Origin of the sequence: Shewanella waksmanii (assembly GCF_043643685.1) — a bacterium.
GTDB lineage: Bacteria > Pseudomonadota > Gammaproteobacteria > Enterobacterales > Shewanellaceae > Shewanella > Shewanella waksmanii_A.
The window spans coordinates 1-57,671 of sequence record NZ_JBHZSN010000019.1 but is presented as its reverse complement, the minus strand read 5'-3'; the positions used below and the strand labels follow the sequence as shown (position 1 = coordinate 57,671).

Below are 57,671 nucleotides of genomic sequence, written 5' to 3'. Positions count from 1 at the left end.
ACTGCTTAGAAACGGTAATCAATTGATAGATAAAGTTGCTGGCTATCATTCAGTGATGCTGATTCAGTGATACCGCTGTTCATTGGGCTTGGTACTGGGTCTTCACCATAGGTGTTTGACACGTCGTAATCTTGTTTCAAGTAACGGTAGCCGATTTCAGTGCTGACATTGTCATTGATTTTGTACATTAGACCAGTTTGACCACCCCAAACGAAACGATCTTTAGAGCTTAGTTCATCTGTGTCTGGGCTAATGTGGTTGAAACCTGCAGTGGCACCAATAAACCAGTTAAGTTTGTTGTCAGCCGTTAAGCCAACTAGATAGTCATATGAGAACAGTAGGCTTTGCTGTCTAGTAAAGTCATCTGAGTTGTAGTTGTAAGTGGCGTAAATACGGTTGTTGTCATTTAAGTATGCACCACCACGCAACTCGTAGAACACGTTATTTTCAGTTTCTTTGCCGTTTAACGTTGGGCTGAAACCAGGGTCTACATTGTCAGTGACGCTGCCTTTATAGGTGTTTTGCTGAGCACCTACACCACCACCGATGAACCAATCTGCGGCCATCGCAGGCATTGCCATTGCTGAAGATAATAGGGTAGCGATTACGATAGTTTGCTTTTTCATGATTTATGCTCTCTTGGTTAATTCGTAAGCGACTCTGTTGTCGTTGAGGGCATGGTAGAGGACTGTTGCTGAACCAAAACTGAATGGTATTAATTAATGTTATCTTAATATTTGTGATATTACCAAAATGCATATCGCTGATGGTGTTTTCGTTGGTCTTTGATTTTATTTGTTGGCGAAAGGGATCGTCAACAGGTAGAGAGCCAGTGATTTATCTTCTACAGAAGTGTGCTTAAAAAGTATCCCATAGCGTGATCTAGTTGACGGATTTGAGCTGTTAACCTACCTCATTCTTCAGCTTATCTTCATCTTTATCAAAGATAATAATCAGTCTATCGAGTGTTGTCTTTTTGTTTTCCCCATTATTGATTCTTTAAGGTCTGATATGTTGTTCAGAGTTCTTGTGGGCGTGGTGTTTACCATGACCTGCACATTTGTCGATGCTATTGAGCGTCAAAGCGCCAGTGAAAAATATGGTCGAACATTTCCTATATGGGCGCAGGATGCCATTGATTTAGGTTATGAATTGCCTAAACCCTATGGCTTTTCGTTGACCTATATGAATATGGAGCAGCCACTTATCGTCGATTCGGTGCATTTTTCAGGTTTAGGGCCGATTGATGATCTGATTTCCATCAATGGTAGCCAAGCATTTCAAGAGTCAGAAACACTCACATTTCGAGCCGATATGTGGGTACTGCCATTTTTAAATCTCTACGGTGTGATTGGTCATACTAAGGGCAGTAGTGTGGCAAATGTGGAGGTTGAGGTTGATATTACCGATGTATTGCCCTGTTTTCGTCCGCCGTGCGTGATTACCTCTGATCCCTTTGATTTCGAGCTGAACTTTAAAGGTACCACTTATGGGGTTGGCGGTACGTTAGTTGGCGGCATCGGTAATTGGTTCGCGTTGCTTGATGTCAATTATACCAATACTAACTTAGATATTTTGGACGGTGAAATCAGCACGATTGTGGTGTCGCCACGCATGGGCTATCGCATTCCTCATGGTAATAATGAGATGCAGATTTGGATTGGCGCCATGTATCAGAACGTTGAGCAGACCTTTAGTGGTTATCTGCATGATATCGGCATAGGGAATAATTTAGCGTTACTGGAAAATGGCAAGTTTGAAGTTAACCAGCACCTAGAAGACAAATGGAATGGACTCGTTGGGGGGCAATTTTCCATGACGAAGCACATCGATCTATTGTTAGAGATTGGCTTTGGTACCCGTACCAGCGGCATGTTGAGTTTAGGTTATAGGTTCTAGTTATGATGCAGTATTTCAAAATCAGTGCGGTGTTATTGGCAGCTTGGTTGCTATCAGCGTGCTCGGCGGTTAGCTATCAGCAGCAAAAAGATAATCAACAACTGATACAAGCAGGCTATCAGTCGGCCAACTTGTCTTTAGCGGATGGCGGGAAACTGCATTATTGGCAAGTTGGCGAAGCGGGCAACAAGCCGAGCATACTATTAATACATGGCTTTGGCGGTGATGCTCAATCGAGTTGGCAACAAGTGATGTTGAACTTAGCCAAGGATTATCATGTTATTGCGCCGGATTTGTTGTGGTTTGGTCAATCTTTTAGTCATGCCGATGCCAATTTAGCTGCTCAGAGTGAAGTGGTGTCGTTGTTGTTAGATGAGTTGCTGTTAGCCGAGGTTAATATCGTTGGCATCTCCTATGGTGGGTTCGTAAGTGTTGATCTTATGGTGCATGACTCGCGCATTACTCAAGCGGTGTTGCTAGCAAGCCCAGGCTATCTGTTCAGTGACAAAGAGCTTGATAAGCTGAGTCAGCGTTTTTCTGTAGAGCAGCCTGAAGAGATTTTCGTGCCACAAAATAAGGCTCAGATGCGTCATTTGCTAGCCGGAACCTTTGATAACTTTCCTTGGTACCCCGGGTTTATCGACGAGCAAATTTACCAGCATTACTTCAGTCAATGGCAAGCGCAAAAGCGCGAGTTGATCCGTACTTTGCCACAGCACCGTGACAATATTGCCGCCGACATCGACGTGGAAAGCTTACCGCCTACTATGTTGATTTGGGGGGAGAAGGATAAAGTCTTTCCACTTTATTCTGGAATAGCGCTTGCTGAAGCATTAAATGCACCGATTGTCGTTATTCCAAGTGCCCCTCATGGTATCAGCAATGAGTATCCAGATATTGTTACCGAAGCCATTAAAGGGTTTGTGCAGTGAAAGCGATAGTTATGCTAGTGCTGCTTGGTGTTGTGGCTGGTTGCAGCAGTAACCAATGGCAAGTCCGTTCGCTGCCCCAGCCTCAGGCCGTTGCTGCGGCACTGGATGCTAAGCCTGATCCTATCGCAATGGGGGAGTTTGATGTACTTGGCTACCCCAAAGCGACCATGCCACAGTCGGTTAGACCCTGCTGTGCCTTTGGTAATAACCATAAGATCAAGATGGGAGCGACTCATATCCCATTTTATCGATTTTCCAATACCGTCAGTATTGATGATATTGGTCCCCACGCCTTTGACGCCGGTAATTTTAGTCATCAAAAAGGCCTGCCTAATGGTCGCCGCGGTGGCGAAAATAATGGCTTAATTTATACCTTAAAAGGCGGCTTTATTGATTTGGCCCATGTACGTGACACTGCCGACAATACCGTTGCATTGTTTTATTTAATCCAACGTCGGCTTGGGCAAGAATTTACTGTGGCGTTACCCGATGAGATTGGTCAGCGCTATATTCAATTTCATGCTTTTGATACTTCCACATTATCAGCAACAGCATTGCGGGAGTTAGCGATTCACGTTGCTGCGCGCCAAGCCTACTTTATGGCTGAGGCTCATGAAATTGCTCAGTGGCATGGCTATCGAACATTAGCACCTTGGTCAGAAACAGTTTCTGCTTATTCGCCAGAAGACCTTTACTCCAACATGCTTGGTGCCAAAATCGCCACCGCCTTATTGAGTAACAATTTGGCCATGAACACTGAACTATATAATCAACACATGACTCAGTGGTTGGATGCGACATTGCGTTATCTTGTACCCGTAGATAAGGCACAAACTGCTGAGTTACTTGAGGCTGTTGATGGTCTTTGGTGGGACTCATCCGAGCCGCTGCCAAGTAAGGCGATGTTGTTGTTACGTCATTATCAGATGGGGGATGAGCAAAAACCCTATTTGGTGCCGTTTAATTTAGTTACGCAGCAAGAGTTAACCAATGTAGTTAAGCAGCAAACAGCGCATCGACTGAGCTTACCCGCATCGCTGCAATCTATAGAGTTAGATGATATTGCACTGCAGCACTTATTTGTCGCTGAGCGTTATCAAGCGAGTTTTGAGCATATCCCTGAGCGATTATGGCGTGATGGCTTTACTCATTTGGACTTTATGGAAGTTGCGCAATTTGATCAGCAATTTGATGAAGCAGCATCTCACCAACAGGAAGATGCGCAATGAAGGGGTTGATTGCGGCGCTGTTGTTTATCCTTGGTTGTGGATTTAGCCTGGTGAGTCAAGCTGACGATGACCAAGGTTGGCTAGAAGATTTTTTGCAAAAACTGGGCGCTGATGGTGAATTTGATCCCGACAAGCTGATTGATTTTAGTGTGTTACCGGGTCCTTTTTACAACCCTGAAATGGATCTTGGTGTTGGCGTTTCTGCAGTGGGCTTGTATCAAGTGAATGCAGAAGATGAAGATCTGCAGTTATCTTCGTTGGTGATTAATGGCTTGGCATCTACTAATGGAGCATTAGGCGCAAGTTTACAAAACCGGACTTTTTTCAATCAGCGGCAACGCTTTTATCTCGATGCTCAGCTATTTGATGTGCCCGATGTCTACTATGGTGTTGGATATAATCAGAATCATGTTGATGCTAATCGTGTCGATTTTAATGCGCTTACTTTTGCCCTAAAGCCTATGTGGGTGCAGCAGCTGTTTGCCAACAGTTTTATTGGTGTTGGCTTTGATTTACAGCTAGCGAGGGCATCGGATATTAATCCAAATGATAGCGACGTTGATACTAGCCTGTTAGCGCAAGATTCACGCAGTGTCGGCGTCAATTTACTCATTAACTACGATACGCGAGACAATACCCTTAACCCACAGCGAGGGCGAATCATAGAGCTGGAATCGAGCTGGTACCGACAACAATTGGGTAGTAAAACTGACTTTGAAAAACAAGCGTTTTTGTATAGTGAGTACTTGCCAGTTTGGGGAAGTGACGTGATTGCTTGGCAGGTAAGAGGCCGCTTTTTGCAAGGAGATATTCCTTGGGATCAGCTAAGCAAAATTGGTGGCGGTGATAGTCTACGCGGCTACACCACCGGGCGTTATCGCGATAAACAAATGCTGCTTACTCAAGCTGAGTATCGTCTTGACCTGCCTGGCCGCCATGGCATGGTCTTTTGGGCCGGCGCAGGTGTTATTGCCGATAAAGCCAGTGAATTGTTTGACCAATCGGTGTTGCCTAACTACGGAGTGGGCTACCGCTTTGAGGTAAAGCCTAGAGTTAACCTTCGACTCGATATGGGATTTGGTGATGGTGACAGTGGTTTTTACTTTAACGTCAATGAAGCGTTTTAGTTTGTGTTTACTACTCGATTGTTTCGATCTGCTGATGAGCTAAAAATGTGCACAGCAACTTACATGAGTAGACTAATAGGTAAGCCCTTTAGGCTTGACTTTAGCCCGGTGCATCCATAGTCTGCTAGGTCAGTAATCAAGGTGGTATACAATGCAAATAACTTATAACTTAAAACCTGCGTCTGAACGCCGTACTGAGCAGTTTCAACCTACTGACAATGTTGGGTTTGGTAACCTCAGAACTGACCATATGTTTTTGATGGATTATCGCGATGGGGAGTGGCGAGATCCTAGGATTGTACCCTACGGTCCTTTTGAAGTTGCGCCAGGTGCAATCGCGCTGCATTATGGCCAGTCTGTGTTTGAAGGTGCCAAAGCCTTTAAACATGAAGATGGTGAAATTTACACTTTTCGTCTCGATAAAAATGCGGAGCGTTTGAATCGCTCGGCAGATATTTTATGTATTCCAGGATTGGATGAAGCGAAACAGTTAGCTGCCATCAATGCGCTTATTGATGTTGATAGACTGTGGTTCCCAATGCAGGAAGATGCTTGTTTATATATCCGCCCATTCCTTTTTGCCACTGAAGACCGTTTATCGGTGAGCCCTAGTGAACAATACACTTTCTGCGTGATTTTGAGTCCCAGTGGCCCTTACTATTCAGATGGTTTTGATAAAGCGATCCGATTATTGATCAGTGAACGTTTCCACCGCGCAGTGAGTGGCGGAACTGGCGCGTCAAAGGCTGCAGGTAACTATGCGGCATCACTCAAAGCAGGTAAAGCTGCTGCAGAATATGGTGCAGCTCAAGTGCTTTATTTAGATGCAAATAATAAACAGATTGAAGAAGTGGGCGCGATGAATCACTTTCATGTGCGTAAAGATGGCACGGTGATTATCCCCACATTCACTGACACTATTTTGAAATCAATTACCTCGCAGTCTATTTTGGAGCTCGGTGAGTTATTGGGTTGCGAAGTGCGCCAAGAGACAGTGATGCTAGATCAGTTTATTGCTGATATTGAAGCGGGTGAAATTATTGAGGCGGGTGGTTTTGGCACAGCGGCAGTGGTATCGCCAGTCGGTTCTTATATTTTTGAAGACAATCGCGTAGTGACGGTTGGTAATGGCGAAGTGGGACCCCATACTCGCCGCATTTATCAAGTGTTAACCGATATTCAAAAAGGTAAGCTGGCAGCGCCTGGCGACTGGGTGCATTTGGTGCCAAGATTAGCACCAGTATAAAACTGGGTAAGCGATTAAGGGCACTGTTTAGTGCCCTTTTTTATGGGCTTTAAAGCGCCCAACGACTCAAATAGTCAAAACAGTCTGCAGCGGCTAAGGGTTTGCTGAATTTATAGCCCTGTACTTCGTCACAATCTTTACCTACTAAGAAGTCTAGCTGACTTTGTTGCTCAACCCCTTCAGCGACCACACTTAACTGTAAGCTGTGGGCTAAGGTGATAATGGCGTTGGTGATGGTCGCATCAGCGCCTTTATTTTCAATACCACGGACAAACTCTCGGTCAATTTTTAGGGTATTAACTGGGAAGCGTTTCAAGTAACTGAGGCTTGAATATCCGGTGCCAAAATCGTCGATGGCGAGGGATATGCCCAGCTGTTTCAGTTGGCTAAACAGTCGCGCCGACTCCTCCGGTTTATCCATTATGGTCGACTCGGTAATTTCCAATTCCAATGCATGAGCGGGCAAATTGTTCATTGCTAGCGCCACTTCCACCATAGTGACTAAATCAGGTCGTAACTGTTTAACCGAGAGGTTAACGGCAATGGTCAAACTTTCTAGGCCCTGTTGATGCCAGCTAGCTAGTTGCTGACAAGCCTGATTAAGTACCCAAGTACCAATGTCATTAATGACGCCCATCTCTTCAGCAATAGGAATAAATTCTGCTGGCGACACTTCCCCTAGTTCATGACTATGCCAACGCACTAGGGCTTCAACGCCTGTTACTATGTTATGTTTAAGGTGATGTTTGGGTTGAAACATGAGTTTCAGTTCATTGCGTGCGATTGCGTGCCGAAGGCCGGTTTCAATGGCAAGGTATCGACTTGAGTTTTCATCAAGTGCCTTGGTGTAGCTTTGATAGTTATTTTTTCCCTTAGATTTCGCATGATACATGGCGGCATCGGCGGCCTTGATTAAGCCTTCACTGTCGTGAGCATCTTTGGGGAAAAAGCTTAGTCCGATGGATGCTGAAGCTTTGAGTTGTTGGCTATCAAGATTAAAGTCTTTTTTAAAGGCGGCAATCAGCTTTTTGGCGACACTGATAGCGGCGTCTTCATTACGAATATCTTCAAGAATAATGACAAACTCATCGCCAGCGAGTCTGGCGACGGTATCTCCCTGGCGAATGGCACTTTGCAGCCGAGTTGCAACGGCCTGTAACAACAAGTCGCCTAAGTGGTGCCCAAGCGAGTCATTGATATGTTTAAAGCGGTCCAAATCGATGAAAAGCAGCCCAAGCTTTTTATTATTACGGCTTGCTTGAGCGAGTGCATGGTTAATGCGGTCTTGGAACAGGGTTCGATTGGGTAGCCCGGTTAATTTGTCAAAATTAGCGAGATATTGAAGATCTTTTTCGGCTTTTTTTCTTGCGGTAATGTCATTAAATACCGCCACAAAATGTTCAGCATTACCGTTCAAGTCATAGACTTTGTTTATCTCCAAATGGGTGACAATGGGATTGCCTTGTTGGTGATTTAACGTGAGTTCACCGGACCAAACATCTTGGTGACTTAGGGTGTTTTCTATCTCATTGGCTCTATGAACACTTGATGCTTCTGCTATGAATTGCAGGAAGTGAGCCTCGATAACGTGGGGCTCGTGGTAGCCGGTAATTGCAGTAAAAGCAGGGTTAATAGAGATGATTTGATAGTCTTGGTTGCCCACCACCACCGCTTCGCCCATGCTGTTGAGCACCAGTTGTGAGAGTTTCAGGTTATTTTCTACGGTTTTACGCTGGGTAATATCTTTATGGGTTCCCGCCATTCTCAGCGGGTTACCTGCTTGGTCCTTATCAACCACTTTGCCGCGATCAAGCAGCCAAATCCAACGGCCTTGAGGGTGTTTGATGCGGTACTCTGCTTCAAAAAAATCATCAACTCCGCTAAGGTGTCTATCAAGCGCTGCCGTTACTAAGGCTTTATCATCATCGTGGATGCGTGACAGTAAGGTGTGATCTTTCACTTCCAATAAGTTAGGGTCAGTGATATTGGTGCGAGTGACCTCATTACTGCTGATATCCCAATCCCACATACCATCACCTGAGGCCCACAATGCTAACTTTAGCCTTGCTTCCGATTGCTGCACTGCAACCTGACTTTCAAGTTTTTGCTTACGTTTGATGATGAGTTTGCCCATGTAAGTGAAAAGCAAGATCAGCAACATACCCCATCCTAGTAGCTGCAAGCTTGTTGCAAGATAACTATTAGGACTGGCTGTTAGCAGGGTGAAAGTGTGATTAACCGGGCTGACTGGGGCTAGCAAATTTTGCTCTACTGGGCAGAAAGTCAGTGGCTGATTAAGTGACTGCAGGTTGTTGGCAAGCAATATTGGGCTCAGTAACAAGTAGGCAATAGCCGTGATGCAGGTTATTAGCTTGAAAACTGATGCCATACTTTGTTCCTGATGGATAAATTGGACGCTATTTATACATTAGAATAACAAGCTATACAAGTGTGTACTTTGTTGTGTTTTTAAAAATGTCTTTGATAGTCATACCAATCGGCATAAGAAAGTGATCTACTCAGAGCTATTTTTGGCCAACTAGTTCGAGACCAATAACTTAAGTAATAGTGGTTCTATTGGGAAGTTATTCAACGAAGAAGTAGGCAGCCAAAAAAGCTCCCAAAGGGCGAGTTTTAGCGCCTCTGATACTGTGTAAACGAACTTGAACGTAGCGTCACTATGCCCTTCATTCGTTGCAAGCCACATGGATGTGGTGAATGTCATTAATGCAGGAGCATTTAATGACCTTGCCTCAGAAGCGCTAAACTCTCGCTGAGCGATCACATCTTTATGCTGATTGGTATCAGAGGTAATATTTTGAATTAGATAAAAAAAGAGAGCCAATTGGCTCTCTTTGTTATCCATTTGCTTTTGCTGGATGATCATCCACCAATTGTGGTGAATTGTTTTTTAATAGGATCTGATGGATCTGTTCATCTTTTTGTTGCCAGATACCATTCAGCCAACGTTGGAATTGAGCACGGCACTCTGCATCATTGAAATAGCGTTTATCGTCCACTTCCGGTACAGGCAGGGTTTCAATACGCATGACAATACGCTTAACTTTGCCGTGCATGACACCAGATAAAACGTCATCGGGGGCATCTGGATAGACTAAGGTAACATTCAGTAAGTTGGTAAACTGCTCCCCCATCGCCGACAGGGTAAATGCAATGCCGCCCGCTTTAGGTCTTAGTAGATAGCGGTAAGGCGAGCTTTGGCGTGCATGTTTTTCTTTAGTAAAACGACTGCCTTCAACATAGTTAATGATTGAAGTTGGGATGTACTTAAACTTGGCGCATGAGCGGCGCGTGGTCTCAAGGTCTTTGCCTTTTAGCTTCGGATTTTTCTTCAGCTGTTTGGCGCTGGTGCGGTTCATAAACGGCATATCAAGCGCCCAACAACCAAGACCCATAAATGGTACATAAAGTAGCTCTTTCTTTAAAAAGAACTTTAACATTGGAATGTTGTTACGCAGCACGTAAGTGAGGGCTGCAATATCAAAGCCGCTTAGGTGGTTACTGATCAACAAGTACCAGCCATCTTGTTTTAAGCCTTCTAGCCCTTCAACATCCCATTCTATTTTTGCAATAAGAAAAAGAATGCCGCCATTACAGCAAGCCCATGCCCACATGCAGCGGTTCATTAATCGACTGAGTATCGTTCTAATCGCTTGAACAGGCAGAACAAACTTGATCAAGCCACCAATGATAATGATGGTGCTCCATACTATTGTGTTAATTGCTAGTAGGGTGCTACTTAGCAAAAAAAGAATAGGACCGGGCAAAAAGTTAAACATGTGAAAATTATACCTTTGGTTGAACGTATTGCGCTTCAAGCGCAGCTAGCTGAGTATCTTTATCTTGCCAGAGCTCATTGAGTTGCTCTTGGAAAGCAATCTTAAACTGGCGGTCATTAATATAGTCACCGCGCATAGAGTCTGCGATATCACTGACGGTAATAATGATATCGATCTGTTTGACTTGACCGCTAATGTATTGCCAAAAACTGGGGGTGCCTTCAGGATAAAAAATCGACACATTAACCAGTTTATGAATGTGCTCTCCCATTGCTGATAGCGCAAAAGCCATACCGCCAGCTTTTGGCTTGAGCAGATGTTGATAAGGTGAGCTCTGCTTACTGTGTTTACTATGACTAAAGCGAGTGCCTTCGACAAAGTTCATAATACTCACAGGTTTATGCTTAAATTTATTGCATGCTCTGCGAGTAATTTCAATATCTTTACCTCGCAACTTTGGGTTCTTGCGAAGTTCAGCAGTGCTGTAACGTCGCATAAATGGAAAATCCAATGCCCACCAAGCTAAACCCAATACTGGAACATAAATGAGTTCTTGCTTTAAAAAGAACTTTAAAAACGGAATCTTACGATTAAGGACCCGTTGCAGTACCAAAATATCGACCCAAGATTGGTGATTTGCGATCACCATATACCAATCTTTAGTAGACAAGTCGCCATCAATGTTGACGTTGACCTTGACCGGGTGGAATAGCCGTTCAATGGCGTAATTCACTGAAATCCAAGCGGTGGCACAGTTGTCTAGCAGGTAACTGCAGAATTTACGCATGCTATTTACAGGGATAAGCTTGAAGATACTCATACATAAAATGGGGATCACCCAAAATAGTGTATTGATGACTAAGCAGCAAAAAACCACACAGCCCCTGATTATTGAAAACACGCGACCCATTTCATCCCCAATGAAAAATTTGGTCGACTATATTACTCTTTGCGCGCGTTTCACTCAATCGACAACACCATTAAGTTAGCGATAATTCCCTAAAATGTCTGATCTACAGTGTGATTCACTGCTATAGCAACAGATTAGTAGGGACGGTTTAAGCTGTTAAGTAATCTATCCATGGCGCGATACCCTAATGCCTGAGCAATGTGACTTCGACTGACTTGTTCACTTTGCTGTAGATCGGCAATGGTGCGGGCAACCCGTTGTATACGGTGAAAGCTACGCACTGATAATCCCAGTTTATAAACGCTTTGCTCTAAAAATTGCAGATCAGCATGAGAAAACCCTGCTTGTTTAAGTTGGTTGCCACTTAGCTGACTGTTGAGGACGCCAAAGCGTTGCAACTGGGTATTTCTTGCTTGGGCGACACGTTGAGCCACTTGGGTGGTTGTTTCGCCTTGGGTATCGGACTGCGTTAGTGTGCCTTCTGGCAGCTTGGGCACTTCGACAGTGAGGTCAAACCGATCTAAAAACGGACCTGACAAACGCGAAAGGTAGCGCTGAATTTGATCATTGCTGGCTCTAGATTGTTTGATATCGCCGCAAGGACTCGGGTTCATGGCCGCTACAAGCTGAAAGCGACTATCAAACCTTAATTTCGCAGCGGCACGAGAAATGGTTACTTCGCCGGTTTCCATGGGTTCTCGTAGGCAATCTAATACCTTGCGTGGAAATTCGGCTATTTCATCTAAAAAAAGTACGCCGTTATGGGCAAGAGAGATTTCCCCAGGTTTAGGGATAGTACCGCCGCCAACTAACGCAGTTGCTGAGCTTGTATGGTGAGGGCTGCGAAATGGCCGTTGGTAAAAGTATTGTGGCGACATGGGCTGGCCGGCAACCGAGTGAATGGCGGCAACTTCCAATGCTTGGTCGTAATTGAGCTGAGGCAAGAGTCCAATAATGCGACTGGCTAACATGGTTTTACCTGTGCCCGGACTGCCTAACATCAACAGGTTATGTTGGCCTGCAGCGGCGATTTCCAGTGCTTGTTTGGCATGATATTGACCGATGACATCGGTTAAGCAGCCTGCGTGTTTCGGCTTTGCGTTATCTATCCACTGGGTTTGTGGGTCGATGGACGGTAACTGGGCTTGACCATGCAAGTATTCGCTGAGTTGCTGTAAGTGAGTGGCAAAGTAACTTTGTTGATAACCGACTAATTCAGCTTCGTGGCGATTGTCTAGCGGCATGACTAATTTGCTATGTTGTTTACGGGCATCAACGATAACTGGCAATAGTCCTTGGCAGTATCTTACTTGTCCTGACAACGCTAGCTCACCGACAAATTCATGATCTTTGAGTGCCGTTAATGGTATTTGCTTAGATGCGGCTAGAATGCCAATGGCGATAGGAAGATCATAGCGACCTCCCTGTTTAGGTAGATCGGCAGGGGCCATGTTGACCGTGATCCGTCGCATGGGGAATTCAAAACCCGCGTTGATAATGGCGCTACGAACCCGCTCTTTGGCTTCTTTTACTGAGGTTTCGGGTAAGCCGACTAGGCTAAATGCTGGAAGCCCATTACTTAAGTGAACTTCCACTGTCACGGTTGGAGCATCCACTCCTTTACTTGCACGCGTGTTGACACAGGCGATAGCCATAAACAAATCCTTTTGTTTCATTTATAAATCAAGTCGCTATTGAGTGTAGCAGTAAATACTACTGAAGATGCAGAGACTACTTAGATTGAGACTGGCGGTTGAAAATCGTAAATGGGGTATGGTGATTTTTGGCATGATACATCGCGATGTCGGCACTTTTCATTAAGGTACGGCGATCACTGCCATCTGATGGGAATTGGGCGATCCCTATACTGACACCCACGGCAAGTTTATGGTGATCAAACTGAATGTCTTGCAGTAATGATTGTTTAATTTTTAATGCGGTTTCCGTTGCCAGCTCACTACTGGTATTGGGCAGTATGACAGCAAACTCATCACCGCCTAATCGTGCAGCAATAGCGTGGGGTGGACAGGCATAAGCGATGCGTTTACCTACCTCTTTGAGTACCGCATCTCCGGCCTCATGGCCCAATGTATCATTGATGATTTTAAACTCATTGAGATCCATCATCACACAGCTAAACTGGCTTTGTGTAGCCAGTAGCATGTCATCCATTTTGTCGTAAAATCGGTTGCGATTTGGCAAACCTGTTAGCAGATCATGGTTGGCTTGGTAATCTTTATCGTCGATGGTTTGCATCAGTTTAGCTAAGGTCTGACGGCTCATCTTGGTTACCAGCCACACAAACAAGCCGCCGCCAGCAAAAACAGCCGCAACAATCAATTCGAGTGTCGCGGTGGGGCGATGGAACAGCAGCCAAATAAACCCGATGTAGCCAAATACAAACATGGCAATCATGCTCATCAGTAGCCGCCAGCCTTTGTGCTGCTCGTGAAGAACACACATTTGATAGGTAGGTAGCGTTGCAGCTAACAGCCCTGATAAGCCAACCATGACTAGGCAAATGGCAAGTATCAATCGTCACCCCCGTTGGTTACATAGGCTGTGGCTTAAGTATAGAAGAAAAACTTCATTGCGATGGGGCTGAGGACTTTGGTCGTGGCTGAATATTCATTATAATGCGCGGCGGTTTTTTCAGCACAGTGTGAGTAAAACGTGGCAAAACGTAAAAGCAATTCGAGCTATTTCAATATTGATGACTTAACAACTTGGACTAAGTATCGCAAAAAACTCTGTGATACTTGCCATGCAACATGCTGCACTTTGCCGGTAGAAGTGACCGTGAGTGATTTGGTGCGCATGGAGTTGGTTGATGAGTTTGAAGCGCAAGAAAACGGCAAGGTCATTGCTAAGCGGTTGCAAAAAGCGCGTATCGTGAGCCACTACAGCCACAAATCAGACACCTATACTTTGGCACGCATGTCCAACGATGATTGTCTTTATTTAGATAGTAAAACTCGCCGTTGTACGATTTACGCCAAGCGCCCTGAAACGTGTCGGAATCATCCCAAAATCGGTCCCAAACCTAATTATTGCCCTTATAAACCACGTTAATCTTGATTTGCCATCTGTTTGAGTTGTTCAATATGCCGCTCAAGCAGCTGTTGAGTCTCGCCACTGCTAATTAGTTCGCTGACGACTTGGTTGAATTGCTCTTCAATCAGTTTGCTGTAGGCGGATTTGCGTGAAATCAACATATGGAAAGGTTCCAGCTGAATATTAGGCACTGGCTGGTTTCTCAAGATCTCATCTAAATCATGTAGCTTGTTGACCGCCGCAGTACCTAGTAAGGTCTCTTTGCGCGCCAGGAAAAATTCGCATCGGTTGCGTTTAAGCATATCAGGTAAGTGAGCTAAATCATTAATTTCATAGAGCTTGTCCAGTTGAGTTAGACCAAAGTTGCGGTAATTGAACCCCTTAATGCCGCAGATGTGCCCTAAGGGGATAAGCTGGTCTAAGTGGGTGATATCAGGCGGATTGGGGTAGTCGCTGTGTAAATAGAAATAGCTCGGGGTTAGATAGTAGTAGGCTTGCGTGGCGATATAGTCTTGCTGTCTTTGCGCGTTTAATGAGGCGCTCATCGCTGCATCAATGAGTCCTTCTCTAACTTCTTTTAAGCAACGTCGCCAAGGTAGGGCGACAATCTTGTATTCTATGCCTGTGCTGGCAAAAACCCGTGCCAGCACATCAACATCGTAACCCTGTGTTTGTCGCTTTTGGCCGTTGCTGCGGTCAAAATAGTTGTAAGGAGGAAACTCCGTGTCTTCAACACAAAAGGTCAGCGCTGGTTGGATAAACTCTTGTTCTGCATAAGTGCAGGAAGCAGAGATAGACAGAATGAAGAAGACAAACAGCGAGCATAATCGTTCCATGAATTAAGCTAAGTTATGTGCGATCTTAGAAGTATAGCAAAGGGTGTTATCCTCGCTTTAAAACCTATGCACTTAAAAGCTTTGCACTAATCGCTTTCATTGATAACTCAGGTTAACAACGGCCTACAGCACCTTAAGGAATGCCGCCAAAATAGGTTCTTGCTCGCGGTTGGCTCGATAACAACAACCAAGCTCAAACGGGGCGATAGGCACTGGTGAAGTCAGTAATTGAATTCTATCGCGCACAGGACTGTTCTGAATCACCACCTCAGGTGAGATACTGACGCCACAGCCAAGTGCCACCATCGATGCAATGGCTTCTTGTCCTGACACTTGAGCATAAACATTGGCATTGAGCCCTAATTGCTTAAACCAAGTTTCAATGCGTCGACGTCCTGGACCGAACTCGGGAATGATAAATGGTAGTCTGTCCCACGGGATATAGGCTTCGCTGAGTAACTCCTGCACCTTACATTTAAATGTGGGTGCGATTATCGACAGCGGTACATCATCAATTTTGGTAAATTTCACCGAGTCCGGCAGTGATTCAGGTAGGGCGGCAATACTAATATCTGCTTGGTTTTGCTTGACCATTTCTACCGCATTGGCCGCATCCCCGGTATGAAGCGCAATTTCAACTAAGGGGTGTTCGTGACGAAATCTGTCCAGTAGTGCGGGTAAATGACTATAGGCCGCGGTGACGGAGCAATATAAATTGAGTCTGCCGCGAAGCAAGTCCTGTTTTGGGTCTAATCGAGTTTTAAGTTTGGTCCACTGATCTAGCATCTGCTCAGCAAAATGTCGGTATTCTATTCCGGCATTGGTTAACGCAACACTACGGTTATCGCGTTGAAATAACTTGGCACCCACTTCTTCCTCTAAGCGTTGCATTGCTCGGCTCAAGGTTGATGGACTGACATGCATTTGTTGGGCGGTTTTACCGAAATGCAGGCTGTTGGATAGATGTAAGTACAATTTGATGGTACGAATGTCCATGCTCACCTCACGACCTTTTTAGTATTTCATTTTTTGCAATACAGCGTTCCGAATATATCATTTTAAGCAACTTAATGGATCGAGTATAGTGATTTTAATCACTGCTTAGCCTGCGGGTTGAGCCAGTTTCTAAATTTGTTTAATACAGGTGGAACATCAGATGGCTAACTATTTTAACTCTCTGAACTTACGTCAGCAGCTAGAACAATTGGCTCAGTGCCGTTTTATGGATCGCAGTGAATTTAGCCAAGGTTGTGATTACATCAAAGGCTGGAACATTGTTATTTTGGGGTGTGGTGCTCAAGGGCTAAACCAAGGTTTGAATATGCGTGATTCAGGCCTCAACATCTCATTCGCCTTACGCCCACAAGCGATCGCTGAAAAACGTGCATCTTACCAAAAGGCAACCGGTAATGGTTTTCGTGTAGGTACGTTTGAAGAGTTGATTCCTGATGCAGATTTAGTATTAAACCTGACTCCAGACAAGCAACACACAGATGCTGTTAACACTGTGATGCCGCTAATGAAGCAAGGCTCTGTATTATCTTATTCTCATGGCTTCAACATTGTTGAAGAAGGCATGCAAGTTCGTGATGACATTACCGTCATCATGGTGGCGCCTAAGTGTCCAGGTACTGAAGTACGTGAAGAGTATAAGCGCGGATTTGGTGTACCGACATTGATTGCTGTTCACCCAGAAAACGATCCTAAGGGTGACGGCTTTGAAGTCGCTAAAGCTTATGCTAGTGCCACCGGTGGCGATCGCGCTGGTGTTCTACACTCATCGTTTATCGCTGAAGTGAAATCTGACCTTATGGGTGAACAAACCATCTTGTGTGGCATGCTACAAACTGGTGCTATTCTTGGTTATGAAAAAATGGTTGCCGACGGCATTGAACCAGGCTACGCCGCTAAGTTAATTCAGCAAGGTTGGGAGACCACAACTGAAGCACTTAAGCATGGCGGTATCACGCATATGATGGATCGCCTGTCTAACCCAGCCAAGATTAAAGCGTTTGAAATGGCGGAAGAGCTAAAAGGTATTTTAGCGCCGTTATTTGAAAAGCACATGGATGACATCATCAGTGGTGAGTTCTCTAAAACCATGATGGAAGATTGGGCAAATGACGATGCCAACCTATTGAAATGGCGTAATGAAACTAATGAAACAGGCTTTGAGAATGCCCCTGCATGTGATGAACATATCGATGAGCAAACTTATTTCGATAAAGGTATTTTCTTAGTTGCAATGATTAAAGCTGGTGTTGAACTTGCGTTCGATACCATGGTGTCAGCTGGCATCATTGAAGAGTCGGCTTACTACGAGTCATTGCATGAGACTCCGCTTATTGCTAACACCATTGCTCGTAAGCGTTTATACGAGATGAATGTGGTTATTTCAGATACAGCTGAGTACGGTTGTTACTTGTTTAACCATGCCGCTGTACCAATGCTACGTGATTACGTGCAAAACATGTCTAGCGAGTATTTAGGTGGTGGTTTGGCTGACAGCAGCAACGGTGTAGATAACGTTCGTTTGATTGAAGTGAATGAAGCGATTCGCAATACCTCGGTTGAATTTGTCGGCGCTGAGCTTCGCGGTTACATGACTGAAATGAAGCGCATTGTTGAAGAGAATTAATCGTTAATATTGAAACCTCAAACTTATAAATATCAGCTGGTTAGTAGTTTTAATCAGCTGGTAATAATTAGCTTTGTTGAGTAGGACATTGCCGAAGTTTTCGAGCGATTTATCTAGGTTGTTTGGCTTAGGAAATTAATTGTTCGACGGTGAAAAAATATTTTTGGTTGTGTAAATCGTCGCCTTTGTGGTATTGATTAAAAGGTGGTTGAGTGAATTCCTCAATCAGCAACAGTTAACGCAAAGACACTATTTAGGAAATATTGATATTCATGTTTAACCAAGTCGCCCTACTCATTATTGAGATTATTACCGTCGTGATTATTAAATCACAGCGGGGGCTTCGCTTGGCGCATCAACAAACCTAATTAGGTTAGATTGCAACAAAACCCCCGCTCCGAAAGGACCGGGGGTTTTTTGTTTTCTAGGCTTTGTAAACCCCAACCCAATTAAACGCAGGATAGAGCAGATGGAACAAGGGCAGATGATAAGAGGCGCAGACGCGGTAATAAAAGTGTTGGCCGCACACGGTGTCACCACAGTATTTGGTTACCCAGGTGGGGCGATTATGCCGATCTATGACGCTCTGTATGGTGCGCCTGTTGAACACTTGCTCAGCCGACACGAGCAAGGGGCTGCTTTTGCTGCGGTAGGTTACGCCAGAGCCAGCGGTAAAACCGGTGTCTGTTTTGCTACATCTGGGCCAGGAGCCACCAACTTGGTGACTTCATTGGCAGATGCGTTGTTGGACTCAGTGCCTTTGGTCGCCATTACCGGGCAAGTATCAACGGCTGTTATTGGCACCGACGCTTTCCAAGAAATCGACGTACTAGGTATGTCGTTATCATGTACAAAGCATAGTTTTATGGTGACCGATATTAATGAGCTTGTCCCTACCTTGTACAAAGCGTTTGAGATCGCCGCATCGGGTCGTCCGGGTCCAGTTCTTGTTGATATACCTAAAGACATTCAAATTGCTCAATTGGAGTATAAAACACCGCTACAAGCGCTTGAGTCTCATCCTGTGGTTGAACAAACCGCACTTGCCCAAGCCCGAGAGTTATTAAGCGCTGCCAGTAAGCCGATGCTGTATGTCGGCGGCGGTGTTGGTATGGCGGGAGCGGTTGAGCAGCTAAGAGATTTTATCAAGCAAACGGGTGTGCCGTCAGTGGCGACGCTAAAAGGCCTGGGTAGTATAGATCATCAAGAAACCAGTTATTTGGGCATGTTGGGGATGCATGGCGGTAAAGCAGCCAACATTGCAGTACAAGAGTGTGATCTGCTGATAGTGGTGGGGGCGCGTTTTGATGACCGAGTGACGGGCCGACTTGCGACATTTGCTGAACACGCCAAGGTGATTCATTTAGATATCGATATTGCTGAATTTGGTAAATTGCGTCATCCAGATGTGGCGCTGGCTGGTGACTTAAGACAGATCCTTCCTGCCTTGGTCTCGCCAGTTAATATCGCGCCTTGGTTAGATGAGGTTGCCACACTTAAACAAGCTCATCAGTGGCAATATGACCGTCCAGGTGAACTGATTTTCGCGCCCAAAATGTTGCGTAGTCTTGCCGATAAGCTGCCTGACGACAGTGTCGTGGCTTGTGATGTTGGGCAGCATCAAATGTGGGTTGCTCAGCATATGTGGTTTAGGCGTCCTGAGGATCACTTATCCAGTGCTGGGCTTGGGACCATGGGCTTTGGTTTACCCGCTGCCATAGGGGCAAAAGTTGCCCGCCCCGATGCAGCGGTGGTGGCCGTATCTGGTGATGGTTCATTTATGATGAATGTCCAAGAGTTGACGACCATCAAGCGTCGCCAAATTCCACTGAAGATTTTGCTTATCGACAACCAAAAACTGGGCATGGTGAAACAGTGGCAGCAGTTGTTTTTTGAGGAGCGTTTCAGCGAAACCGATCTCAGTGATAATCCTGATTTTGTCACCATGGCATCAGCATTTGATATCCCCGGGAAAACCATTACCCAAGCCCATGAAGTTGATGCAGCTTTAGATGAAATGCTGCGTAGCAGCGGCCCCTATTTATTACATGTACGTATTGATGAAGCACATAACGTTTGGCCTTTGGTACCACCGGGAGCTTGTAATCGCGACATGATGGAAGAGATGGAGAAACAGACATGAATTATACATTAGCCTTAACACTGCAGTCTCAACCAGAAGTGCTAGAGCGAGTGCTGCGAGTGGTACGCCATCGCGGTTTTACCTTAACGCGTTTAGATATGCACTGCAGTGATGCCGGAGAAACCAGCGTCAATATGCAGGTGAAAAGTGCAAGAGCGGTGGAGTTGCTAACCCATCAGCTAAGCAAATTAATCGATGTAACCGAGTGCAAGGTCCAAGCGACTAAGCCACAGTCTTAAAGCAGCAGTGCTTAATCGTTTAACGGATAGGAATAGAGAATATGGCGGCGAAGAAATCAGAACTTATTTGGTTTAACGGAGAAATTATGCCTTGGGGCGACGCTAAGGTACATGTGATGTCCCATGCGTTGCACTACGGTTCTTCGGTTTTTGAAGGTATCCGAGTGTATGACACACATTTAGGTCCTGCTGGATTCCGGTTAACTGATCATGTGCAGCGTTTGTATGACTCTGCCAAGATTTACCGCATGCCGATCCCCTATACCTTTGAGCAAACGATGCAGGCCTGTAAAGACAGTGTTCAAGCTAACGGTTTACGTAGTGCCTATTTACGCCCATTGGCATTCTATGGCGATGTGGGCATGGGCATTACCCCACCGAGTGATGCCCAGTGTGATTTGCTGGTTGCGGCTTTTCCGTGGGGCGCCTATTTAGGTGAAGATAGCATGGAGCGCGGCGTTGATGTGGCCGTTACTTCATGGAATCGCCTTGCTGCCAACACCATTCCAACAGGGGCTAAAGCGGGGGGGAATTATCTGTCGTCGATACAAATCTCCACCGAAGCTAAACGTAATGGTTTTGATGAAGGCATCGCGTTAGATGTCAACGGTTTGGTCAGTGAAGGTGCTGGAGCCAACCTATTTGTGGTGAAAAAAGGTAAGCTATATACGCCGCCTGCTACGGCCGCTATTCTGATGGGGCTCACGCGCGATACCATCATGACATTAGCTAAAGAACTGGGCTATGAAGTGGTAGAGGAAGCCATGTCTCGGGAGTTTCTATACCTTGCTGACGAGATATTTATGACAGGCACCGCGGCGGAAATCGTGCCAGTACGCAGCGTTGATCGCATTGAGGTGGGTGAAGGTAAGCGTGGCCCAGTAACGGCACAAATTCAACAGAGCTTCTTTGGTTTATTTAATGGTGAAACCGAAGACAAATGGGGTTGGTTGGAGCCACTCTAAACCCTAGTAGTGTTAAGCGCATTTATACGAATTTAATCCAAAGGTGAAATCACCTTTGTTACACAGGAATATTAGTGTCATGGCAAAATTACGTTCAGCAACCAGTACCGAAGGCCGCAACATGGCAGGCGCTCGCGCCTTATGGCGTGCAACCGGCGTCAAAGATAATGATTTTGGTAAGCCTATCATTGCCATTGCTAACTCCTTTACCCAGTTTGTGCCCGGTCATGTGCACTTAAAAGATATGGGTTCATTAGTGGCTGGTGCCATTGAAGAAGCAGGCGGTATCGCCAAAGAATTTAATACCATTGCCGTGGATGATGGCATTGCGATGGGCCATGGTGGCATGTTGTATAGCTTGCCATCACGGGAGCTAATTGCCGACAGCGTAGAGTATATGGTCAATGCGCACTGCGCTGATGCATTAGTATGTATTTCTAACTGCGACAAGATCACCCCTGGCATGTTGATGGCCGCTTTGCGTCTTAATATCCCGGTGATATTTGTGTCTGGCGGTCCAATGGAAGCGGGTAAAACTAAGCTTTCAGATAAAATCATTAAACTGGATTTGGTTGATGCCATGGTTGCGGCAGCAGATGATCGCGTGTCTGACGAAGACAGTGAGAAAATCGAGCGTAGTGCCTGTCCGACTTGTGGCTCTTGCTCTGGCATGTTTACCGCTAACTCGATGAACTGCCTGACAGAAGCGTTAGGCTTATCTTTGCCTGGTAATGGTTCAATGCTCGCAACCCACGCTGATCGCCGTGAGTTATTCCTTGAAGCGGGTCGCAGAATTATGGACTTAGCCACTCGCTATTATCAACACGATGATGAGTCGGCACTGCCACGTAATATTGCTAATTTTAAGGCCTTTGAAAATGCCATGGCGCTAGATATCGCGATGGGAGGCTCGAGTAATACCGTGCTGCATTTACTGGCGGCTGCCCAAGAAGGCGGTGTTGATTTCACCATGGCGGATATCGACAGAATGTCACGCAAAGTCCCGCACCTGTGTAAAGTTGCACCATCTACACCTAAGTACCATATGGAAGATGTTCACCGAGCTGGTGGGGTAATGGGGATTTTAGGTGAACTTGACCGAGCTGGATTGCTGCACAATGAAGTTAGCCATGTTGCAGGTGAAAACCTAAAAGCGGTACTGGCTAAATATGATATCGCCCAAACTCAAGATGAGGTGGTCCGTAAATTCTATTCAGCAGGACCTGCGGGTATTCCAACTACCCAAGCATTTAGTCAAGATTGTCGTTGGGACAGTGTTGATGATGATCGTGAGCAAGGTTGTATTCGTCGTCGTGAACATGCCTTTAGCCAAGAAGGCGGTTTAGCGGTATTGTCAGGCAATATCGCCTTAGATGGCTGTATTGTGAAAACCGCTGGAGTTGAAGAATCTAATCATACCTTTGTGGGCTCAGCGCGAGTTTACGAAAGCCAAGATGATGCAGTAGCTGGCATTTTAGGTGGCGAAGTCGTGGCCGGTGATGTGGTGGTTATTCGCTATGAAGGCCCGAAAGGTGGCCCTGGTATGCAAGAGATGTTGTATCCAACCAGTTACCTTAAATCTAAAGGTTTAGGCACAGCTTGTGCACTGATCACCGATGGGCGTTTTTCTGGCGGTACCTCAGGGTTATCCATTGGCCACGTTTCTCCAGAAGCGGCTGCTGGTGGTACTATTGGCTTGGTTGAGACCGGCGATAGAATTGAGATTGATATTCCTAAGCGCAGTATTCAGTTAGCGGTAGATGATGCCGAGTTGGCTGCCCGCCGCGCTGCAATGGAAGCCAAAGGTAAGTTGGCGTGGAAGCCTGTTGATCGCCAGCGTCAAGTGTCATTGGCATTAAAAGCTTATGCCATGTTAGCGACCAGTGCCGATAAAGGTGCGGTGCGAGATACCAGTAAGCTGGAGGATTAATATGTTGGCCTTAGCCTCGCAAAGTTCACTGGACTTAGCGCATTATTACTTGCAAAAGACCTTACTTTCATCGGTGTACGATGTTGCCAAGGTGACGCCATTATCGAGCTTGAATAAGCTGTCGGCGCGTTTAGGCTGCCAAGTTTTCCTTAAGCGTGAAGATATGCAGCCAGTGCATTCGTTCAAGTTGCGCGGGGCTTATAACCGTATTGCGGAACTCTCCCATGACGAATGCCAACGTGGTGTGGTATGTGCGTCTGCGGGCAATCATGCCCAAGGTGTTGCTATGTCAGCATCAGCGAGAGGGATCAGTGCGGTGATTGTTATGCCGCAAACCACCCCAGATATTAAAGTTGATGCCGTGCGTCGCTTAGGGGGGACAGTGGTATTACATGGGCAATCGTTTGATATGGCCAATGCCCATGCTCAATCCTTAGCACAAACAGAAGGTCGCGTTTATGTCGCGCCATTTGATGATGAGGCAGTGATTGCCGGTCAAGGCACTGTGGCGCAGGAGATGTTGCAACAGCAGCGTGATTTAGAAGTGGTATTTGTGCCTGTGGGTGGCGGCGGCTTAATTGCTGGTATCGCGGCTTACTACAAGGCAGTTATGCCTCAGGTGAAGATCATTGGCGTAGAGCCCGAAGATTCTGCCTGTTTAAAAGCTGCCTTGGAGGCGGATAGTCGCGTGGTGCTGGAGCAAGTGGGGTTATTTGCTGATGGCGTAGCAGTGAAACAAATTGGTGCAGAGCCATTTAAATTGGCCCGTGAATATGTCGATGAAGTGGTGACTGTCACCTCTGATGAGATTTGTGCTGCGGTTAAAGATATTTTTGAAGATACCCGAGCCATTGCTGAACCAGCTGGCGCGCTCTCTTTAGCAGGATTGAAAAAATATATTGGTGATCAAGGCCGAGGTGAGAAAGTTGCTGCCATTTTAAGCGGCGCTAATGTCAACTTTCACAGTTTGCGTTATGTCTCGGAGCGTTGTGAACTTGGCGAGCAAAAAGAAGCGATTTTGGCAGTGAAAGTGCCAGAGCGTCCAGGCATATTTCTGCGTTTTTGTGAGTTATTAGAAAAGCGTGCCATGACAGAGTTCAATTATCGTTTTTCTAGCCGAGATAGTGCGGTGGTGTTTGCCGGTATTCGATTATCCAATGGCCAGGCTGAGCTAGATGAAATCATCGCTAATCTGCAAAGTGATGGTTTTGAAGTGCAAGACTTATCAAATGATGAAACCGCTAAGCTTCATGTGCGCTATATGGTTGGCGGCCATCCGCCAGAGCCCCTTGAAGAGCGACTGTTTAGCTTCGAGTTTCCAGAGCATCCAGGTGCGTTGTTTAAGTTTTTAACTACGCTGCAGAGTCAATGGAATATCAGTTTGTTTCACTATCGTAATCATGGCGCAGCCTATGGTCGCGTGTTAGCGGGCTTTGAAGTACCGGCGAAGGATGATCTGGCATTTCAACAGTTTTTAACTAAGTTAGGCTTTGTCTATCAAGAAGAAACCCATAGCCCTGCGTATCAATTGTTTTTAGACAATCGTGCCAACTGAGAATTATCCTAAAACAAAGGACGCAATCGCGTCCTTTTTTATGCTATGTTGCCATTTCAAACTAGTGTTTGAAATGGCAACATAGTCTATTAAGTCACAGTAGCCTTAAGTCCAGTTGTACTGGACTTGGAGTGGGCTTACTATGATGTATTACAACAATAATAATCTTGTTTAGTGATTGAATTCGTAGGGGATTGGCGTCAGCCAGTCTAAATCAGTTCGCCCTTTAGACCTTACAGAGGAAATATGATGTTAGCAGCACCGAAAATCTCCAGCTTTAATCCCCCACGTCGCATATTGATGGGCCCAGGTCCCTCTGATGTTTACCCTGAAGTGTTAGCTGCCCAGTCAAAGCCTACGATCGGTCATTTAGACCCGCTATTTGTGGCGATGATGGATGAGCTAAAGGCATTAATCCAATACGCGTTTCAAACTGAAAATGCCATGACATTAGCGGTGTCAGCACCTGGCAGTGCAGGAATGGAGACCTGCTTTGTTAACTTAGTGGAGGCTGGCGAAAAGGTTATTGTGTGCCGCAACGGTGTGTTTGGCGAACGTATGCGTCAAAATGTTGAGCGAGTCGGGGCAACGCCGGTAATGGTAGATAACCCATGGGGTGAACCGGTGAATGTTGATGATGTTGAAGCAGCGTTAAAAGCCCATCCTGATGCAAAGTTCTTAGCTTTTGTTCACGCCGAGACATCAACAGGGGCTTTATCTGATGCTAAACAGCTATGTGCGCTGGCCCAGCAGCATGACTGCTTAACCATTGTTGATGCGGTGACTTCACTTGGTGGTGTGGAATTGAAAGTTGATGAGTGGGGGATTGATGCCATCTACTCTGGCAGCCAAAAGTGCTTATCTTGTGTTCCGGGTATTTCGCCTGTGTCATTTTCGCCAAAGGCGGTTGCTAAGCTAGCGGCGAGAACCACACCCGTCCAGAGCTGGTTTTTAGATCAGAGTTTAGTTATGGGCTATTGGAGTGGCGATCAAGCAACGGGTGGCAAACGTAGCTATCACCATACTGCACCGGTGAATGCCTTGTATGCACTGCATGAGTCTTTGCGCTTACTGGCAGAGGAAGGGTTAGAAAATGCATGGCAGCGTCATGCTCAAATGCATCAAGAGCTGCGTCAAGGGCTGACGGAATTAGGGTTAGATTTTGTTGTGGATGAACAAAGCCGTTTACCGCAATTAAATGCCGTGTATATTCCAGAGGGAGTCGATGATGCCGCGGTGAGAAGTGAATTGCTCAATCGCTATAATTTAGAAATTGGTGCGGGGCTGGGTGCATTGGCGGGTAAGGCTTGGCGTATCGGGTTGATGGGCTTTGGTGCACGCCGTGAGAACGTGGCTTTATGCTTAAAAGCTTTGCAGGATGTATTGAAATAAAAACTACTGCCATGCAGTGATATTGTATAACGCATGAATAAGGCCGACTGTGAATGTCGGCCTTATATCAATGAGTATAAAAATTTGCTTTGCTCAGAGCGATTTTTGGCAAACTAATTAAAGATCTTTGTTTTTGGCCACAGTTAATCCAAGGGCTCCCCTTTCCTGAACCATCAATGCAACAGCAGATTGCTCAATCTGCTGCGCAAATGGTGGTGTCACACTATGCTGCTTAGTTGATTTACACCATAGTGCCGTATTATCCCAATATCAGCTGAGCAATAATTGCGGTAATGAGGATTGGGCAGACCCACTTGACGTAGATTGGCCATAGAGTCCAAAAGCGACTGCTGGTATCGGCGTTATCTTGTGCTGCGATATCGGAAATTAGGCTGTTGCGATGCCAAACCCAGCCAAGGTAAATTGCGATGCCTAGGGCAATTAACGGCTGTGCGCGCTCCGTTGTGGCGGTGATGATTAAGCCAAACAGTTGCTCGAAATTAAACACGATCACTGTTGACAACAAGGTAATACATGCCGCAACTAGCAGGGTGGCTTTATTACGTGTCAGTGAGGTTTTTTCAACAATGTAGCTGGTGGGGACCTCAACGATTGAAATGGCCGAGGTTAATCCCGCAATAGTCATCAAGATAAAGAAAACAATGGCGATGATGTATTGCAAATAGCCACCAAGTGTCTCAAATAGCGCAGGTAATACAGTAAAAACTAGCGTAAAAGAATTAAGTAAGCTTCCATCCTCAGCAAAAATCTGTACGCCATTATGCTGTGCAACGTACATTGCTGGAATAATCATTAAGGCAGCTAAGAACGCTACGCTAGTATCGGTTAGTGTCACATAAGCGGTCAGTTTACCGATATTTTCCCGACGATTGAGGTATGCGCCATACACCATCATCGCACCGGTTCCCACTGTTAGTGAGAAAAAGGTTTGCCCAAGCGCGCCCATTAACACTTCGGTATCCCAGACCCTAGAGAAGTCAGGAATAAGCAACACAGATAACCCCTGTGCAGCGCCAGGTAAGGTCATGATATATACGGCGCCAAATACTAAGATAGCCAGTAATAGCGGCATGAGACGCTTTGACCAACGCTCAATACCCTGCTGAACACCTTGTCGGATAACCAGTACCACCATGGCGGTAAAGATAATGGTAAAGACTAAATTACGTGACAATGAAAATTGCATCAGCCAATCAGCAATAGTTTGCTGGCCTGCTAATTCGGCGATTGGCGCTGCTGCATAACTGACAAACCAACCTGATAAGATGGTGTAGAATGTACAGATCAGTGTGGCGGTAACAATAGAAGCAAAGCCGATACACCAGCCAATACGTCGACTCAATGCGCCTTTGCCTAGTTTAGCCATCGCATCTGCAGGGTTAGTTTGTCCATGGCGACCAATCATGAGTTCAGCCATGAGCATGGGATAACCGAGCAGCACAATCAATACTAGATAGACCAACAAAAACGCGCCACCACCATGGGTTGCCGCTTGAGTTGGAAAGCCCCAGATATTACCGACGCCGACAGCAGAACCTGCTGCAGCCATAATAAAGCCGATTCTAGAACTGAAATGATTTTGCGAAGTTGCACCCATGATGACTCTCTCGTTGACACAAAGAGCAGGCATCATAGAGGGTTAACATTGAAGATCAATGATTATTTATTGCTTTATTTTGGCTTTAATTGGCAAATATTTCTCGTTAAACGCCATAATGTTGCCAGTTTTCACTAAAAATAAGTTGCTTTGTGAATATAATTGCTCTGGTTTTGTATGGCGAACAATCAACGCAATTTTATCAAGGCCGTTATGACAGGGTTAACTGCTGTATTTGTGCTCTAGCGCATGGTTTGAGGCAGTGGAATCGCACTATGACTTTTTACTTGTTTAAGCACGAAGCTTGAATGGACCCCTGCAATATCGTGATTGGTGGTGAGTTTCTCAAGTAAGAAACGCTTATAGGCTTCCATATCTTCGACCAGCACTTTGAGCTGATAATCGGCATCACTGCCAGTAAGTAGACAGCACTCTAATACCTCATCGTAACTTAGCATCTCTTTTTCAAATGCCTCTAAAATAGCTTGCCCATGCTTTTCGAGTTTGACCTGAACATAGGCGGTAAGATTGAGTTTGAACACTTGAGGGTTTAATAAAGTGCAATATCCAGCGATGATGCCCGCTTCCTCCATCGCTTTTACCCGGCGAGAACAAGGTGAAGCCGATAGGCCAACCAATTGTGCGAGCTCCTGATTGGCGAGTTTTCCATGTTGTTGCATCAAACGCAGAATTTGGATGTCAATGCTATCAAGTTGGCTGGCTTGCATGGTAGTTAGTTACCTTTTAATGTGGAAGCAGAAAATAAACGAGCGCTTATTGTTGCGATTTTAGCCTGATAATTGATCACCAAATATAGACTGAATACCGCCAGTAAACCACCAATGAAGGTAGATGCTAAGACATCTTGAGACCAATGCATCCCCAGCACCATACGGCTGACTCCCATCAACCATGTCCAAATAACGAGTAAAGTTGGCAGCCATATTTGACCAGCCAAAATAAAGAAATAGCTGGTAACTAATGTTAGTGAAACGGCAAATAAAGTGTGCCCTGATGGGAAAGCAAAACCAACCTCGTGTACCCAGTGCTGTTTGATCTTGTTAGATAGCGCGATGTCATTAGAGTGTTGCAAATACTGCTCAGTTGCCAAAGCAATCTGCTGTTGGCGCTCGACTTTACTTAGTTGATAAAACGTATCGGTGTCGAGTAATTGGTGCTGCTGGAGCAACACGGCATTGGGCCTAGGCTCACTAAAAAATGGCTTGAGAAATTGGTTTAGTGACAGTGAGGAAACCATGGCGATTGAAATGGCTATCACGGCCGATAACATCAGCGGGCGAGGTAATCGCCAATAGCATAAAGCAAATACGACAAGTACGGTAAGCACGCCATAGGGGGCAGTACCTGTTGAGGTCAGCCAATATAAACTTTGTGCCACTACCTGGTCTAACTCCACTGTGGCAAATAGGTTATAACCGCCTAGCCAAATGGTAGCAGGGAGTGCAATGAGCATTGACCAAATGATTAGCCAAACTCGATTTACGCTTAAACTAAATGGCAAAACAACCGCCTCAATATCAAAAAAGGGTAGGCTAGCGCGTTGTGTGCTATTGCGCTAGGCTAATCAAATTAATCTTTGCTCATTTTTGAGCATCGATAGGCATTTCTGGGACATGGCGAGTAATAAACATTAATACTAACAGCACCACGACCAACAGGGCGCTGCCCATCAACAATGCGTAATCTTCCAATTTTAGCACCCCATAAAGTAGACCATATAGGCAGCTGAGCAGCACAGCCATCATCAACCCATGGCGTTTACTGCCCATAATACTGGCAATATATATGCTTGCAGACAGCACAGGTATTGAGGCTGCACATCCATAAGCGAGGTTAAATGGCAGATGCTCTGAGAGTGACAATAACAGCAAGTAGAAGATGGTCATGGCGCAACTGAGCATAATGTACTGGATTAAACTGACATGTCGATTAAGGCTGACTTCAAAAATCAGTAAGGTAATACAAGAAAGCAGAATAAACAGTAGTCCATATTTTACCGCACGGTGAATTTGACCATAGTGGGTTACGGGCTGGAAAAGCTGGGCAAATGCTTCTACCTCAACCAAGTTCTCGCTCGATTGGGTATTAAACTGCTGTGGGTAATTACGGGTTAGATGGCTGACATGCCATGTTGCGGTAAAACCGTGTTGATTAATTTGTCGTGTCGTCGGCAATAAACCTTTGAAACTTGGGTGTGGCCAATCTGCGGTGAATGTCAGTTGGGTTTGTTGACCAAGTGGCAGTGCACTGATTGCTTGCGAGCCTCGCAACTGAACGGCAAAGTCGATAACAACCGATGTTTGTTTGGCTGATAAAGGCATCAAGCGATGAAATCCTGATTGCAATCCAATTTGGTTGTTGAGGCCAGTTCCTGGCATTAATTCACCCAGTTCTGGCGCTGACTGTTCGCTATGACTATTTGGTTCAAAACGACTGACTTTATCGATGGCTTGATTAGCGGATACACCAAAGACTATGCGGGCTTCTTCAAAGTCGAAGCGTATCAGGTTTGCCACCTGTAAGTTGGCAACATCAAATCGAGCTTGGCCACTGACCTCGCTGTTGTATACCAGCGAATCGAATATCCCTCTAGATAGAAAACTGTGCTCAATGTTGATGGCAAGATCGAGCTGTTTAGGCAAGATGACAAGTTCGCTTTGGAAATGGCTGCGAACCTGCTTGATATCGCCGTCATTGTTGACGGTGTTATTAACCACTTCGTAAGTGTAGGGAATGACCAATACAGGGCCGGCTACCCGCTGAGTTGGTCCCCAACTGTGACCGATTTCATCAATGACTTGTTGTTGCAGGGCTTGGCGATCACTTGTCACGCTAGAAAGTAGCCCTAAAGGAATTAATGAAAACAGCGCAATGACAGCGATGAGTACCAGTTTATAGTTCATGGCAGGTGATTGAGTGTTGTGTAATTTAAACATGACATTTCCTTGTTGTTTATCGCGGCAATTACAACAAATTGTGCGGGTCATAGGGGGGCGAAATGCTGATTAATTGTGGCGATAAAGTGGCAATTGATTGGAGGCTAACTGAGTTTTTCATATTTTGTTGAAAGCGAGTCGTGGATTAGCAGGTCTTTTGACGCAGATCAGGAGACCAGAATGAAAAACTTAACCATTGAAATCAGTGTGCAGATAGCAGGTTATTTACTTGCATTTTTTCTCACTATCACCGCATTTAATCGTTTTACTGCAGAAGATAGTGGCTACTACCTCAAGCAGCTCGCACATCTCAATTTACCTGAAATTAATAGTTTTTCAGTGGCTGTGGGGGTCGTGCAACTTATTGTGGTAGCGGCATTACTGCTGCCGGTTTCAGTGTGGCGACAACGGGTGTTAACAGTATACGCGGCGCTGGCCATGCTACCCATGCTGATGTTGTTTACTCATCCAGTGTGGATAGACAGCTTAGGTGGTTTTCCGGCGATTGGTGCAGGGCAGGGACTGATTAAGTATTTAGCTATTTCTGCGGTTGCACTATACTTTGCTGGTTATTATGCCGGTAATGACCGCTTGCAAACCTGGGCGCTGCGTTTGAATTGGTTAGGCGTGGTATTGGTTATGACTTGGATTGGCTTAATGAAGTTCACCCAAGTAGAAGCAGATGGCATTGAAAGTTTGATGCGGAGTAACCTATTTTTCAGTTGGATATACGATTATTTTAGTGTGCTGCATGGCTCCTATTTTATTGGCGTGATTGAGTTGATAGCAGTGCTTGCCATGATGATGGCAAAAGTTTCTTCTCGGCTCTATTATTTGGGATTGGCGATGGCAGGGCTCACGTTCATTGCAACGCAAAGCTTCATTTTTACCTTACCTGCGTACAGTCTCGATAATGGCCTGGCACTGTTAACGGGTAGCGGGCAATTTATTATTAAAGATATTGTATTACTTGCAAGCTGTGTGTTGTTGTATAGCCATCACCGCAATCAAACAGCCTTAACCCGTTAATATTGGCATCAGCCATATAAAATAAAAGAGCACCGAAGTGCTCTTTTATTTTATTGTTCTGCTTGATTTAGCTTGGCCTCTAGGGCATCAACTTGGGCTTGCAGCGCTTCAAGCTTTTCGCGAGTTTTTAGCAATACATGCTGTTGTACTTCAAACTCCTCTCGCGAAACAACGTCGAGTTTCATTAGCTGGCTTTGGAGCACTTGCTTGCTTTTATCTTCAAACTCTCCAGCAAATTGTTTTAACCCTGCAGGCAGGTTATCACTTAATTGCTTGGCGACTTCTTCGATTTTTTTAGGATTGATCATGTTGGTTTCCGCTTAGTGCTAAATAGGCTCAGTGGGCATAGATTGTACCTGAGGTGCAAGCAATTGCCAAAAACAACCCCCGCTTCAGTGCGCTGAAGTGGGGGATGTTGGTTAGCATTAAGCTTGAGCTGTTGGTAGCGCTTGCTTTGCTGAGTCCGACTCATCAAATACTGGCAACGGTTGATGCTTCTGTGCCAAGTATGTGTAAATCACCGGTAGTACAAACAGCGTGAACACAGTACCAATGGCTAAGCCTGATACGATCACAAGTCCAATATTGAAGCGGGCAACAGCGCCAGCACCAACAGCAAATAATAGCGGTATTAAGCCGGCAATCATCGCTGCGGTTGTCATCAAAATTGGGCGCAAACGAATAGTTGCTGCATGTTTAATCGCCTCTGTACGACTCAAACCATTATGAAGCTGCTCTTCTTTAGCGACTTCACACATCAATATTCCGTGCTTAGTGATAAGGCCGACGAGGGTGATTAATCCCACCTGGGTATAAATATTCATTGAAGACAGTCCCATGACATGGGTCCAGCCTAGTGCGATTAACGCGCCACTTATTGCCAACGGCACAGAGACCAAAATCACTAAGGGGTCTTTTAAGCTTTCAAATTGGCTTGCGAGTACCAAGAAGATAATCGCCAGCGCTAAGCCAAAGGTGGCATACAGGGCTGAGCCCTCGGTGACGTATTGACGCGCTTCACCAAGGAAGTCGTAGTTGTAGCCTTTGGGTAGGTCGTTATCACCTATATCTTTTAAAAATGCAATCGCATCACCAATGGCAACCCCAGGTGTCGCCACGCCGCCGACAGTAACAGCATTCATCTGGTTGAAATGCGGTAACGAACGAGGCTCAGAGACGATTTCGATATCTACTAAGCTTGCTAATGGGATAGAGCGGCCATCGGCAGCAGTTAAATAGTAGCCTGCTAAAGACTCTGGGTTGGCTCGGAATTGTCGCTCAACCTGAGGGATAACTTCATAGGAGCGTCCATCAAGGTTGATTCTGTTGACGTAGCCATCACTCATCATGGTGGTAAGTGTTAAGCCGATATCTTGCATGGTGATGCCATATGCGCCGGCAACATCGCGCTTAATGTGGATCTTCATTGAGCCCGAATCAAACTTCAGGTTGATTTCTGAATACACGAAAAGCGGACTTTGCTGTACTTTTTCTAGCACACTAGAGCCGATTTGGAACAAGCTTTCAAAGGATGCGGAGCTGGTAATGACAAACTGAATCGGTAAGCCACTTGAAGCACCAGGTAGTTCTGGCATTTGGAAAGTGGTTACCGCCATGCCTGGTATCGATTTCACTTCTTCACCAAAGAATTTCTGCATCTCTTTTTGGCTTTTATCTCGCTCACTCCAAGGTACCAGTGGTGCAATACCAAAGGCTTGGTTAGCATTAGGAACGCCCACGAACGCCAGTGATGCCGCTGACTCGGGTTGTTCGCTGATCATATTGGTGACTAAGGTCATGTTCGATTGAATGTAGTCTAGGTTTGCGCTTGATGGTGCAGTGCCCATCATCATCACCACGCTTTTGTCTTCATTCGGCGCAAGTTCTGATGGAATAAAGCTAAACATGACAGGCAGCGACGCAAACACAATCACAGCAAAACCAATAATCACAGGTCGTTTTTCAAGTACTGCTGAGAGCATGCGACTATAGCGATTTGTGAGCCCGGCTAAGAAGCGTTCTACCGCCTGCTCAAATCGGTTTGGCTGGTTGTGTGCTTTAAGAATTTTAGAACACATCATTGGCGATAAGGTCAGTGCCACAATGCCAGAGATAAATACGGCGCCTGCCAGAGTCAGTGCAAATTCTTTAAATAAAGAACCTGTGATGCCTCCCATTAGAGCAATGGGTGCATACACGGCAGCCAACGTGATGGTCATAGAGATCACTGGCACTGCAATTTCACGGGTACCAATAATCGCCGCTCTAAAGGGGGTTTCACCGAGTTTGATGTGCCTATCGACGTTCTCAACCACCACGATGGCATCATCCACCACTAGACCAATTGCCAGGACCATTGCCAAAAGTGTCATAAGGTTTAGTGTGAAACCAAACATTTGCATGATCACCGCAACACCAATTAATGACAGTGGGATAGTGACAATCGGGATTAACACCGCTCTAAATGAGCCTAAGAATAATGTGATCACCACGATAACGATGAGCGCTGCTTCACCGATTGTTTTAATGACCTCATCGATAGATTCATCAATCGCTAATGACGAGTCGTAAAGTACTCGGGCTTTCATTGATACCGGCAGGTTACGCTCTATTTGCGGCATCATGGCGCGGGCATCTGCCGCGACGATGAGTGGGTTGGCTGTGGGGGTAACATCAAGACCAATCACTACCGCTTCTTGGCCATCAGCCAATGCTCGATAAACATCATGGCTTTTTTCTAAGCTAACGCTGGCGATATCCCCTAAGCGAATCACTAATCCATCTTTGCTACCAACAACCAACTTTTCTAATTCAGCTACGGTGGCGACTTGAGTATCGGCGGTACCGTTAAACAGGGTAAAGGTGTTATTGGCTTGCCCTACTGCTGACTGGTAGTTATTGGCTTGTAGCACATTCATGACATCGGTAGATGATAGATTGAATGCGCCCATACGGGCAGGATCAAGCCAGATACGCATCGCGTATTTGATACCACCGTATAGGTTAACTTTAGCAACGCCATCAATGGTAAATAACTCCGGCTTAACCACTCGCTCTAAATAATCGGTGATCTGACTTGAGTTAATTTGATCACTGTAAAAAGAGATATAAAGTACCGAAGTTTGCGAGCCTGTCGACATTTCTACGGTCGGGTCTTCCGCTTCTTTAGGCAGTTGCGAGCGCACCGAGTTAACCTTGGCCAGAATATCTGCCAAGGCCCCATTGGGGTCGGTATTCAACTTCATATAAACCGTAATTTTTGAGCTGCCTAAAAAGCTTTCAGATGTCATGAAGTCGACATTGTCGGCTTGGGCTAATGCTTGCTCTAACGGTTGGGTGATAAAGCCCTGAATCAGGTTGGCATCAGCGCCATAATAACTGGTGGTCACAGTGACCACAGTATTGGTCATTTCTGGGTACTCTCTCACTTGCATGCTTTTTAGTGCATACGCGCCTAACAGTACGATGAGAAAGCTGATTGAGGCCGCCAGTACTGGGCGGCGTATAAAAATATCAGTAAAGCGCATTGGCTCTTGCTCCCATTATAACTGTGGCAATGTGGCAGGAGGGGTCAATGCATCATCTTCGGTCACATTGACTTTACTGTTGTTACTCAGGCGTACTTGCCCCGAGGTCACAATCTCGTCGCCGGGCTTAATACCACCAGTAACTAGAGCGTTGATCTCGTCACGTTCAAGTACGTCGACATTGACCTGCTTGACGCGTTTTACGGTTTCGCCATTCTCTTGGCTTTGCTCGATGACAAACACTGAATCGCCATACAAAGTAAAGCTAATTGCGGTTTGAGGAATGACAATCTGGTCAGTGAGCTCAGGTAACAGAATATCCACTTTAGCAAACATGCCGCTACGTAACTTACCGTGAGTATTGGGGATTTGAGCCTGTACCTGTATTAAACCACTTTGGTAGAACACCGCAGGTTCAATCGCAGAGATTTCACCTTCAAAGGGTTCGGTTGGATACGCATCCACGTAAACGTGTACTTTCTGACCTGTGGCAATTCTTGGTAGCTGAGTTTGTGGAATGGTAAAGCGGATTTTCATGGTGCTGATATCTTCTAAACGCACAATTTCAGTGCCTGTCTGCAGATATTCACCTAGGTTGACGTTTCGAATCCCCACTAATCCAGAAAACGGTGCCTTGATTTCACGACGGCCAATGGTGGCGCTTAAGCTTTCACTGTCAGCCATCAATGCCAAATATTTTGACTCGCTATTATCTAAATCTTGCTTAGAGACAGAATTTTGTTTGTACAGTTTAGTTAAACGCTTAAAGTCAGCTTCTGCCGCTGGTAGCTGTACTTGTTTGCTTTTTAGGTTGGCTTTCTCTACTTGAGAGTCCAATTCGATAAGCATTTGTCCAGCAGTGACTTGGCTACCATTCTCGAAGCGAATAGCTGATACGACACCGGCCAACTCGTTGGCAATGGTGACCCCTTGATTAGGTTCAACGAAGCCAATTGCGTTAATGGTGGGTTGCCATTGACTCGCAGTCACATCAATAGCTGTAACGGGAGAGACCGGTTCAGGCATGTTGGCAATGGCATCTGCAATTTTGCCTTTCACGAATAGATTAAATCCGATGACTGAGCCAAAGGCCAATACGGCAATGACGAGCATTACCAATGTCCACTTTTTCATGTCCTAACCGCTCCTTTAGCGTTTTGTTTAGGTGAAACTTGAATACTTTGCCAACAGAGATCGCAAGCAAGTGTGATCTCGTGGGTTTGATAATCGATAAGCCCCCGCCTGATAGCGCGGGCAAGCGTCATCGCAGGCTCCATTGACAGGGCGTAAAGTGCTCTTGGGTGCAATGGCTGAATGCTGCCTTGTTGCAAGCCTTCTTCAAATAAATGCAGTAATGGTGCAAACAGCTGTAGTTCTATTTGGCGAATTTCATCGGTGTTGCTTTCAGGTAAGTGTGCATACTGCTCATAGCTTAGGTTTGCTGGCGTACGTTGCTTACCGTAATGGTACATTTTCATCCAGATACGCTTAAAGCGTTCTTCGAGCGTACCCACATCATGATCTTCCAATATCGCGGCGGCAACTTGGGCCAGTACGTCACGACGTAGATCGAGTATTAACTCATTTTTGTCCTTGAAGTAGCGATAAATAGTGCCCGCAGCCACGCCAGCCTCAGCGGCGACTTGCTGCATGGATAGGCCTTGAATCCCACCTGAGGCAATAATTTTCTCAGCCGCCCTTAAGATGCGGTCGTGTTTGTCATGCATAGTTGAACCAAAAAATGAATGAACGTTCATTCATTTTAGTTTAATCCTCAGTTAAGCCATTAGCAAGTTAAAACTACACACTTGTGTACTAATGTTGACTATCTTATTGACTAGACTGTTAATAAATATAGTGACAATTTTCCAAGTTGCAGAATTTAGTGGACACTCTTTCCGTTTGTGTCCAGCTTTCTGCTATCATTGCTGCTTTATAGCCTTTCTTGATTATCTTGGTTAGAACGTATCCATGAAGCTCAACCCCGGACAAAATGATGCCGTGCATTATGTGAGTGGCCCCTGTTTAGTACTTGCTGGTGCAGGTAGTGGTAAAACTCGTGTCATTATTAATAAAATCGCCTATTTGGTGCAAAAGTGTGGTTATAAACCGCGCAATATTGCTGCGGTCACATTTACCAACAAAGCTGCTCGCGAGATGAAAGAGCGTGTTGCACAGTCTATGGGGCGTAAAGAAGCACGAGGCTTGTGGATCTCGACCTTCCATACCTTAGGGTTAGAGATTATTAAGCGCGAGTACAAAGTGGTGGGGTTAAAGCCGGGTTTTTCATTATTTGATGACCAGGATACCTTGGCGCTACTCAAAGAGCTGACAGAAAATGAGCTTGATGGTGATAAAGATCTGCTCAGTGCCTTAATGACCGCCATTTCTAACTGGAAAGGCGATTTGATGATTCCTGAGCAGGCTCGTAAAACCGCGAAAGATGAGCGCTCTCAGCTATTTGCCTTGTTGTATCAACGCTATGCTCAGCATATGAAAGCCTACAATGCGTTAGACTTTGATGATCTCATTTTGCTGCCTACTTTGTTGCTACGTCATAATAAAGAGGTGCGAGAGCGCTGGCAGACTCGGATTCAGTATTTGCTGGTGGATGAGTACCAAGATACCAATACCAGTCAATATGAGTTGGTTAAACTCTTAGTTGGTGAGCGAGCACGTTTTACTGTGGTTGGCGACGATGATCAGTCAATCTACTCTTGGCGTGGTGCTAAGCCGCAAAACTTGGTGTTGCTGGGTAAAGATTTTCCCCAATTACGTTTGATTAAACTTGAGCAAAACTATCGTTCAAGTCAGCGGATTTTGCATGCGGCAAACATTTTGATTGCTAATAATCCTCACGTTTATGATAAGTCCCTGTTTAGTGAGCTTGCATATGGCGAACCGCTGAGAGTGCTAATTGCTGCCAATGAAGAGCAAGAAGCAGAGCGGGTGATTGCTGAAATGATTCGCCATAAGTTTGTGGGCAAAACTTCATTTGGTGACTACGCCATCTTATACCGTGGCAACCATCAATCGCGGCTGTTAGAGCGTGCGCTGATGACGAACCGCATTCCCTATAAGCTGAGTGGTGGCACCTCGTTTTTTGGTCGCGCTGAAATCAAAGACATCATGGCGTATTTGCGCCTAGTGGTGAACCCTGATGATGACAATGCTTTTTTGCGGGTAGTTAATCTGCCAAAACGTGGCATTGGCCCAGCAACATTAGAGCGTGTGGGTAATTTTGCCAATCAAAAGCAGATCTCGTTGTTTGAAGCTATTTTTGACAGTGAGTTGAATCATCATTTGCCTCCGGCAGCAATGTCATCGCTATATCAATTTGGCAAGTTCATTGTCGATACAGGGGAACATGCTGAGCGTGGCGAGCCTGTTGAAGCTGTGAAGCATCTGATTCGTAAAATTAATTACGAAGATTACTTGTATGAAACAAGTACCAGTGCCAAGGCTGCTGAAATGCGCATGAAAAATATTTCTGAGCTCTATCGCTGGGTGACTGAGATGTTAGAGGGTGATGAGCTAGATGAAGGAATGACATTGCCAGAGGTCGTCACTCGCTTAACCCTTCGAGATATGATGGAGCGCAATAGCGAAGATGAGGCTGGCGATCAGGTGCAATTGATGACCTTGCATGCATCGAAAGGTCTTGAGTTTCCTTATGTTTTCATGGTGGGTACCGAAGAGCGGATTTTGCCTCATCAGAGCAGTATTGATGAAGACAATGTCGAAGAAGAGCGTCGACTTGCTTATGTGGGGATCACTCGGGCGCAGAAAGAGTTATGGTTTATTTTGTGTCGCGAGCGGCGCCAATTTGGCGAAGTGATGCGCTGTGAACCGAGTCGATTCTTACTGGAATTGCCCCAAGATGATTTGATTTGGGAAAACCGTAAACCGCCGCAAAGTGAGGCGCAGCGAGTGCAATCAGGTAAAGCCAATATTGCCAACCTGCGTGATATGTTTAAAAAATAGCTCCTAATACAGCCTATTGCTGTTTAAGCGATAGGCTGGTTAATGCTCTTGAGTCAGGCGCAGATGACTTGTGAGAATTTTTTTTTATCTAAGGTGTTGATATTGAATGCTTGTCCCAATGCTGGGCCTTGGCCTTCTTTAACACCTAAGTTTATTAGCTGCTGTTTTTGTAACTCATTACCGACACCTTCAACGAACAAGGTTAGCTCAAGGGCCTGAGCACTGAGGTTGTGGGCTTTTAGCAGGCGTTGATGTTGTTCATGCTCTAGGTGAGAGATATAACTGGAGTCAAGTTTGAGGCCTTTGAGCGGCAAGAAGGTGAGGCTGCTTAATGCGCTATGGGCGGTGCCATAGGCACATAAGCCCAAATTCATATTCAGCTTCTTTAACAGATCAAATGCATTGATATGGTTTTCGGTATCAAGCACAAACTCTTTTTCATCGAAAAATAACCAGATATTTTCAGCCTTAAACAAGCATTGCTTAAGGCGATTTTTGAGCTTTCTGACAGCATGCTTGTGTTTGAGGTGCTGGCTAGCAATGGTTAAGTGCAGGCCAGTATTGGCAAGTGGACTGTCTTGTAGTTGCGGATATTCTTTATTGAGCTGTTCCAGCAGGTACAAATCAAGCTCTTTGGTCAGGTTACAGTGTTCAGCAATATTGTTGAGTTGAGCTTGCTTAATTTTGCCAAGTTGTGGATGTAGCCAGTATAACGTCGGTTCGATGGCAATGATATTTTCGCTAGCGAGATCCATCACTGGAAAATACTGAATCGCCAGTTTGTTCTCCGCTATCGCTTGGCGTAATTCAATCTCTAATTCGACATCTTTAATCAACTGGGTGTGAGACTGCTCATCAAAAATGACATAACAGCCTTTGCCTTTGGATTTAGCTTGATACATGGCAGCATCAGCATCACGCAGCAATGACTCGCTGGTATCGGTTTTTTGCTTACCGCTAAAGGCGATACCAATACTGGCGCCAGAGGTGAAGCTTTGGTCGCCTATTTCGTAGGGTGACGACAAATTAGTTAATACGCGTTCTGCCACCTCTTTAGCATCGTCGATTTCGTTAATGCTATCGAGCAAAATGACAAATTCATCGCCACCAATTCGACCTAAAGTGTCGTTATCTCGAATACACAACTGCAAGCGTTTGGCGGTTTCAATTAAGAAGCGGTCGCCTTGCAGGTGGCCTAAGGTATCGTTAATCAGTTTAAAGCGGTCTAAATCGATAAACAGCAGCGCAAATCGGTCTAGCCCATGGCGTCTCACATGTTTGATGGCCTGATTGAGGCGTTCCATAAACATGGCCCGGTTAGGCAGCCCGGTTAGGGTGTCGTGACTGGCATCATGCACCAGTTGTTGCTCTACCTTGCAACGTTGCGCTATCTCTTTCTCCAAATCTTGATTGAGCATTGCTAACGCTTGCGTGCGTTGGGTGACTTTATCCTCTAACTCTTCGTAGCTGCGTCTTAAGGACTCTGCCGATAATTTACGCTCAATGGCAGCAGCTATGTGCTGAGAAACAAAAGTCAGTAGTTCTACGTCTTTAGCTTGATAGTTTTGAGACATGCTAAAGCTGTAGATGGTCAGCGCTCCCCGAACAACCCCTTGAATAAACAGTGGTACGCCTATCCATTGATGGATGGTTTCGGTTTTGTTTAAGAATGGCGCTTCAGCATAAAGCTCATTGGCTTCAATCAGTGCTTTTATGTCTTTGCTGTCTAACAGCATAGGACGCTTATTCTTGAGAATATATTCAGTAAGTCCGTCAGAAAGTGGCCGCTTATCCGGCGGCGTTGCACTGAGCTGTGAGACGTAAAACGGGAAGTCGATATAGCGTCCGCTATCATCGATTAAGGCGATATAACAGTTATTGGCGGGCAATAAATGGCTAATCACTCGATGAAGCTCAGAATAAAAGTCGTCAACCTTAAGCCGAGTATTGGACAGGTTGGCAATTTCAAATAAAGATTTTTGCAAGCGCTCAGCTCGACGTCTTTCAAAGACTTCTTGCTTTAATTTATCGTAGGCGACACTCAGCTCTTTGGTGCGGTGTTCAATGGCTTGCTCTAATTGCTGTTGATGCTGTATCCGCTCATAAACGCCAGCAATGTGCTGACTAATAAAAATCATTAGCTCGACTTCTATTTCGCCATAGCTAATGTCTTCATGGTAGCTTTGTACGACTAATACCCCAGCGGTATCATGACCATTAAAAATGGGGACGCCTAACCATTGGTGACATGCCGTTCCGCGACTCATAATCTGTTGGTCGATAACCAGCTGGTTAAATTTGCGTTCATCACACAGTAATGGTTGTCCAGTTTTTAGGACGTAGCCGGTCAGTCCGCTATAGAGTGTGCGAGACATATCTTCATCTGGGTAGATAAGACTGGGATGAGAGTCTTTTTCGTCGATAAAGAAAGGTAGTTCGATACGCTGAGTCTGCGGGTTGACTATCGCAACAAAAAAGTTATCGGCAGGCAGAAGCTTGCTCAATGTATCATGGATACCGGAGTAGAACTGCTCGGTCGAATTGACCTTAGCTGCTAGGTTCGATATCTCTAATAGAGCATTCTGGGTAATCTCTGCACGCTTGTACTTAAGAGCAAGTGTTTTTAAACGTGCAATCCTTTTGTGTAATCGCTCAACTTCGACCACGGAAATTGAGTGTTTGTCATCCCTAAACATGGTTCCGCCAATCGCTATAATTATTTATTAGATTAGGATTTGGGGTTAATAGGTATAAATAGCATGAAAAAAAATCAGATCCAAGTCATTATTTTGACTGTTTGACGATTATATTTAGAACAATTAGCTAAAACTTGAGCAAATGAGCAAAAAAAGTTAGCTTAGCTATAGACGCGCCGCAAATTTATCCCTACTATATGCGGCGCTAACAAGGCAGGCACCCATAGCTCAGCTGGATAGAGCGCACCCCTCCGGAGGGTGAGGCCGAGGGTTCGAATCCTTCTGGGTGCACCAGATTGGAAAGAAGCAAGTTAGCAAGAAAAGTCATCAGTGGTGATTGTAGCTCAGTTGGTAGAGCCCCGGATTGTGATTCCGGTTGTCGTGGGTTCAAGTCCCATCAGTCACCCCACTTTTCCCCGTTCGGTGATTAGCGCAGCCCGGTAGCGCATCTGGTTTGGGACCAGAGGGTCAGAGGTTCGAATCCTCTATCACCGACCACTTATTTTATGATAGTGACATAAATGATGTCGGTATCATCCCAATTTCGGTGATTAGCGCAGCCCGGTAGCGCATCTGGTTTGGGACCAGAGGGTCAGAGGTTCGAATCCTCTATCACCGACCACTTCTTAAAGATAGTGATGAAAAAGCCCTTCGAGTTATCGAAGGGCTTTTTTTGTGTCTTAAGCATTATTAAAAAGGCTTTTATGCCGATTGGTATTATTTAGCTCGAAGCTCGCTTTGGTCATCTAAGCAAGCTGGGCGCCGTTATGAGTAGAAGCTCAGCTGCCCAGCTATGTTTTATAGCTCAACTTTTTCTGGTGGGGAAATAAAGCCCATATAGGCATCTGTTTTCAGCGGCTCGAATCGCTGCAACTGCTGCTCTTCTTGGATACCAGTGACGATAATTTGAATATCTAAGCCCCTGGCGACATTAACCAATGCACGACATAGTTCACTGCTGTGCTGGCTTTCATCGTAGTAAGCAAAAGATTGATCCAGTTTAACGTAAGTGGGTCTAAGTGACTGTAAGTAGGCCATAGAGCCAAACTGACGGCCAAAGTGGTCAATACCAAAATGGGCGCCGCTGTCACGGATAATTGCACATAAGGCTTCACATGCATCTGGGTCGCTATAAATGCCTGCTTCAGGAATATCAAAACAGATTCGCTCAGCCAGCGGTGTTGTCCGTAAAAACTGCTTAAGCCAGTCATGAAAACTCAAATCGCTTAGGCTTTGGAAGGTTAAATTAATCGCAATGGGCTCGTAGTTGCGATCAAGTAGGTGTTTTTCATGGACGGTCTCAATCAGGCTTCTATCTAACATAGAGCCAAGTGATAGCAGTTCGACATAGGGCATAAATTGCCCCGCATGGATCAGTTTATCGCCCACGGTGATTTGGCAATACAGTTCTCGCTGCACGATGCCGCGATTGCCATTAAACTGTACAGGTTGTGATTTAAATTGGAACTGTTTGCTAGAAATCGCTTTGCCGAGGTGCTCGCGCCATTGCTCTCGGGTAAACAGCTGTTTTTCATTGGTTTCAAACCAATGAAATACTTTGTTTTCCTGAATGGCTTTTTGCTGGGCGTTATCGGTTTGTGCCAAAATATCTGAGACTGTCATCTGCCCAAGACGTTCTGCAAGACCAATTGCAAAGTTCTCATTGGGTTTGCAGCCCGCTTTCGACATCTCTTGGTTGATGGTGCGGATCAGGCTTTGCAAATACTTACTGGTTTGTTCATGTTCTGCACTGGGTAATAGAAATGCAAATTCGTAAGCGGCTATGCGAGCTATCACCGAAGGTGCGACATTCTCTAAGTGCTGCGTCATCTTTTCTGATAATAGCCGGATTGTTTCATCGCGGACTTGGTAACCGTATTTGCTGTGTACCTCTTCAAGCCAATCAAACTTGGCCAATAGCAAGGCACCGTTTGAGGGTTCACTTAGCCAGCTATTGATTTGTCCCATCATATATTGTCTATTTGGCAGCCCGGAGACTTGGTCGACTAAGTTCTTCTTACGTAACTCAGTAACCTCCTCATCTAATGAGCTAAATACCTGCTTAAGCTGTTGTGACATGCTATTGAAGGCAGTCACAACCGATTTGAGCTCGGAGGTTTTTGGTATCTCTAGTTCTGGACCAAATTTACGCTGCGCGATCTCTTTAGCGTGTTCGGCGATATCATGTAGTGGTTTGAGTATCCATGATAGGCCGATGCGGGCAAGCATGATGGCTAATAGGAATAAGATTGAGAACACAATAATGGCGTTACTGATGGTTCGCCATAACTCATGATAGCCAAAGCCCGGGTGGGCGGTGATTTCTAAATGCGCGAGCTGTATCCAGCCTGACGTGATAACACTTTCTTTTTTGATGGTTTTAAAAAAGCCTAAGTCGATAAACCATTGAGGCACGCCTTCAATTTCGACTGGGTTTTGCCAAACCTGCTGTTTACCATCTACTAACCAAGTCAGTTTGACTTGTTGGTAATAGCCCCCTTCAAAAATGACATTGATTAATGTTTCCGCTCCAACAATATCGCCAGCCTCCAAGTCTGGAACCAGCATAATGCCGAGACTGTGGCTTGTGTTGTTTAAGTCAGACTCCATCTGTTTAGTTAGAAAGTTTTGGGTTTCGGTAAATTGCACATAACCTAGACTGGCAACTACCACCAAAAACAAACCAAACAACAGCGAGTATATTTGTCGAAACAGGGTCATTTCCTAACTACTCCAATCTTAATTTAGGCATGCGTAAACGCTCTACACCTAGCCTATCTTTGAGTTCGTTCCATTTGGCAAGTCGTGTTGATGAACCTGCTAGAACCCCTCGTCCTTTTTCTTTGTTAAGCCATAACTGTCTACCGTTAAAGCTATACACTGGAATCAAGTCAGTGCGCTGTGTTGCCGGCTTAATTTTGCGATCTAAATTATCTAATACCAATGGGATGGAGCCTGGCGTCTCGTAGTAGGCCAGCACCATATGGTATTGATTGACACTGGTGGCTTTTACCATGGTGATGCGCAATTTGTCCTCAGGAACACCTAGCTGCAACAAGGTAAAATATTTAGCAATAGAAAAGTCTTCGCAATCGCCACCGTTTACGCCGATAAATTCCATGGGGGTTGCCCAGTAATTGGCTTCACCCCAAAGTTTTATGTCATCGACAAAACGAAATAAGTTAAAAAAATTATTTACCTTAGTGACTTTGTCCAATTCACTAAGATGTTGTGCTTCTTCTAGTACATTGAACCAGGCATTGACTCGCTTGCCAGCACGTTCACCGTAACGTGCTTCTAATGTCGCGGTGATGTGGCTGGCATCGAGATCTTGTGTCGGAGAGGCATAGAGGCATGACATACCCAAAGTCAGTGCCACTATGCTAAGTTGGCAAACTTTTTTTGACTGGCTATAGAAGCTAGGTCTAGTTTTCATGCTCTCCGACTATTTTCATCATTTAACTTCTTCATCCACGGTATAAATATGCCACTTCATATCAGCTGAAGTATCTTCACCTGTGACCTCAGCAATAACACGACGATTACGTTTATGTGCCATTGGGGTGTGGGTTGGATCAACTGGTCTATCGTAGCTATAGCCGATTGCAGTCAGTCTATCTGAAGCGATATCAAATCGCTCTGATAAGGCTGCAATTACAGCATTAGCCCTATTTTGAGACAGTGCTAAGTTGTGCTCGTATGATCCCGTTTTACTACAATGGCCTTCAATGGTCACCTTAGTATTAGGGTACTGGCGCATAAACACTGCAATTTGCTCGACTTGGTCATAGTATTGATCATCAATAAAATAAGAGTCATTAGCGAAAAGTATTTTCAGCTCATGACGTTCATTAATTGGCGCGACTTTGCCGCAGCCGTAATTATCAATGGTCGCACCTAAAACCGTATCATTACAGCGTTCACGTGCCACAATCACACCATCGCGATCATTGTCATTCAAGTCGTTAACTTGAGTTGTCGATTGGTCCATGGTGACAATGTCACGCATAGAACAGCCACCGATAATCGTCATACCAATGAATAAAGTGATTAATGTCTTCATTGTGGAACTCCTCCCTCATAATTACGCTCGCCAGCCCATACATCAGGAGCAGTAACACGCAAAGACTCAAGTAGGCGTCCAGTGGCATTTAAGATTCTGTATTCTGCGATTATTTCATCATATTCCGCTTCAAGATAATCTTTACGCGCTTCAAATAACTCATTTTCTGTATCGAGCAAATCAAGCAAGGTACGTTGTCCTAGGTTGAATTGCTGGCTATAGGCAACTTGAGTATCTTTAGCGGCTATAACATGGTCACGGATATAGGCTTTTTGAGGAGACAATAGCTCATAGGCATTCCAGGCAAGGTTAACGCCTTCAACAACTTGACGATAAGCGCGTTGACGAATTTCTTTCGCTTCGCCCACTTTATAAGCGGCTTCTTTCTCTCTGGCTAAATCTTTACCGCCAGCAAATAAGTTATATTTAAGCCTGACCATTGCCACAAGATCATTACTGTGGCCACCAACATTTTGTGAGGCAAATTGCGAATAACCATCTTCACCATCAAGGTTATTATTCCAGTTGCCATCAAGCTCTAATGTTACCGTTGGGTAGTAATTAGATTGTGCCGAAGAACGCTCGTTTTCCGCTGCCATAATATCGCTAGAAGCCGACTTTAAAATTGGGTGATTGTCTTGGGCTAGGTTGACACTACTGGTTAAATCAGCGGGTAACATATCATCATCGGGCACAGGCACGATGAGATCTTCGGGTTGTTGCTCAACGATACGAACAAACTGGGCTTTAGCATCATAGAAATTGTTTTTGGCTGAAATAAGGTTGGCATTAGCACGGGCTAAACGACCTGTAATTTGCGACAGATCTGCAACAGAGCCTAATCCTGAATCGGTGCGTTGCTTAATTTGATCATAAATCTCTTTATGACTATTGAGGTTTTTCTCAGCCAGCTTTAACACTTGTTCAGTGCGAATGTAATTTACATAAACTTTAGCTACATCAAGCGCCATGTCTTCAGCGGCGGCAAATAGTGCCCATTGCTCAGCACTGGCCTCAAAACTATAGCGGTCCACTTCGCTGGAGGTATAAAAGCCGTCAAATAGCATCTGTTTGATGCTAAAACCCGCTTCGCCCCGCTCTAATTCAATGACACCATCTTCATCCACATCGCCCTGGCCAGCTTTGCGTCGTGTTGATGGGCTATTGGTTTGCTCCCAGCCATAACCCGCAGAAATATCTACGGTTGGCATATAACCCGCAATGGCTTGATTGACTTGCTCTTCACGGGCTTTAAAGCGATTAAACGCAATACGAATTTCTGGGTTTGTATCCAGTGTATGGGCAACGGCTTGCTCGAGTGTTTGGCTTGAGGCTGTCGTTGGTATCATTAATGCACTTATCGCCAGCGCAATGGCACTTCCTTTTAGTTGTTGAACAGTTTTCATGTTCATGGTTAACCCCCCTGGTTAGATCCGTGAGTTTAGCGCTCACGAAGAGCCGTATCTTTGGCTCTTAAAATTGGATTAAGTATGTACTCCAGAACAGATCTCTGCCCAGTGATCACGTCTACCGAGGTTAACATCCCCGGTATAATTGGCATCTGGGTTCCATCGTCTTTCGTCAAACTTGATAATTCAGTTCTAACCCTTACAAGATAGAAACTGTTTCCCTCTTCGTCCTGTGTTGTATCGGCACTAATGTGCTCCACAACGCCGTTTAAACCCCCATAACGGGTGAAATCATAAGCCGTAACTTTGACAACGGCGGGTAAGCCAGGATGTAAAAAAGCAATATCTTTAGGTATGATTTTAGTTTCAATTAGCAGCTGGTCTTCTGAAGGCACAATTTCAATAATATCAACACCTGGTTGCACGACGCCGCCAAGTGTATTGATATGAACTGTTTTAATTGTGCCATTAACAGGCGACACTATTTCAGCTTTGCTAACCTTATCTTGTGCTCCTACTTGAGCTTCGTTCATTCTAGACAGTCTAGTTTGCATATCGTTGAGTTGCGTACGAGCATCGGCAGCAAATACAAATACTGCTTCACGACGCTTTAATATCGCTTCATCTTGAGATGCTTTAACTTTCGGCCTAAGTAGGCGCAAAGTGGCAAGTTCTCCTCTTATATCATTAACGGTTCTTTCTAGCTTGAGTAACTCAACTTCCGGCACGATTCCTTTCTCCGCCAATGGGCGGGTCAATTCAAGTTCTCGTGACACAAGTTGAAAACTGGTCGTCAACGTACTTATTTTAGACGCTAATTCTTGGGTTTCCTGTTGACGTTGTTGGATCTGCCTCGCCAAAATCTCAAGTTGGTTGCTGAGATTATCGAGTCGTCCTGTATATTCTTCCGACTGACGACGGGTGAGGTCCGGTTGTTCTTGTATTAATGCGCTTGGAAATTGCAAAGGAATTTTGGCGATTTTGACTTGCTGGCGCCAATCCGCAGCCATATCAGAAATGGTAATGCTATTGAGTTCAGCCCTTAGGCGAATAACATTGGCTTGTAGGCTGTCGACTTCTTGCTCTTGCTGCGCAAAGTCTGAGCGGAAGCGAGTATCATCAATCCTGACTAGCGGCTGACCTTTGGTAACAACCATACCTTCTTGCACATAAAGCTCTTGCATAATACCGCCATCCAAACTTTGAATGACTTGTACTTGAGAAGAGGGGATGACTTTGCCCATGCCTGTTGTGACTTGATCTAACTCAGCAAAATAGGCCCACAGTGTAAAACACACGGCGAGGGCAAATAGCGCCCAAATAATAAGTCGGTGACTGGTAGGTGCATCGGTCATCATGGCGCCGTAGACATCATCAACCATATCTAAATCTTTAGTGGTTAGATGCTTACTCATGGCTCTTACCTCCCGCGATAAGGCCTTTGGATAGTTTATCTAATACCTCGGCTTTGGGACCATCAGCCACCAGGTGGCCTCGGTCGAGCACAATAATCCGGTCAACCAGATTTAACAGATGCATCTTATGGGTGATAAGCAGCAAAGTACGATCTTTGCTGACATTCTTCATTGCATGGATAAATTGTTTTTCAGCGCGTGCATCTAAACTGGCTGTCGGTTCATCCATCAATAATACTGGTGGATCATTTAACGTTGCCCGTGCTAAGGCTACTGTTTGCCTTTGGCCACGGGATAGTGACTGGCCGCCTTCACCCACTTGGGTATCGAGCCCTTCAGTTTCAATATCGGTAAATTGATATACGCCAGATAGCTGTACAGCACGTATAAGTTGGTGCTCAGTAACTTGGCGTGTGCCAAATAAAATGTTGTCTCTAATCGAGCCATGAAATAGGGTGATGTCTTGAGGTAAGTAACCAAAGTTACGTCTGAGATCTGTGGGGTGGATTTGCGCTGAGTCTAAGCCGTCGTAACGCAGGCTGCCTTTTGCTGGCTGGAATAATCCCACTAGTAATTTTGCCAGGGTACTCTTCCCTGAGCCGTTGCGACCAATAATTGCGACGCGCTCACCGGGCTCAATTTTTATACTCATTGGATGCAGTACAGGTTTTTCGCTGCCAGGGTAATTAAAACTGATGTGGTCAGCATTAATCTGACCTTTCAAGCGCTGTTTACTGACGAGGTGGCCTTTATTTTCAAACTCATCCTCTTCGGTCATGATCTGATCGAGTTGTCTAAGGGCGCTTGCGGTGTGATTACCTCGCGTCATGAGTCCTGCTAACTGCGCCATAGGTGAAATAGCGCGGCTAGATAAAATCACCGCAGCGATAATGCCACCCATGGAGATCTCATTGTCGGCAACACGGTAGACGCCCAGTATCACCACAAAAATAACCGAGAGCTGTACGGTAAAGTTAGCGATGTTATTGACCGATGTAGACAGCTTTTTCGATTTTAATTGCCAATTTGCGGTGTGGCCTATCATCTGTTGCCAGCTTTTTTGTACAAGTCCTTCAGCGCCACTGGATTTGATAGATTCAAGTGATGCTAAGGACTCAATCAGATGGCCATGTTTTAAGCTGGCGTATTTATTACTCTCTTCAATGGCGGCCTTTAAGCGAGGCTGCACAGCTAACGTATAGCCGATGATTATGATACTGCCAACTAACGGTATTAAAGCTAAATCGCCAGCAACTACGTAGATCACCAACATGAAGAATGCGGCGAAAGGTAAATCCACTAACGTGGTGATAGTTGCTGAGGTAAGGATTTCGCGAATGCTATCGAACTCGCCCAATTGCCTGGCCATGCCTCCGACACTGGGTGAGCGTTTGGCTAGCGGAATACCGATGGCTTTGGCAAAAAGTCGCGATGAGACAATGATGTCGACTTTTTTACCTGCGACATCAATAAGGTAAGCGCGAAGCTGGCGCATGATAAGGTCAAATATATAGGCAATACCGGCGCCAATAGCTAATACCCATAATGAATCGAAGGCTAAGTTGGGCACCACTTTGTCATACACATTCATGATGAACAATGGTGATACAAGTGCAAATAAATTAACCAGTACTGATGCAATCAGTGCATCACGATAAATTGGAGCAGAATCCTTTAGGGTTTGTAATAACCAATGGCTCTGGTTGTCATATTGGTGAACATCAAAACCCATATCACCGCGATATTGCTGTTTGACCAGAAACAGGTAGCCGACATACAAAGCTTCGAGTTCCTCTAACGATAGCACCTCTTCTCCGCCGGTTTCTGGTAGTTGTATGACGGCGCGATCGTTATCAACATCAAGTTCCCGCAGTAGACAGGCTTTCTGGTCTTTAAGTAGCAAAATGCAGGGGAGGAAAATCCCCGAAATTTGGTTAAGCCCTTTACGGGTTAATTTGGCAGTTAAGCCCGCGCGCGCAGCGGCTTGGGGGACAAGTTCTGGTGAAAGTATGGTTCCAGACAATGGTAAACCTGCTGCAAGAGATTCACTCGAACAGGGGGTTCCAAAAAATTCAGTCAAAAGTACTAGACTGTCTAACAAGGGATCAACTGTGACACGTTGTGATGCAGCAATGGTCCATTGTTCAGTTTTTTGAGACGCTGACGCGGTCATCTGAAAAACTTATCCTTAAGATTTTATTGTATATTTGTAACTAAATTATTAATCATAATGGCCTGTATTGCTACAGTTTATAATGATTAATAATGGCCTGTAGTAATACAGGCCATCGGTCAATAGCATATTTTCTACGGGATCATATGCTGAATGTTTTCATCATTATTGGTTCCACTTGGGTTATTTTCAGTCGCAGAAAACGCTTGTTGGGCATTATTTGCTGCAATGCCATCGACAATCAGTGGCCCGTCACCATTAGTGCCCAGTAGGCCGTTGATGATAGCGGCGTCACTGCTACCGTAAGCGGTTTCCAAGTTCACACCATCGAGCACAATTTCCTGATCAATATTGCCATCGTTGTTAGCATCAATCTTGATTGTGGTGGTATTACCGATTGTTTCAAAACTCAGATAATCCGCAAGATTACCCGCATTTTCACCTTGGAGTAGGTCACTTAAGTCGAGCTTATCGTGACTTAAATCAAAGTCGGTAATATGGTCTTCACCGGTATCGCCTTGATGCCATACAAAGGTATCGCTATCGGTGTCGGCAGCGTTCAGACTACCACCTGTTAGGGTGTCATCACCGAGACCACCAATAATAGTATCAGCGCCATCACCACCGATGAGGGTATCGCCGGCACCTTGACCAAATAGCATGTCATTACCGTCGCCGCCCGACAGCGTATCTGCACCGTCATCTGTGCGAGAAATATCAAACATACTTGGGTTAGCAATCACGAAGTCGTGGACTTCTTTAACTGATAGTGAGTCAGGAGCAACACTGAGTTGCAGTGCCACATATTTTTGCAACGCGGCGTAGCCTTGACCATCGATACCATCAGCTGAGAACTCGACTAAATCGCCAAAGATGATGTCGTTGCCATCGCCGCCATCGACAGTGTCATCACCTTGAATCAATGATTGCTCCGAACCAAGGATAATAGCTGCTAAATTAGAGGCGTCGATATTGCCGATTGCATTACCATCTGAGTCATAGGGGTTGAGATCATCAAGATCAATACCGCTTAACCCCAGTGCTTCAACTTCAGACAGGTGACTGAGCACCTCAAATGCCGCTAGCGCTTCAGCAGTAGAACCAGAGTTACTGCTAATGTAGGATACAAAGTAATCGCCGTTGTCATCAGTACGTAGCGTGCCGACTTGATAACTTTCCCATGTGTTGCCATCTTTATACCAATAGTTGATATTGCCATATTCATCAATGATAGTGTGGTTGTCGTACGTTAACTTTTGACCCGGTTGGTAGCCTGCTATTAGCTCATCCAAATAGACGTTATTACCTTGACCTGGTCCGTTATAAACCATGACTTCATCAAGCTCTTTGTCAACAGTGTGGTTATTTGGCTTACCATCTGTAATAAAGTAAGTCAGGTTAGTTCCATCATTGGTTGATGCAGAACCATTGTTAAACCAATCGATGGCCGTTTCAAAGGCTGACTCATAGTTAGTTCGACCACCGCTGCTCATGGTGTCGAGGATATCGCCCAGCAGCGTTAGTGCATTACTGTCTGCAAGGTTCACCGCAACATTGGCTTTGGTACCGCTATCAAAGTCGATAAGCAGAATATTCACCACGCCAGATGCATTTTGACCCACACTGGCTTTTAACGCAGTAAATACGTCTTCTAACTGTTCTTTGGCTGCGTTAACTCGGCTACTACCCATACTGCCTGAGGTATCGACGATAAAGGCGATGTTGTAGTTCTCACCTTGGACAATTTGAATACCCGTTGTGTCACCCACGATGAGGTCGTTCTCGTCGCTACCGTTGATAATGTTGTCACCATCTGTGCCATCTTCGTATTGATAGGCACGAGTGGAGACTTCAACCCCTGTCGTAGTTGTGGCTGAATGACCGTTGCTATCTTCAGTGCTGGTGACACTGACATTCATAGTAAACTCTTGGGTACCTGTATAATCATCAGGTACTTGTAGCTTAAGCCCGACGAGTTCTGCTTGGGTTAATGTCCAAGTGTTGCTTGCAACATCATAACTGCCAGCCGTGAGATAGAGCCCTGCTGGGATGTCGGTGATGGTGATAACCGACAGCGACTCACTACCGTCGATATCGTTTAATCCCACAGAAATATCCAACTGAATCTCTTTGATCTGCACTTGAGTAATCGTGCCATCAGGATTGACTTGATAAACACCATCTGCAAATACCAGACGTTCTATTTCATACAAGTGGTCGCCAGCATCTAAATCATTGGTATTGACCGAGCTTGCATCTATGTTACGACTATCATTAATTAACAGGTACGGTGTCACTGCATGATCATAATGATTGGTGATGGTGTAGTCTGCAAAGTTACCGGAATAAAATGCTGTATCGATACCAGAGCCGCCAAACATTGAATCGTTTTGGCCGCCACCAATAAAGATATCGTTGCCCGCGCCGCCAATTAGGTTATCTGCAAGATTACCACCGATAAGAATATCGTTGCCGCTACCACCTTGAAGCATAGAGGCTTGGTTTGCATCAGCAATTTCAATAAAGTTGTTATCGCTAGAGCCACTTTCTGAGACAACTTGTCCAGATATCACGTTATCGACATCGATGCCAAAGACATTGTCACCAGCTTGTACATTACCAGGAACAGTAGTGTCAATTGGTGCCTTGTCTATCCAAACTAAATCACCAGCAGATGCGTTTAGAATTGGGCTATCAGCTCTAGCGTCGACATTAATTGTCATTGAAGATTGATTACTGTCAGTACTGCCATCCGTTGCCACATAATCGAAGCTTGCTAACGCATCGCCACGATTACCAAGGCCACCTTGGGTACCGTCAGCTTGATCTTCCATTGGCATAAAGCGTACATGCCCATCATCAAACATCGCTGAGGTTAACAGCATGCCTACGGTTACTGCTTCCCAAGTAGAGCCGTTGTAATACTGTAAAGTACCATTTTGGGCATTAGGTAGATTAACCGCTTTAATGGATAGGTTTGCTTTAGCGGTATCGCTATCGGTGACATTAAAGTCACTCCATTGCAATATCAGTGCAGTATCCTCAATACCATCTGTTGTTGCGTTAGTGGTAACGGGTGCCACATCGACTTTTGGTGTCACTGAGAAGTGACCAAGGCTGTTATCACCATCGCCATCGGTTGCGACAACATTAAAGTCAATTTGACCATCAGATGGCGCTGACATGGCTTGATATTGGAAGAACTCCCATTGACCCGTTGCTGGGGTAAATTCGACTTTGAAGATCAAATCACCCGCAGCGGTTTCACCTAGCAGCGTATTGTCTGATTGGGTGATAATAATTGCTTCGCCACTTGCCGTGGTCAATGCATCCTCATCACTACCGGTAAAGGCTAACGAGCCAAAGCCATCAGCCCCCCACTCAACATCGACAGAACCTGATGCGTAACCGATTGCTTGATCGGTAATACCCAAGAACTCAATAGAAGTGATGGTGAAATCACTATTATCAGAGTCATTATTGACGCCATTATCAGTGGCACGAATAACGAGTTGATCAAAGCCGCCTTCTAATACTTCAAATAAGGCTGCATAGTCGCCGTCTGCAGCATCAGAGCTAAATGTTTGGCTGGCGATTAGTTGACCATCACGATAGAAATCAACCACACCGACTTCTAACTCACCGCCAAACATGGCGGCAAATTCCATCTTGATACCATAGGCCACGGTACCTGGATCTAACGTGATAATAATTTCTTCTGAGGCTGAGGTGCCGTCGGCAAACTCTCTATAATCAACTTCATTAGAGAGTTTGTGATAGGGTGATGCGACACTTTTCACCCCAATACCACTGCTACTTCTATTGACCTCTGCATCAACTAAGGTTGAATCAGTGGCAGAAGTAAAGCCTCTAGCGGTTACGGTAAAGCCATCAAAATCAAGCGAGTTATGGTTACTGCTCGAGCCAGTAAAGGAGAATTCACCGATAAGCGTATCAGGGATGTCATCGGCGCTTACTTCAACAGGTGCCGCGTTGGTAACTTCTGGCGCGTCATCTTCAACCGTGACTGTGAAGCTGCTCGATGTGGTACCACCATTGCCATCGCTGACATCTACGCCAATAGTGATTGGTAAATCATCCTCTTGTGTTGTGTCAGAGTGATCAATTGGCGCGAGTAAATCGACGGTGTAAGTCCATACATCAGGATTCGCATTGGTTGGTGCATTGAGCAATACCGTCATGATAGCGACATAATCGCTTTCACCTAGTGTACCAATATAACCTGTGAGCGTTTGGGTGTTGGCATCCCAACTCCACTGAAGCTCAACGCCACCCGAGTACACGCCACTTGGGCCTGATAAAGCAACGCTTAATGCATCGCCATCAACGTCGGTAATAGTGATAGACCCGGTTGCCTGAACATCATCAGTGGTGTCACTGTCTCCAACATTATCAATAAGGCCATCGGTAAGCCCTTCTTCTGACAACGTTAGATTAGTCGCATTGTTCGCTTCGGGATTTTCATTAATGTTGTTAAGTACAACGCTTACCGTTGCGGTATCGGTTAAGTTGTCGCTGTCGGTTACTAAGACATTAAAGGTAAATGAACCTAAATCAGCATCATCGATATCTTTGTTGAGTGTAATGACCCCAGAATCTGGGTCGATGGTGAACACTCCCCAAGTCAGTGAACCATCAGCAAAGCTATAACTTAAGGTGTCGGTATCATTTAGGTCAACGGCAGAGATGGTGCCGACAATAGTACCTGCTAGCGCTCCTTCATCAATGCTACCGAAATCATAAACATCATCATTTATGACACTGCCGTCGGAGGTGGTGTCGACATCTGAAATAAATTCAGGTGCATAATTATGATCTTCGACATTAACAGTGATACTTGAGCTTGCTGTTGAGCCTGCAGAATCAACCGCGATAACCTCTAAGCCTGTAATAACTAAGTTATCGGTATTAATATTGTGTGGGAAGTCTTCTAGCAATTCGACAATGACATTGATACTGCCAGCTTCTCCACTTTCGATACGACTCCAATCTAAGGTTATGCTGATTGCTTCACGACCTTGAACTGTACCGATCAATTGACCTTGGTCATTGAGATTCCAGAAGATATTAGCGTTAATACCTTCAACTTCAATATTGCTGGTATCGCCAAATTGGAATGCGGTTAATGACTCGCTGCCAGCCCTAAAGCCCATAACCTGCAAGTCATCTTCAGTACCATTGTTAAGCAGGTCTGATTCGCTAACTGTTGAGGTTACATTAGCTTGCAATGCAGTTGGGCCGTTAGGTGTTGTACCTGGTGCATTGAGGTCAATGTCTATTTGCCCTGTGCTGCTATCGCCATCACCATCGGTAATTGTAATCGCAAAATCTAGTGATACATCAGTTGTTTCACTAATGATATTTTCAGCAGTGGTGCCACTAAATTGGAAGCGATCATCAGCAGGTGTCGACAAGCTACTGGTTGAAATTTCAATATAGCTGATTGCGCCAAGGTTACTGATAACTTCACCGCTTAAGACGTCACCTTCTCCGAGTAAATTACCGTTTGCATCATAGGCTTTAAAGTGAACGTAATTGGCTCCATCAAAATTGATAGCGGCTGTTGCGACATCATTTGTGTAATCAATGACGAGTGTTTCACCTTGATCCACCCACGCATTGCCGACACCGAAGCCGCCTGTGTTACCATTGACGGTCGATGCAACGTTGCCAACGCTAGATGTCAGTGTGAACACCATATCATTGCTTGGATCAACATCGTTAATATCGGTATCAATGTCATAACCTGTGCCATTATCTGACACATACACAGCAGCAGAGTTACCGCCTTGACCACCACTTAAATCAGCTACAGTGATGGTTTCAAGTTTATCTATTGACTGAGCTAGATCCAATTGATAGCTATCATTCTCCGGATCCGCTGTGAGAGTGAAAATCAAACTTTGGTTCGGGTTGCTAGCATCATAGGCACTTGGTGTTGCACTCGTATCTGAATAAGCGATTAGCACGCCAGGGTTTGCTGGATCGACAAAGTAGAATACGGTGAGGCCATTTGCTGTGATACCTGAATTAGCAAAGGTGACCAGAGGTGAATTTGGATCATTGGGGTCATTCGGGTTATTCGGATCGTTCCAACCAGAGACATTAGCAGTCAAATCAGCAGAGTAATTTTGGTCTGCACCGTCAGTGACTAGCGAACCAGTATAGCTTCCTATTTCGTTTAATTCGCTCATCTGACTAGCAGTAAAGGCGACACCATCATCTTCTACAGTTACTGTAAAGCTACTTGAAGTGGTACCACCATTACCATCGTCGACATTGACGCCTATGGTGATTGGTAAGTCGTCTTCTTCAGTTCCATCAGGATGATCAATTGGCGCGAGTAAATCGACAGTGTAAGTCCATACATCAGGATTTGCATTGGTTGGTGCACTAAGCAATACGGTCATAACAGCGACATAATCGCTTTCACCTGGTGTGCCGATGTAACCAGTGAGTGTTTGGGTGTTGGCATCCCAACTCCATTGGAGCTCAGTTCCTCCCGAGTAAATGCCGGCAGTTCCTGTTAGTTCAACTGTTAGCGGGTTACTATCTGAGTCTGTAATGGTGATTGACCCCGATGCTTGAACACTATCAGTTGTGTCAATATCTCCTGTTGTATCAACTAATCCGCTAACCAAGCCTTCTTCCGATACTCGTACGTTGTCAGATTCAACAATACTAGGATCATCATTAACTGGATTAACACTAAAGGTCACGGTTGCATCATCGCTGTCGGTGCCATCACTTAAGGTGTAAGTGAAGCTTGGATCTGTCTGCGTAGGATCGCTGCCATCGTGGGTGTACTCAAAGGTGCCGTCGGCTTTGATGCGCACGGTGCCGTTAGCCACGGTAAGGGTCTGACTCCAGCCATCTTGACCGAA

At 45.3% G+C, this 57,671-nt stretch carries 41 protein-coding genes and 4 tRNA genes; 20 read left to right on the top strand and 25 right to left on the bottom strand.

The annotated features are described in order from the left end of the window. Window positions 1-5: 5 nt before the first annotated feature. Window positions 6-626, bottom strand: a complete 621-nt coding sequence (locus tag ACHUFW_RS20485) for an outer membrane beta-barrel protein (RefSeq protein ID WP_394205744.1) — start codon at window positions 624-626, stop codon at window positions 6-8. A gap of 385 nt (window positions 627-1,011) precedes the next feature. Between ACHUFW_RS20485 and ACHUFW_RS20480 the strand changes: the two genes are divergently transcribed. The 5 genes from ACHUFW_RS20480 (at window position 1,012) to ACHUFW_RS20460 (ending at window position 6,433) form a co-directional block, all read left to right on the top strand. Further along, complete coding sequence (locus ACHUFW_RS20480; RefSeq protein WP_394205743.1) at window positions 1,012-1,899, top strand: virulence protein; 888 nt, start codon at window positions 1,012-1,014, stop codon at window positions 1,897-1,899. 2 nt (window positions 1,900-1,901) lie between these two features. Beyond that, entirely contained in the window at window positions 1,902-2,831 is a 930-nt protein-coding gene (locus ACHUFW_RS20475; protein ID WP_394205742.1) for an alpha/beta fold hydrolase, read from the top strand. Next, window positions 2,828-4,060, top strand: a complete 1,233-nt coding sequence (locus tag ACHUFW_RS20470; RefSeq protein ID WP_394205741.1) for a DUF4056 domain-containing protein — start codon at window positions 2,828-2,830, stop codon at window positions 4,058-4,060. The genes ACHUFW_RS20475 and ACHUFW_RS20470 overlap by 4 nt, the downstream gene beginning before the upstream one ends. Then, window positions 4,057-5,187: a BamA/TamA family outer membrane protein gene (locus ACHUFW_RS20465; RefSeq protein WP_394205740.1), complete on the top strand. Its 1,131-nt coding sequence runs from the start codon at window positions 4,057-4,059 to the stop codon at window positions 5,185-5,187. Before ACHUFW_RS20470 ends, ACHUFW_RS20465 begins: the two co-directional genes overlap by 4 nt. A gap of 151 nt (window positions 5,188-5,338) precedes the next feature. After that, the gene (locus ACHUFW_RS20460) at window positions 5,339-6,433 is read left to right on the top strand and encodes a branched-chain amino acid aminotransferase (RefSeq protein WP_394205739.1); all 1,095 of its coding nucleotides are present in this window, start codon (window positions 5,339-5,341) and stop codon (window positions 6,431-6,433) included. Between the two features lie 49 nt (window positions 6,434-6,482). Here the strand turns inward: ACHUFW_RS20460 and ACHUFW_RS20455 are convergent, their stop codons facing one another. The 6 genes from ACHUFW_RS20455 to ACHUFW_RS20430 form a co-directional block, all read right to left on the bottom strand. Next, a complete protein-coding gene (locus ACHUFW_RS20455) occupies window positions 6,483-8,822 on the bottom strand; it encodes a putative bifunctional diguanylate cyclase/phosphodiesterase (protein ID WP_394205738.1) in 2,340 nt (779 codons plus the stop codon). A gap of 150 nt (window positions 8,823-8,972) precedes the next feature. Then, window positions 8,973-9,299, bottom strand: a complete 327-nt coding sequence (locus ACHUFW_RS20450) for a hypothetical protein (RefSeq protein WP_394205737.1) — start codon at window positions 9,297-9,299, stop codon at window positions 8,973-8,975. After that, on the bottom strand, window positions 9,292-10,233 hold the full coding sequence (locus ACHUFW_RS20445; protein WP_394205736.1) for an acyltransferase: 942 nt from the start codon (window positions 10,231-10,233) through the stop codon (window positions 9,292-9,294). The genes ACHUFW_RS20450 and ACHUFW_RS20445 overlap by 8 nt, the downstream gene beginning before the upstream one ends. 7 nt (window positions 10,234-10,240) lie before the next feature. After that, the gene (locus ACHUFW_RS20440; protein ID WP_394205735.1) at window positions 10,241-11,143 is read right to left on the bottom strand and encodes an acyltransferase; all 903 of its coding nucleotides are present in this window, start codon (window positions 11,141-11,143) and stop codon (window positions 10,241-10,243) included. Window positions 11,144-11,277: 134 nt separating this feature from the next. After that, window positions 11,278-12,798, bottom strand: coding sequence for a YifB family Mg chelatase-like AAA ATPase (locus ACHUFW_RS20435; RefSeq protein ID WP_394205734.1), 1,521 nt, complete (start codon window positions 12,796-12,798; stop codon window positions 11,278-11,280). 76 nt (window positions 12,799-12,874) lie between these two features. Next, on the bottom strand, window positions 12,875-13,678 hold the full coding sequence (locus ACHUFW_RS20430; RefSeq protein ID WP_394205733.1) for a diguanylate cyclase domain-containing protein: 804 nt from the start codon (window positions 13,676-13,678) through the stop codon (window positions 12,875-12,877). 138 nt (window positions 13,679-13,816) lie between these two features. On the opposite strand from ACHUFW_RS20430, the gene ACHUFW_RS20425 reads away from it, so the two are divergent. Beyond that, window positions 13,817-14,215: a YkgJ family cysteine cluster protein gene (locus tag ACHUFW_RS20425; protein ID WP_394205732.1), complete on the top strand. Its 399-nt coding sequence runs from the start codon at window positions 13,817-13,819 to the stop codon at window positions 14,213-14,215. Here ACHUFW_RS20425 and ACHUFW_RS20420 read toward each other — a convergent pair. Together ACHUFW_RS20420 and ilvY are read right to left on the bottom strand one after the other, a co-directional pair. Beyond that, window positions 14,212-15,033 carry a substrate-binding periplasmic protein gene (locus ACHUFW_RS20420; protein WP_394205731.1) on the bottom strand — a complete coding sequence of 274 codons (822 nt, stop codon included), beginning with the start codon at window positions 15,031-15,033 and terminating at the stop codon, window positions 14,212-14,214. The two genes, ACHUFW_RS20425 and ACHUFW_RS20420, sit on opposite strands and share 4 nt — an antisense overlap. A gap of 123 nt (window positions 15,034-15,156) precedes the next feature. After that, on the bottom strand, window positions 15,157-16,029 hold the full coding sequence (gene ilvY / locus ACHUFW_RS20415) for an HTH-type transcriptional activator IlvY (RefSeq protein WP_394205730.1): 873 nt from the start codon (window positions 16,027-16,029) through the stop codon (window positions 15,157-15,159). 160 nt (window positions 16,030-16,189) lie between these two features. Here ilvY and ilvC point away from each other — a divergent pair, with 160 nt between their 5' ends. The 8 genes from ilvC (at window position 16,190) to ACHUFW_RS20375 (ending at window position 26,131) form a co-directional block, all read left to right on the top strand. Beyond that, window positions 16,190-17,671 (top strand): ketol-acid reductoisomerase, encoded by a 1,482-nt coding sequence (gene ilvC, locus ACHUFW_RS20410; RefSeq protein ID WP_394205729.1) that lies wholly within the window; start codon window positions 16,190-16,192, stop codon window positions 17,669-17,671. A 469-nt stretch (window positions 17,672-18,140) separates the two neighbouring features. Further along, on the top strand, window positions 18,141-19,814 hold the full coding sequence (gene ilvG / locus ACHUFW_RS20405; RefSeq protein WP_394205728.1) for an acetolactate synthase 2 catalytic subunit: 1,674 nt from the start codon (window positions 18,141-18,143) through the stop codon (window positions 19,812-19,814). Next, window positions 19,811-20,053: an acetolactate synthase 2 small subunit gene (gene ilvM / locus ACHUFW_RS20400; RefSeq protein ID WP_394205727.1), complete on the top strand. Its 243-nt coding sequence runs from the start codon at window positions 19,811-19,813 to the stop codon at window positions 20,051-20,053. The genes ilvG and ilvM overlap by 4 nt, the downstream gene beginning before the upstream one ends. A gap of 41 nt (window positions 20,054-20,094) precedes the next feature. Next, window positions 20,095-21,018, top strand: a complete 924-nt coding sequence (locus ACHUFW_RS20395) for a branched-chain amino acid transaminase (RefSeq protein ID WP_394205726.1) — start codon at window positions 20,095-20,097, stop codon at window positions 21,016-21,018. A gap of 79 nt (window positions 21,019-21,097) precedes the next feature. After that, window positions 21,098-22,948, top strand: a complete 1,851-nt coding sequence (ilvD, locus tag ACHUFW_RS20390) for a dihydroxy-acid dehydratase (RefSeq protein WP_394205725.1) — start codon at window positions 21,098-21,100, stop codon at window positions 22,946-22,948. Between the two features lies 1 nt (window position 22,949). Further along, window positions 22,950-24,503, top strand: a complete 1,554-nt coding sequence (ilvA, locus tag ACHUFW_RS20385) for a threonine ammonia-lyase, biosynthetic (RefSeq protein WP_394205724.1) — start codon at window positions 22,950-22,952, stop codon at window positions 24,501-24,503. Between the two features lie 249 nt (window positions 24,504-24,752). After that, entirely contained in the window at window positions 24,753-25,895 is a 1,143-nt protein-coding gene (locus ACHUFW_RS20380) for a pyridoxal-phosphate-dependent aminotransferase family protein (RefSeq protein WP_394205747.1), read from the top strand. A gap of 89 nt (window positions 25,896-25,984) precedes the next feature. Beyond that, window positions 25,985-26,131, top strand: a complete 147-nt coding sequence (locus ACHUFW_RS20375) for a TetR/AcrR family transcriptional regulator C-terminal domain-containing protein (RefSeq protein WP_394205723.1) — start codon at window positions 25,985-25,987, stop codon at window positions 26,129-26,131. 23 nt (window positions 26,132-26,154) lie between these two features. Here the strand turns inward: ACHUFW_RS20375 and ACHUFW_RS20370 are convergent, their stop codons facing one another. The 4 genes from ACHUFW_RS20370 to creD all read right to left on the bottom strand — a co-directional run bounded on the left by ACHUFW_RS20370 (window position 26,155) and on the right by creD (window position 30,470). Then, the gene (locus ACHUFW_RS20370; RefSeq protein WP_394205722.1) at window positions 26,155-27,513 is read right to left on the bottom strand and encodes a sodium-dependent transporter; all 1,359 of its coding nucleotides are present in this window, start codon (window positions 27,511-27,513) and stop codon (window positions 26,155-26,157) included. A 242-nt stretch (window positions 27,514-27,755) separates the two neighbouring features. Next, the gene (locus tag ACHUFW_RS20365) at window positions 27,756-28,241 is read right to left on the bottom strand and encodes an Lrp/AsnC family transcriptional regulator (protein ID WP_394205721.1); all 486 of its coding nucleotides are present in this window, start codon (window positions 28,239-28,241) and stop codon (window positions 27,756-27,758) included. A gap of 5 nt (window positions 28,242-28,246) precedes the next feature. Continuing rightward, on the bottom strand, window positions 28,247-29,035 hold the full coding sequence (locus ACHUFW_RS20360) for a phosphatase PAP2 family protein (protein ID WP_394205720.1): 789 nt from the start codon (window positions 29,033-29,035) through the stop codon (window positions 28,247-28,249). Window positions 29,036-29,114: 79 nt separating this feature from the next. After that, entirely contained in the window at window positions 29,115-30,470 is a 1,356-nt protein-coding gene (gene creD / locus ACHUFW_RS20355; RefSeq protein ID WP_394205719.1) for a cell envelope integrity protein CreD, read from the bottom strand. A 180-nt stretch (window positions 30,471-30,650) separates the two neighbouring features. On the opposite strand from creD, the gene ACHUFW_RS20350 reads away from it, so the two are divergent. Further along, a complete protein-coding gene (locus tag ACHUFW_RS20350; protein WP_394205718.1) occupies window positions 30,651-31,499 on the top strand; it encodes a DUF417 family protein in 849 nt (282 codons plus the stop codon). A gap of 50 nt (window positions 31,500-31,549) precedes the next feature. Here ACHUFW_RS20350 and ubiK read toward each other — a convergent pair whose 3' ends face one another. The 4 genes from ubiK to ACHUFW_RS20330 form a co-directional block, all read right to left on the bottom strand. Continuing rightward, on the bottom strand, window positions 31,550-31,807 hold the full coding sequence (ubiK, locus tag ACHUFW_RS20345; protein WP_394205717.1) for a ubiquinone biosynthesis accessory factor UbiK: 258 nt from the start codon (window positions 31,805-31,807) through the stop codon (window positions 31,550-31,552). 117 nt (window positions 31,808-31,924) lie between these two features. Beyond that, window positions 31,925-35,026 (bottom strand): multidrug efflux RND transporter permease subunit, encoded by a 3,102-nt coding sequence (locus ACHUFW_RS20340; RefSeq protein WP_394205716.1) that lies wholly within the window; start codon window positions 35,024-35,026, stop codon window positions 31,925-31,927. 15 nt (window positions 35,027-35,041) lie between these two features. Next, window positions 35,042-36,160 carry an efflux RND transporter periplasmic adaptor subunit gene (locus ACHUFW_RS20335; protein WP_394205715.1) on the bottom strand — a complete coding sequence of 373 codons (1,119 nt, stop codon included), beginning with the start codon at window positions 36,158-36,160 and terminating at the stop codon, window positions 35,042-35,044. Beyond that, window positions 36,157-36,753, bottom strand: a complete 597-nt coding sequence (locus tag ACHUFW_RS20330; RefSeq protein WP_394205714.1) for a TetR/AcrR family transcriptional regulator — start codon at window positions 36,751-36,753, stop codon at window positions 36,157-36,159. The genes ACHUFW_RS20335 and ACHUFW_RS20330 overlap by 4 nt, the downstream gene beginning before the upstream one ends. Window positions 36,754-36,997: 244 nt before the next feature. On the opposite strand from ACHUFW_RS20330, the gene rep reads away from it, so the two are divergent. Continuing rightward, entirely contained in the window at window positions 36,998-39,010 is a 2,013-nt protein-coding gene (gene rep, locus ACHUFW_RS20325; RefSeq protein WP_394205713.1) for a DNA helicase Rep, read from the top strand. Between the two features lie 53 nt (window positions 39,011-39,063). On the opposite strand, the gene ACHUFW_RS20320 is transcribed toward rep, so the two are convergent. After that, window positions 39,064-41,706, bottom strand: a complete 2,643-nt coding sequence (locus ACHUFW_RS20320) for a bifunctional diguanylate cyclase/phosphodiesterase (RefSeq protein WP_394205712.1) — start codon at window positions 41,704-41,706, stop codon at window positions 39,064-39,066. A 217-nt stretch (window positions 41,707-41,923) separates the two neighbouring features. Between ACHUFW_RS20320 and ACHUFW_RS20315 the strand changes: the two genes are divergently transcribed. The 4 genes from ACHUFW_RS20315 to ACHUFW_RS20300 all read left to right on the top strand — a co-directional run bounded on the left by ACHUFW_RS20315 (window position 41,924) and on the right by ACHUFW_RS20300 (window position 42,328). Further along, a tRNA-Arg gene (locus ACHUFW_RS20315) sits at window positions 41,924-42,000 on the top strand. A gap of 39 nt (window positions 42,001-42,039) precedes the next feature. Then, window positions 42,040-42,115 (top strand) — tRNA-His (locus ACHUFW_RS20310). A 12-nt stretch (window positions 42,116-42,127) separates the two neighbouring features. Then, a tRNA-Pro gene (locus tag ACHUFW_RS20305) sits at window positions 42,128-42,204 on the top strand. A 47-nt stretch (window positions 42,205-42,251) separates the two neighbouring features. Next, a tRNA-Pro gene (locus tag ACHUFW_RS20300) sits at window positions 42,252-42,328 on the top strand. Window positions 42,329-42,504: 176 nt separating this feature from the next. Here the strand turns inward: ACHUFW_RS20300 and ACHUFW_RS20295 are convergent. The 7 genes from ACHUFW_RS20295 to ACHUFW_RS20265 all read right to left on the bottom strand — a co-directional run bounded on the left by ACHUFW_RS20295 (window position 42,505) and on the right by ACHUFW_RS20265 (window position 57,638). After that, window positions 42,505-44,427: a bifunctional diguanylate cyclase/phosphodiesterase gene (locus ACHUFW_RS20295; RefSeq protein WP_394205711.1), complete on the bottom strand. Its 1,923-nt coding sequence runs from the start codon at window positions 44,425-44,427 to the stop codon at window positions 42,505-42,507. Between the two features lie 7 nt (window positions 44,428-44,434). Beyond that, on the bottom strand, window positions 44,435-45,142 hold the full coding sequence (locus tag ACHUFW_RS20290) for a transglutaminase-like cysteine peptidase (protein WP_394205710.1): 708 nt from the start codon (window positions 45,140-45,142) through the stop codon (window positions 44,435-44,437). An 18-nt stretch (window positions 45,143-45,160) separates the two neighbouring features. Further along, window positions 45,161-45,769: an OmpA family protein gene (locus ACHUFW_RS20285; RefSeq protein WP_394205709.1), complete on the bottom strand. Its 609-nt coding sequence runs from the start codon at window positions 45,767-45,769 to the stop codon at window positions 45,161-45,163. Continuing rightward, entirely contained in the window at window positions 45,766-47,181 is a 1,416-nt protein-coding gene (locus tag ACHUFW_RS20280; protein WP_394205708.1) for a TolC family outer membrane protein, read from the bottom strand. Before ACHUFW_RS20280 ends, ACHUFW_RS20285 begins: the two co-directional genes overlap by 4 nt. A 29-nt stretch (window positions 47,182-47,210) precedes the next feature. Beyond that, complete coding sequence (locus tag ACHUFW_RS20275) at window positions 47,211-48,593, bottom strand: HlyD family type I secretion periplasmic adaptor subunit (protein ID WP_394205707.1); 1,383 nt, start codon at window positions 48,591-48,593, stop codon at window positions 47,211-47,213. Then, complete coding sequence (locus tag ACHUFW_RS20270) at window positions 48,586-50,766, bottom strand: type I secretion system permease/ATPase (protein ID WP_394205706.1); 2,181 nt, start codon at window positions 50,764-50,766, stop codon at window positions 48,586-48,588. Before ACHUFW_RS20270 ends, ACHUFW_RS20275 begins: the two co-directional genes overlap by 8 nt. Before the next feature lie 134 nt (window positions 50,767-50,900). Beyond that, entirely contained in the window at window positions 50,901-57,638 is a 6,738-nt protein-coding gene (locus ACHUFW_RS20265) for a type I secretion C-terminal target domain-containing protein (protein ID WP_394205705.1), read from the bottom strand. Between the last annotated feature and the right edge of the window lie 33 nt (window positions 57,639-57,671).

Bases quoted from the DNA above. Each gene is read 5' to 3' on its own strand.
- ACHUFW_RS20285 (WP_394205709.1), bottom strand. From the start codon at position 45,769: ATGAAGACATTAATCACTTTATTCATTGGTATGACGATTATCGGTGGC.
- ACHUFW_RS20460 (WP_394205739.1), top strand. From the start codon at position 5,339: ATGCAAATAACTTATAACTTAAAACCTGCGTCTGAACGCCGTACTGAG.
- ACHUFW_RS20330 (WP_394205714.1), bottom strand. From the start codon at position 36,753: ATGCATGACAAACACGACCGCATCTTAAGGGCGGCTGAGAAAATTATT.
- ACHUFW_RS20475 (WP_394205742.1), top strand. From the start codon at position 1,902: ATGATGCAGTATTTCAAAATCAGTGCGGTGTTATTGGCAGCTTGGTTG.
- ACHUFW_RS20395 (WP_394205726.1), top strand. From the start codon at position 20,095: ATGGCGGCGAAGAAATCAGAACTTATTTGGTTTAACGGAGAAATTATG.
- ilvD (WP_394205725.1), top strand. From the start codon at position 21,098: ATGGCAAAATTACGTTCAGCAACCAGTACCGAAGGCCGCAACATGGCA.
- ACHUFW_RS20280 (WP_394205708.1), bottom strand. From the start codon at position 47,181: ATGAACATGAAAACTGTTCAACAACTAAAAGGAAGTGCCATTGCGCTG.
- ACHUFW_RS20455 (WP_394205738.1), bottom strand. From the start codon at position 8,822: ATGGCATCAGTTTTCAAGCTAATAACCTGCATCACGGCTATTGCCTAC.
- ACHUFW_RS20350 (WP_394205718.1), top strand. From the start codon at position 30,651: ATGAAAAACTTAACCATTGAAATCAGTGTGCAGATAGCAGGTTATTTA.
- ACHUFW_RS20445 (WP_394205736.1), bottom strand. From the start codon at position 10,233: ATGTTTAACTTTTTGCCCGGTCCTATTCTTTTTTTGCTAAGTAGCACC.
- ACHUFW_RS20450 (WP_394205737.1), bottom strand. From the start codon at position 9,299: ATGGATAACAAAGAGAGCCAATTGGCTCTCTTTTTTTATCTAATTCAA.
- ilvM (WP_394205727.1), top strand. From the start codon at position 19,811: ATGAATTATACATTAGCCTTAACACTGCAGTCTCAACCAGAAGTGCTA.
- ACHUFW_RS20340 (WP_394205716.1), bottom strand. From the start codon at position 35,026: ATGCGCTTTACTGATATTTTTATACGCCGCCCAGTACTGGCGGCCTCA.
- ACHUFW_RS20380 (WP_394205747.1), top strand. From the start codon at position 24,753: ATGTTAGCAGCACCGAAAATCTCCAGCTTTAATCCCCCACGTCGCATA.
- ACHUFW_RS20290 (WP_394205710.1), bottom strand. From the start codon at position 45,142: ATGAAAACTAGACCTAGCTTCTATAGCCAGTCAAAAAAAGTTTGCCAA.
- ubiK (WP_394205717.1), bottom strand. From the start codon at position 31,807: ATGATCAATCCTAAAAAAATCGAAGAAGTCGCCAAGCAATTAAGTGAT.
- ACHUFW_RS20295 (WP_394205711.1), bottom strand. From the start codon at position 44,427: ATGACCCTGTTTCGACAAATATACTCGCTGTTGTTTGGTTTGTTTTTG.
- rep (WP_394205713.1), top strand. From the start codon at position 36,998: ATGAAGCTCAACCCCGGACAAAATGATGCCGTGCATTATGTGAGTGGC.
- ACHUFW_RS20435 (WP_394205734.1), bottom strand. From the start codon at position 12,798: ATGGCTATCGCCTGTGTCAACACGCGTGCAAGTAAAGGAGTGGATGCT.
- ilvC (WP_394205729.1), top strand. From the start codon at position 16,190: ATGGCTAACTATTTTAACTCTCTGAACTTACGTCAGCAGCTAGAACAA.
- ACHUFW_RS20275 (WP_394205707.1), bottom strand. From the start codon at position 48,593: ATGAGTAAGCATCTAACCACTAAAGATTTAGATATGGTTGATGATGTC.
- ACHUFW_RS20370 (WP_394205722.1), bottom strand. From the start codon at position 27,513: ATGGGTGCAACTTCGCAAAATCATTTCAGTTCTAGAATCGGCTTTATT.
- ilvY (WP_394205730.1), bottom strand. From the start codon at position 16,029: ATGGACATTCGTACCATCAAATTGTACTTACATCTATCCAACAGCCTG.
- ACHUFW_RS20365 (WP_394205721.1), bottom strand. From the start codon at position 28,241: ATGCAAGCCAGCCAACTTGATAGCATTGACATCCAAATTCTGCGTTTG.
- ACHUFW_RS20320 (WP_394205712.1), bottom strand. From the start codon at position 41,706: ATGTTTAGGGATGACAAACACTCAATTTCCGTGGTCGAAGTTGAGCGA.
- ACHUFW_RS20270 (WP_394205706.1), bottom strand. From the start codon at position 50,766: ATGACCGCGTCAGCGTCTCAAAAAACTGAACAATGGACCATTGCTGCA.
- ACHUFW_RS20440 (WP_394205735.1), bottom strand. From the start codon at position 11,143: ATGGGTCGCGTGTTTTCAATAATCAGGGGCTGTGTGGTTTTTTGCTGC.
- ACHUFW_RS20485 (WP_394205744.1), bottom strand. From the start codon at position 626: ATGAAAAAGCAAACTATCGTAATCGCTACCCTATTATCTTCAGCAATG.
- ilvG (WP_394205728.1), top strand. From the start codon at position 18,141: ATGGAACAAGGGCAGATGATAAGAGGCGCAGACGCGGTAATAAAAGTG.
- ACHUFW_RS20335 (WP_394205715.1), bottom strand. From the start codon at position 36,160: ATGAAAAAGTGGACATTGGTAATGCTCGTCATTGCCGTATTGGCCTTT.
- ilvA (WP_394205724.1), top strand. From the start codon at position 22,950: ATGTTGGCCTTAGCCTCGCAAAGTTCACTGGACTTAGCGCATTATTAC.
- ACHUFW_RS20465 (WP_394205740.1), top strand. From the start codon at position 4,057: ATGAAGGGGTTGATTGCGGCGCTGTTGTTTATCCTTGGTTGTGGATTT.
- ACHUFW_RS20420 (WP_394205731.1), bottom strand. From the start codon at position 15,033: ATGGAACGATTATGCTCGCTGTTTGTCTTCTTCATTCTGTCTATCTCT.
- creD (WP_394205719.1), bottom strand. From the start codon at position 30,470: ATGTTTAAATTACACAACACTCAATCACCTGCCATGAACTATAAACTG.
- ACHUFW_RS20480 (WP_394205743.1), top strand. From the start codon at position 1,012: ATGTTGTTCAGAGTTCTTGTGGGCGTGGTGTTTACCATGACCTGCACA.